A 56795-nucleotide genomic window follows, 5' to 3' on the forward strand; every position below is an offset into this window, starting at 1 on the left:
GGGCTTCAGACTTCGGACCTGCCCCTGATCCAGATTGACGAGTTGATACCAATCGACCGATCCCAATCCTCCCCAGCCTGCGTTACGGACGACGGCTAACAACGCCGTCGGTGCAAACCCTTCTACTTCTAGGTGACTGCTGCCCGGCATCATTCGCCTCGCGGTAAATGCAAGTTTGCAGATATGCGGCACCAGGGACACAAAAGGATCACCATGCTCAAAGTCATCAATGTTGGCCAGGGAGACTCACTTATCCTTCAGCCAAGCAGCGGTTGCATATGGACCGATATTCCACTAGTCATCGATACAGGGCCAACGGCGGCGAAGGTCTTTGAAAAAATTGCGGCGCCCCGCATCAATATACTGATAACCCATTCGCACTCAGATCACATTGGCGGCCTGCCTGCACTTATTAAGAACAAAGAAATAGAAAAGATCTACATTCCATATTTTCTTCCTGAAATTTCTAGCATATTTAAATTTCTAAAAGGGAAAACCAAAATAAAAACAAAACCCATCAACTGGAAATCAATAGAGAAGCTGAACTTCGAATTGATCGGGGATGGCGACTACCTTTGCAAACATGCAAAGGCCTTGAATCCGCCCAAGCATCCAGCCGATTTCTCCTCGTTGTCGGCGGCGTCAGACACCAACACATCGATTGCCGAAGCACTCGCCATTCTTTCCAACCTGGGAATAGAACTTCCCCGAGAGGAAATTGAAAACTACACTTCTCCGATCACCCCTAAAGACAATCGAATCGATGCCGAATACCAGAATGTCGCTCGACAATTCGTGCACAAATTTTTCATTGCCCTGAGCCAATCCCTAGATGGCGCAACAGTTGAAAATATATCTTACTATTTAACCAGAAATCTGGAATTAACCTCCAATGAAGCCAGTATTGTTTTCAGGCATAAGCATGAAAACGACCACTGGCTCTTTACAGGCGATGCCGACCTCAATGCATTCGAGCGGATCATCGGCAGCCATGGCGACATTTCAAGCAAATTCCTAAAGATACCTCACCACGGCAGCCGAGAAAATCTGTCAAAGAAAATTATCGATGCAATAAAACCCAGCCACGCCATCATCAGCCACAACAACGGCATCTTTGGCCGCTCCAAAGATCCCCATCCACACCAAGAAACAATCGATCTACTAGATAGAGAGGAAGTAACTTCATACTACACAAATCATGTTCTAAAGAACAATGTCCAAATAAAGAAAGCAACCACCGGGAGCGTTCTTTCTGGACTCATTGAATTTATATAGGCACTACCAGACAATTGGCAGGGCATCCATATTTACGCGAGGGCTACTGGGGGTCAGGGCTTAAACCTCAAGCCCCGAGCACGCCTACGGCACAGGCCCGCCACCCAACCTCCCCGGGAACCGCCCTCGCGCATACGTGATGTCCACACGCCCGCCACGCGCCACCGACACACGCCCCATGCTTGAATGTCACACCCGCGCGCAGGCCGCCTAGAGCGTCACGACAAGAGCCCGCCGCATCCAGGGGCCTCTTGGAGACAACCAGCATGAAGAGCAAGACCTCCCTCCGCCAGCTCGCCAGCAGCCTGCTGTTCGCCGCCCTCTCGGCCGGCTTCGCGACGACCGCCCACGCCGACTTCACCATCGGCCAGACGGCCGGCCACACCGGCCAGGTGGCGGCCAGCGTGGGTGAGGCGACGCGCGGCGCCAAGCTCTACTTCGACATCGTCAATGCCAGCGGCGGCATCAACGGCCAGAAGATCAACCTGGTGTCGCTGGACGACAAGTTCGATCCCAAGATCGCCGCGACCAATGCCAAGCAGCTGATCGACCAGGGGGTCATCTCGCTGTTCCTGAATCGCGGCACGCCGCATACCCAGGAAATCATGCCGCTGCTCAGCGAGCACAAGGTGCCGCTGGTGGGGCCGTCGACCGGCGCCATGGTGCTGCACAAGCCGGTCCACCCGTGGCTCTTCAATGTGCGCGCCACCTACCAGCGCGAGGCCGAGCGGGCCATCGAGCACCTGAGCCTGATCGGCATGGAGCGCATCGCCATCGTGCAGGTGAACGACTCCTTCGGCGACGACGCTGTGCAGGGCGCCATGGCGGGCCTGGCCAAGACCAACAAGAAGCCCGTGGTCCACGAGAAATACGACCGCACCAAGCCCGACTTCAGCGCCATCGTGCCCAAGCTGGTCGAGAAGCAGGCCCAGGCGGTGATGTTCATCGGCTCGGGCACGGCCGTCGTGCAGGGCATGAAGGCGGTGCGCGACGCGGGCTCGACGGCCCAGCTGGTGACCCTGTCCAACAACGCCTCGATGGGCTTCATCAAGGACCTCGGCCCCATCGGCTACGGCGTCATCGTCAGCCAGGTGTTCCCTTACGAACGCTCCATCGCCAAACCCATCATCAAGGAGATCTCCGAGGCCGCCCAGAAGGCCGGCGTGGACCTGACGCCGACCGTCGTCGAGGGCTATGTGTCGGCCAAGGTGCTGGTGGAAGGCCTGAAGCGCGCCGGCAAGAACCCCACGCGCCAGAGCCTGCGCGACGCGCTGGAAAACATGAGCCGCTACGACCTGGGCGGCATCGAGCTGGGCTACGGCCCCAAGGACCACACCGGCCTGGACTATGTGGACCTGGCCATCGTGGACCAGAACGGGAAGTTCAGGCGCTAGCCCTTCCGCAGCCTTCGTTTCTAGGGGGTGACCGTGGGGTCGCCCCTTTTGCTTAGCGCGTTGGCGCACACGGCTTGGCCATTTTGGCATTCAATTGGTATCGCACCAATTCACGGCGTAGCCAGCGCGCCTGTTCCGCTGGTATTGCAACTATGTAAATCCAGCCAATCCAGAAGACCGAAGTTGCCTGCCGGCGAGTCCCAAAAGGTGCTCTGCACACCCGCCGCTTTCCCTCTTCCATTTACTGGTATCTCAGTGGTACCTTGCGCCGCGTTGACGGATGGCCGCCTGCGGGCGTCCCCGTCCGCAGGCGCCCTGCGAGCCGCAGTTGAGTAGTTCTCGCAGCCCCGAAGGCCACGCCCCGGCGCGGCCATCCACCCCCCGCTGAGACCCATCATGCGAAGAGCCCTCCCGCCCCTCAAACCTCCGCCCCCGCCGCTCAAGCGCGTGCGCGGCGCCGTCGGCCTGCTGGCCGGTGGCCTGCTCGCCCTCAGCGTGCATGCCGCGAGCTATCCGGCCTGGAAAGCCGACACCTATTACGCTGCCGGCTCGCAGGTCACCTACCAGGGTCGCAACTACAAGGCCCTGGTCAACCAGACCGACTACGCCAGCACGGGCTGGAACCCGACCAATGCCAGCCTGTGGCAGGACATCGGCGCCGCCGACGGCAGCACGCCGCCACCGCCCCCTCCACCGCCGCCGCCTCCTCCCCCACCCCCGCCGCCACCGCCGCCCAGCAGCACCTGGGATGCCAACACGGCCTACACCCAGGGCCAGACCGTGGTCATCGCCGGCGTGACCTACCGCGCCAACTGGTGGACCCGCGGCGAGGACCCGCGCACCAACAACGGCCCGACCGGCAGCGGCAAGCCCTGGACCATCGTCAGTGGCAACCCGCCGCCGCCGCCTCCTCCGCCCCCTCCCCCGCCTCCGCCTCCGCCTCCGCCTCCGCCTCCGCCTCCGCCTCCGCCTCCGCCTCCGCCACCACCTCCACCTCCGCCTCCGCCTCCGCCCCCGCCGCCTCCTTCGGGCACGCACTCGCTGGTGGGCTATCTGCACGCCAGCTTCGCGAACGGCTCGGGCTATGTGCGCATGGCGGACGTCAGCGACCTGTGGGACCACATCAACCTGTCCTTCGCGGAGCCGACCTCGGCCACTTCGGGCGAGGTGGCGTTCAAGCGCTGCTCGGTCGGCGAGTGCCCCAACGTCGAGTCCGATGCCGACTTCCTGGCCGCCATCAAGGCCAAGCAGGCCGCGGGCAAGAAGGTGCTGATCTCCATCGGCGGGGCCAACGGCCAGGTGAGGCTGGAGAGCACCGCCGCAGTCACGGCCTTCGTCAACTCGGTGGCCGGCATCATCGACCGCTGGGGCCTGGATGGCCTGGACGTGGACTTCGAGGGCCATTCGCTGCAGCTCAATGCGGGTGACAGCAACGTCGCCAGCCCGACCACGCCCGTGGTGGTCAACCTCATCAGCGCGCTGAAGCAGCTCAAGGCGCGCTATGGCAGCAAATTCGTGCTGACCATGGCGCCCGAGACCTTCTTCGTGCAACTGGGCTACAGCTTCTACGGCGGCACCTGCTCGGGTTGCGACACGCGGGCCGGCGCCTACCTGCCGGTCCTCTACGCGCTGCGCAACGACCTGACCCTGTTGCATGTGCAGGACTACAACTCGGGACCCATCACCGGGCTGGACAACCAGTACCACAACATGGGCACGGCCGACTTCCATGTCGCCATGACCGACATGCTGCTGACCGGCTTCACCGTCGCGGGCACGAGCTTCAAGTTCCCGGCGCTGCGGCCCGACCAGGTCGCCATCGGCCTGCCGGCCAACGCGTATGCAGGCGGTGGCTTCACCTCCGTGGCCGACGTGCAGGCGGCGCTGAACTGCCTGACCCAGTTGCGCAACTGCGGCAGCTATGCACCACGCACGCCGACGCTGGGCCTGCGCGGCGTGATGACCTGGTCGATCAACTGGGATCGCTACAACGGCAACGAGTTCTCGGTCAACCACAAGGCCTATCTGAACGCCCTGCCCAAGCCCTGACCGCCTGAGCTCGGCAAGGCCCGCCCGGCTTCGGCCCGGCGGGCTTTTTCTTGCCGAGCGCGGCCCACGCGGCGTCATCAACTCTTAGCCGCCAGCCCCCTCGCCTGCCGGCCCGCGCAGGGGTGCGCCGGCCCGCCCGCAAGGCCCTGCAATCCCCGTCGCGCCCCATGACGCAACCGCCCGGGCGCGCGGCGCGGGCAGCCACGGACCCGCCCTGCGGATGCGTTTTGAGGGATGGCGTGCGATCGCTCGTGGTTCAACAGTCCGCCGCCTGGGCCAGCGCACGCATTGGCCACTGCAAGGTGAGGCATGGGCATATGCAGAGCATCAACAAGCGTCTGTCCGACGAGGGGCTGCTGGGTCAGCTGACCACGAGCGTTGCCATCGACGCGCTGCTGCGAACGCTGCAGATCGACCCCACGGCGCAGCTGTCGGACCACAGCGAGGAAGGCACGGCCCTGCTGGCCGTCGCCGAGCAGGCCCTGGGCGTCTTCAACCTGAACCTGATCCCGCCGCCGCTGGTCAACCCCGAGCGCAGCTATTTCCTGTCCTTCGACGGCCCCGTGAATGCGCGCAGCGGTTTTCGGCTGGCGGTGTCGCTGCAGGACGGCGCGCCGCGGCCGCTGTTCAATCTGCTGCGCTCGCTGCCGTCGCATGGCCTGGTGGCGGCCACGCTGGCGGCGGACGGTCAGTCGCTGACGGCCGACCCGGCCAACCCGCCGGTGCAGATCGTCGGCAGCGGCCTCTTCCTGGTGCTGCAAGGCAAGGCCGGCGGCAGCGTGAGCTTGAGCCTGTCGCCCAACCGCGAGGCGCCCGACGACGTCGTCGTGCTGGCGGTGCAACCGCCCACGGTGCTGTTGGGCGGCACCGGCTTCGGCTTCGAGTTCACCCACGGCATCGTCATGGACTTCGCCGACGATGCCGGCCCGGCCGATGGCGTGGTGGTCGACGGCGTCGCCCTCGCCACGCCGGCCGACACGCCCGCCTGGCACGGCATCGCCGTCAACCGGGCACGCTTCTTCCTGCCCCCCGGCGTGCCCTTCCTGGGCGGTCATGCGGTGGACGCCTGGCTGCAGCTCGGCCTGCCGCCCACGCCGGGCATCGACCTGATCGTGCAGGCCCAGGTGCCGGCCGACGGCGACCGGCCGGCCATCAACGTGCGCATCGAATGCCGCGACCCGACGGCCACGGGGCTGGACGGCTTCGTGCCCACCCTCGTCGAGGCGGTGATGGAGCTGCCGCTGCAGGGGCGCAACGAGAACTTCGGCAAGCCCTTGAGCTTCGCGGCCGGCGTGCCGGTGCTGGCGCGGCTGCGCTATGCCCGCAAGCCGGCGCTGGCCGGCGAGGCCCCCACGTCGGAGATGAGCCTGGCGCTGGAAAGCCAGGGGCCCGACGGCCTGCTGAAGATCGACAGCACGCCCGGCGGCCTGGGCGCCAAGATCGCCGTCACCGCGGCCACGCTGGCCACCGCGCTGATCGCCCATGGCGCGCAGCAGACGAAGGCGCCCGATGGCGACGGCACCGGCGTGGTGCTGCAGACGCTGCTGGTGGCGGCAACGGGGCTGTCGAGCTTCCTGGAGCACGGCGAGCTGGTGCTGCACGGCGCCGAACTGATGAGCACCGGCGGCATGCTGCCGGCCGGCAAGACCGTGAGGCTCAAGCTCGACTATTCGGTGGCGGCCACCGTCACCGGCATCGACGTGGGCGTGCTGTCGGTGCAGATGCAGCCCGACCAGCCGCTGCGCGTGCGGGTGCGTGAGGTGGTGCTGAGCATCGACCCGAGCAAGCCGGGGCTGGAGAAATTCCATCTCGACTACGCCCGCAGCTCGCTGGAGGTGGAAGACCCCGGCGGCTGGCTGGTGCAGGGGCCGGGCTCGCTGTTCGACGTGCTGGGCACGCGCTCGGGCCGGGGCTCGATGTGGATCGAGGTCGACCTGCGCTTCAAGCTCGACCTCGGGCCGGTGAAGGTCAGCGGCGCCACCATCCGCGGCACGCTGGATGACAGTGGCAAGCTGAGCGGCGAGCTGCGTGGGCTGGCGGCCTCTATCGCGCTGGACCCCATGATCAGCGGCAGCGGCTCGGTGGCGCTGACGCCCGACGGCTTTCGCGCCGCGATGGAAGCCAGCATCATGCCGCTGGGCAACCTGGGCGCCAGCGCCGAGGTCGAGACCGAGGGCGAACTGCTCAAGCTGGCCCTCGGCGTGGACTTGCCCGGACCGCTGCCGCTGGGCAATTCCGGCCTGGCGATCTATGGCGTGGGCGGCATGTTCGCGATCAATGCCAGACCCAATCGCGTGCCGCCCGGCGATGACCCGGTACAGGCGGCGCTGGACTGGGACTACCGCAAGCCCAACCAGTTCGAGGACGACCCGGGCGCCTTCAGCTTCGGCCTGGAAGCCGTCATCGGCACCGCGCCCGACATGGGCTTCACCTTCAGCGCCCGCGCCGGCCTGTTCGTGACCACGCCCGACATCATCGTGCGCGGCTCGGTCGAGGGCCGCTACATGGGCCCGCGCATGAAGATCGCGCGCGGCGACAACGACCCCTTGTCGCTGCTGCAGGCCAAGGGCGTGATCCTGGTGGACCCGGCCGATGGCGTCACCATCGCCGTCGAAGGCAAGTACGAGATCCCCCACATCCTGACCACCATCGTGCCGGTGGGCGCGCATTTCCCGACGCACTCGGCGGCCTGGTTCATCCATCTCGGTGCCGACGGCTACACCGGCAATGCGCCCAGCGAGAGCCGCGAGCGCGGCCCGGTGCGGTCCATCTTCCTGCCCGACCTCGTCGGCCAGAGCTCCGACGCCTACCTGATGATGCGCGGCAACGGCATCACCAAGTGGCCGCGCGGCGGGCCCTACAGCTTCGGCCCGGGCAGCTTCGTCATCGCCTTCGGCGTCGGATTCGACATCGTCTACGGCCTCAAGCCGGTGCTCTGGGCCGACGTGTTCGCGCGCGCCGACATCCTGGTGGCCACCCACCCGATGAGCTTCGTCGGCGTGGGCACCATCGGCGGCGGCCTGCACATCGGCATCTTCTCGGTGGGCATAGACGCCACCATCAACGTGGTGCTGGTGGACGGCTCACCGCCCCACGTCAAGGCGCAGCTGTGCGGCAGCATCGACCTGTTCTTCGACGAGATCCACAAGTGCGTGACGCTGGAGTACGGCAACCCGACGCCGCCCAGCATGCCGGCACCGGAGCACCCGCTGGACGGCCAGGTGCATTCCCTGGTGGACGACCACTACCACCGCCTGACGCCGCTGGCCGCCCAACCCGGGGATGCGACGGCCGAGACGGCGGTGTGGCCCGACAGCATCCCGCTGCTGGCCTTCAGCACCGCGCCGCGGCTGAGCCTGGCGTCGGCGCAATTCCCCGACGCCGGCAGCTACCCCGAAGGCGGCAGCCGCGCCAAGCCCATCGGCAGCGAGCTGCTCAACTACGACTGGGAGCTGCTGGACGTCGCGCTGGTCGACGCCACCGCGGGCGATGCGCCGGTGGCCGGTCCCTTCAGCAGCGCCTGGCTGGACGGCAAGCTCGGCAACGCCGGCGGCCAGCCGCAGCCTGCCGAGCTGGCCCTGCTCACCCCCTACGGCGACCTGTGGATGCACGCGCTGGGCGACGCCGGCGCGGGGCCGGCGGACTCGCCGCTGCAGGCGCGCGCCGACATCTGCCATCTGCAGGCCAGCGCGCGCTTCGGCTGGGCGCTGGGCGCCTCGGCCACGCGCGAGGGCAGCGGCTACCGACTGCCACCTGACCCGCGCAGCACCGACCCGCTGCAAAGCCAGGTGCGGGCGCGCGTGGAGCTGCTGCTGACCCAGCCGGGGCTGGTGCCCGCGCTGCTCGACAAGTCCGCGGCGGCGGCGCTGCCCCTGCACATGGGCTACACCGGGCCGCGCGTGTGGCCGTTCGCGGCCCAGGCGCTGGACGGGCGGACCTTCGATGCCTGGCTGGACCCGGGCGCCGTGCAGCTCACGCCGCGCGTGGACTTCGCCTTCCAGCGCACGGCGCCGCGGCACGACCTGCGCATCCGGCCCGACGAGGCCCTGACCCAGCCGCGCCTGTGGCTGGTGGTGCGCGCCCAGGATTGGCTGGCCAACGCCGCCGGGGCGCAGCCCTTCATCGTCATCGACGACCTGGGGCGCCGCTGGGCACCCGACCTGCAGGCCGACCTGGGCGACGGCTGGCTGGCGGTGCGCTGGCAGCCCCCGGCCGGCGGCGCCGTGAAACTCATCGAGGCGAGCTGTGCCGCCGGAACGCGGCTGGGCCTGCTGGCCCTGGGCGGCATCACGCTGTCGGCCGCCGCGGCCGCAGCAGCCAGCAATGCCGCCGCCGCGGCCGAAGCTGCCAAGCAGAAGAAGGCCGCCACCGACGGGCCACCCGGGCCCGACGCTCTGCCATCGACTACGCGCCGCGCCGTGCTCGACCCCGGCCGGCTGTACCGCATCGACGTGCGCATGCGCTGGTCGGGCACGCTGTACGAGGTGGACGACAAGGGCAACAAGCAGGTGCTCGTGACCCAGGCCGCCGATGGCAGCACCGACGTCCTGCGCCAGTACTGGTTCCGCACCGCACCGCTGCTCGGCGCGGGCGGCAAGCCGGCGGTCAGCACGTCCGCCTATGTCGAGCTGATCCACCGCAAGCGCGACTTCTTCGACCCCACCATGTTGGAGCGCCATCTGCTGGGCTACGAGCCGGCGCAGAGCGAGCTGCACCGCTTTGCCAGCGACCCCGTGCGCATGCGCTTCGCACCCGGGCACGTGGCCCTGCTGGCCGCCGCCTACCAGTACGAGCTGCTGTGCGGCCTGCGCCGGCTCGACCAGCCCGAAGAGGTCGAGCCCGACCAGCTGCTCGTGCCCAAGCTCGCCTGGGCCAGCAGCAGCGCGCAGCTGGCCGGCAGCGCCGCCGTCGTCGCCGACGCCTATCTCGCCTCGACCTGCGGCCTGGCACCCAATGTGGTGGACATGCGCATGGACGTGAAGCTCACGCGTGACACCTGGTACGAGGTGTTCGCGCTGGCCAAGTCCAAGCGACCCGGCGTGGCGGACGGGCGCCTGCCCGGCGTGAGCTTCAGGACCTCGCGCTGGGCCGACGGCACCGAGATGCTGGCGGGCCTGCATTTCCCCATCGGCGGCCCGGCGGGCCACCCGCAGGGCGGCGTGGCGCTGCCACCCGGTACGGTGCTGGCAGCCCAGGTCAGCAGCGGTGACGACGCCGCCTTCGATGCCTTCCTGGACAGCCTGGGCCTGGACGGCTGGCCCGTCGCCAGCGCGCCGCGCATCAGCCTGCTATGGCTGCCGCCGGCCGCCGCGGCGACGCCCTGGCGTTGCGCCGGCGTGCTGATCGAGTCGCCCGAACCCGTGGTGAGGGACGGCCGCTTCGACGTGAACGACCTGCAGCTGTTGAGCGGCGCGAGCAGCGCCAACTTCAATGTGAGGCTGCGTGACCGCAGCGGCTCGCGGCTGCTGTTCGCCACGTCGGCGCCCTTCGTGCCGCGGCGCACGCGGCGCGGCATCGGTTTCCCCTGGGTCAGTCCCAAGCTGCGCCTGGTCTGCACCGACCGACCCATCGCCAAACCGGTCAAGCCGCTGCAGGGCTTGCTCGAGATCCCGCTGCAACCGAGTTTTGCCGAGGAGGCCGCATGACCAGCTGGCTTGTCGATCCGCGCTATTTCTCGGCCCATGCGGCCGCCGCCGGCATCAACGCCAGCGACCCCGAGCTGCAAAAGGGCACGCACCTGCGACTGTTCCCGTCGGCCGCACTCGGCTTTCCGCTGGCACCCTTCCTGGTGTGGCCCGTGGAGGCGTTCACGACCGAGGCGGTCGCCATGGACTGGATGACGCGTGGCGGCAAGCCGCTGCCCGCGCCGGACCTCGACGCCGCCGGCGGCGAGCTCTTCGGCCGACGCCAGCCCGAGGCGCCGAGCGACAGCCGGCTGGTCGGCATCGAGGCGCGCTTTCGCGGTGGCGGCGAGCTGGCCTTGATGGACCGCAGCGGCAGCCGTGTCATCGCGGCGCGCTCGGCCCTGCGCTGGCTCGTGGCGGCACCGCAGATCACCGGCGTGCGGCTGCGCGGGCACGGCCCGGTCACGCTGCAGGGCTGGGTGATCTCGGCCGGGCGCGCGGTGGAGGCCATCCTCAACCAGCGGCCGTTTGCCAGCCTGTCCCTGCCTGTCGATGGCGACCAGCCCTGGTATGCGGGCGGCGAAGGGCCCGACGCGGCGCTGCAGCGCGCCGAACGCGGGGCGCCGAAGCGCTGGACGCGGCCCGACCGGCCCGACGGCCCCTTCGACCCGCTGCCGCCCGCCGCCGAGCGGGCGCGCGTGGCCGCCTTCCAGGCCGACCTGGACGACGACGCGCAGCGCCTGGTGGGCGACGCCGCCGTGCCCCCCTCGCTGGTGCAGCGCGTCCACCTCTGGAACGCCGCCGTGGCCGTCGACGGCAAACGCCGTCCCTGGCAACGCGCCACCGAATGGGTGCAAGCCAGCCTGATGATGAAGGCGCTGGACGTCGGCGCGGGCCGCTACCTGGGCACCGCCGCGCTGCTGGACGACCTGCCGGTGCCGGCCAACCCCTTCGAGTTGCCGGGCGCCCGCGGCTGGCTGGCGGCCGGCCTGTTCGCCGTCGGCCCGGCGATGCGCTTCGAGTTGCCCGACCCCGACGCGATGGAGTTGCGCCTGATCGAGCGGCTGATGCAGCTGCAGCCCGGCCTGCGTCGCCCGGCCGAACTGGCCGTGCAGCGCCACGGCCTGACCCTGCGCGCCCTGGTGGCCCCCGCCTTGGCCGCGCCGCCGCCCGACCTGCTGGCGGCGCCGCAGGTGCAGCTGGGCGATGCGGGCTGGCAGCGCGAGGACGAGGGCCCGAGCTTCAGATTCCGCCAGCAGCTGCGCATCGCCACGCCGCCGCTGGCCACCCTGGTGGCGCTGGGCCGGCTGCAGGCCGACGGCTGGCAGACGCGCCATGACATCGTCGACCTGACCGTCGCCACGCCGGAGGCCGATCCGGCGCAGCGGGCAGCGCCGCGCATGCTGGGCAACGCCGACAAGCTGAACGACGGCGTCTTCGGCATCGTGTCGGATGCCGACATCGATGCCGACAACGCGCCGTGGACCTACCGCGTGGCCCTGGCCGACGTGTTCGGCCGCTTCGGCGCCGCCACCGACATCAGCGTGCCGACACCGCCGCGGCCGCCCGTGCCGCAGCCGGTGCTGCGATCCCATCTGGTGCTGGCCACGAGGGCCGCCGGCGATGCGGCCGCCGTGGCGGGCAGCGTGCGATGGACGGTGGTGGTGCCGGCCCTGCACGAGATGACGGCGGGTTCGCGCCCGCTGGCTCGCGTCGTCATCGATTTCGACGGCGCGCTGCAGGATGCGCCGGCGCCGCAGGACGGCGGTGTGCTGCACTTCGATTTCGAGCTGCCGGCCCTGTTGCCGATGGAAAGCCGCGCGCTGACGGCGACGGCGAATTTCGAAGACGACCAGGCCACGTCCGGCCCTGCCGTGGCGCAGACCCTCGTCATCCACGACCCGCGCACGCCGCCGGTGCCGCAGACCGGCATCGCCATCGTCTGGAGCAGCCGGCCGGCGCCGGCCAGCGATGTCGAGTTCAGGCTGCGCTTCACCGGCGTGGCCGGTGCCCGCTACCGCGCCTATCTGGCGGATGCGCGTGGCCTGGAGATCGCGCTGATGGAAGGCGACCGGCCGCGCACGCGCGCCGAGGTGGCCGTCGACGGCGCCCAACAGGGCCTGGCGGGCCTGGGCCGGCGCGAGCGCTTTCGCCTGCTGACCGACACACCGCTGCAGCCCGGGGGAGACGGCCGCGTGCTGTTCGACACCCGCCTGCCGCGGGCGCTGGAGACCGTGCAGTTCCTGCGCTTCGTGCCGCTGAGCAGCCAGGGCAACGAGGCGGCTTTCGAGAGCTGCCCGCTGCTGCCGGTGGCCGTGCCCAGCGACCGGCGCCCGCCCGCGCCGCGCGTCGAGACCCGCGTCGACCCGCTCAGCGGCGTGGCCACCGTCACGGTGCGTGCGCTGGGGCTGGACCTGGTGGCCCTGCGCGCCGCCGAGCCGGGGCTGTTCGACGAACCGCCGGCCGCCGATGCGCAGGCGCCCGAGTACCGCCTGCGGCGTGCCAGCGGCGGCGTGCCCGACGCCCTTTACGCCCGCGAGATCGGCCGGGGCCTGTTGCAGCGCGACGGCGACGAATTCAGTGCCGAGGTGGACGATTCGCCGACGCCCGACGGCCTGAGCGCCTATGTGCGTTACCACTACTGGGCCGAGGTGCGCATGCCGCCTGAACGCCGCCTGCCTCCCGGCGTGGCCGAGGTGGCGCTGCCCGTCGGCGCCATCGAACCGCTGCAGCCGGCGCAGCGCCAGAACGCGCCGGGCGCCTTCAGCATGGCGTCGGCGCCCGCGATGGCCCTGTTCATGCCGGCGGATGCGCCCGCGCTGCCGGCCGGCAGCGTGACGGCGACGGTCGGGGCCGGAGCCGCGGCCGGCAGCTGGCGACTGACGCTGCAGATCCGCGGCGGTCCGCTGGCCCACCCGCGCGCGGTCGGCGGCTTCGCGGTCAACCTGCATCTGAAGCTGGACGACGGCGACTGGGTGCCCGAGCCCGACCCGGTGCCGCTCGACAGCGGTGCCCTGGACCTCGTCATCGAGTGCGCCGCGCCGGCCGTGCCCGCCCTGCAGGTGGCCCTGGTGCTGGTGGACCCGGTCGGCCGTGAGGCGCCGCAGCTGAGGATGATGGCAACGCCGGTGTGATGGCAAGGCCGCCGTCGGCGGCGCCTGGGTTGACAGGGAGTTGGATTTAACCGACACCACGCCATCCCCCGCGACGCTATGGTGCCGCCGCCATGAGCTCCAACGCATCACTTCGAATCTGGGACATCTCCCCCACCGTCGCCCCCGACGCGCCCATCTTCCCGGGCGACGAGCCCTACAGCCTGCGCTGGACGGCCCAGCTGTCGCCCGGCTGCCCGGTCAACCTGAGCGCCATCACCATGAGCCCCCACGTCGGCGCGCATGCGGATGCGCCGCTGCACTACGCCAACGACGCGCCCGCCATCGCCGAGGTGGCGCTGGACACCTATCTCGGCCGCTGCCGCGTCATCCATGCCATAGGCGCCACGCCGCTGATCACCGTCGAACACCTGCAGCACGCTGAAGAGCAGCTGCCGCCGCGCGTGCTGGTGCGCGTCTGCGAGCAGGCCGACACGGTGTGGAACCCCGGCTTCACCGCCTACGCACCCGAGGCCGTCGAGTGGCTGGCCGCGCGCGGCGTGCGCCTGATCGGCATCGACACGCCCAGCGTGGACCCGGCCGACTCCAAGGTGCTGGACAGTCACCAGCAACTGCGCCGCCACGACCTGCGCGTGCTGGAGAACCTGGTGCTGGACGCCGTGCCCGCGGGCGACTACGAACTGATCGCCCTGCCCCTGAAATTACAAGGCGCCTGCGCCTCCCCGGTGCGCGCCATCCTGAGGGAACTGAAGCCATGAATCTCGAAGACGCCAAGCGGCTCGATGCCGCCGACCCGCTGCGCAGCCTGCGCGACCTGTTCACGCTGCCGGACGGCATCACCTACCTGGACGGCAACTCGCTGGGCGCCTGCCCCAAGGCCACGCCGGGGCGCATCCAGCGCGCGGTGGAACAGGAATGGGCCCAGGGCCTGATCAAGAGCTGGAACAGCGCCGGCTGGATCGACCTGCCGCGCCGCCTGGGCGACCGCCTCGCGCCGTGGCTGGGCGCGCGGCCCGGCGAGGTGCTGGTGGCGGACTCGACCTCCGTCAACCTCTACAAGGTGCTGCACGCGGCCCTGCAACTGCAGCAGGGCAAGCGCCGCGTGGTGATCAGCGAGCGCAGCAACTTCCCGACCGACAACTACATCGCCCAGAGCGTGGTGCGGGCCCACGGCGGCGAGCTGATCCTGACCGAATCGCCCGAGGACATCCCGCCGCTGCTGGACGAGCGCTGCGCCGTGCTGATGCTGACGCACGTGAACTACCGCAGCGGCCGCATGCACGACATGGCCCTGCTGACGCGCTGGGCCCACCAGGCCGGCGCGCTGGCCGTGTGGGACCTGGCGCACAGCGCCGGTGCCGTGCCCATCGACCTGCTGGGCAGCGCCGCCGACTTCGCCATCGGCTGCGGCTACAAATACCTCAACGGCGGCCCCGGCGCACCGGCCTTCGTGTGGATGCACCCGCGCCACGAAGGCCAGGTCTGGCAGCCGCTGACCGGCTGGCTGGGACACGCCAACCCCTTCGATTTCGACAGCGAATACCAGCCCGCACCAGGCATCCAGCAGTACCAGTGCGGCACGCCCGCGGTGCTGGCCATGACCGGCCTGGACACGGCCCTGGACGTCTTCGACGCGGCCCAGAAGCTCGGCGGCATGAAGGCGCTGCGCAACAAGTCGCTGGCGCTGACGGAGGCCTTCATTGACAAGGTGGAAGCCCGCGTGCCCGGTGCCGTGATCGCCACGCCGCGCGACGCCGCCCTGCGCGGCTCGCAGGTGTCTTTCGCGCTGCCCAGGGGCATCGACGGCTATGCCGTGATGCAGGCGCTCATCCATCAGGGCGTCATCGGCGACTTCCGCGCCGGCCAACCGGAGCTGCTGCGCTTCGGCTTCGCGCCGCTGTACAACGGCTTTGCCGACGTGGCACGCGCCGTGGACGTGCTCGTCGACATCCTCGACAAGAAGACCTGGGACGCGCCCCAGTTCACCAGTCGCTCGAAGGTGACTTGACCCACCCCCTACTCGCTTCGCGAGCCCCCTCAAGGGGGCACTGCCAGTGGCCCGGCAAAGCCGGCTCCACGGCAGTCACTCGGTAAGGCACTACGCAATCCCATGGCAACCATCGATCACCACGGCGCCCAGCTCGATTTCTCCAAGGACATGAGCTACGGGGACTATCTCCAGCTCGACGCCATCCTGAACGCGCAGAAGCCGCTCTCGCCCGACCACAACGAGATGCTCTTCATCGTGCAGCACCAGACCTCGGAGCTGTGGATGAAGCTGATGCTGCACGAGCTGCACGCGGCCGTCGCCAACGTGGCGGCCGACCGCCTGCCCGAGGCCTTCAAGATGCTGGCGCGGGTGTCGCGCATCATGGAGCAGCTCGTCCATGCCTGGGATGTGCTGGCGACCATGACGCCGCCCGAGTACAGCGCCGTGCGGCCTTATCTCGCCAAGAGCAGCGGCTTCCAGAGCGCCCAGTACCGGCGCATCGAGTTCATGCTGGGCAACAAGAACGCCGCCATGCTCAAGCCCCACGAACACCGGCCCGACCTGCTGGCCCAGGTGAAGGCCGCCTTCGAGGCACCGTCGCTCTACGACGAGGCGCTGAAGCTGATGGCCCGCCGCGGCATCGCCGTGCCGGCCGCCAACCTCGACCGCGACTGGACCCAGCCGCATGTGGCCGACGAGGGCGTCAAGCAGGCCTGGCTGACCGTCTACCGCGCGCCCGAGAAGCACTGGGACCTCTACCAGATGGGCGAGGAACTGGTCGACCTGGAGGACGCCTTCCGCCTCTGGCGCTTCCGCCACGTGACGACCGTGGAGCGCGTCATCGGTTTCAAGCGCGGCACCGGCGGCACGGGGGGCGTCAGCTATCTGCGCAAGATGCTGGACGTGGTGCTCTTCCCGGAGCTGTGGACGCTGCGCACCGAGCTCTGATGTCGATCCGAGGCCAGGTCGTTCGTCGTCCACGACGAACCCGTTGAAAGGCCACGATGAAACTCCTGCTCACCTCCGCCGGCATCCGCAACCCCAGCATCCACACCGCCCTGCTGGACCTGCTGGGCAAGCCCATCGAGGCGTGCCATGCCCTGTGCATCCCGACGGCGCTGTACGGCCACCCCTACGGCACGCCGGAGAACACCTGGCGCTTCATCAGCGGCACCCAGGCCTCCACGCCCATGGCCGAGCTGGGCTGGAAGTCGGTCGGCGTTCTGGAACTGACCGCGCTGCCCAGCATCGACCGGTCGCGCTGGGAGGGCTGGGTGCGCCAGGCCGACGTGCTGCTGGTCAACGGCGGCGACGCCCTCTACCTGGCCCACTGGATGCGCCAGTCCGGTCTGGCCGGCCTGCTAAACACCCTGCCCGACATGGTCTGGGTGGGCCTGAGCGCCGGCAGCATGGTCATGGCCCCCAGGGTCGGCGAGGCCTTCATCGAGAACAAGCCGCCCCTCACCGGCGAGGACAAGGCCCTGGGCGTCGTCGACTTCGCCATCTTTCCCCACCTGGACTATCCCGGCTGGCCCGACAACAGCATGGCTGCCGCCGAGGTCTGGGCGGCCGACATCGGCTGCCCGTCCTATGCCATCGACGACGACACCGCCCTCAAAGTGGCGGACGGCCGGGTGGAGGTCATTTCAGAAGGCCGGTGGAAGGCTTTCGGCCGCTGAGAGTCCCTGGAGACTTGGGGGGCGTGACCTACCGGATGCCCCGGGCCTGCCTCCTACAATCCGGCCCACCCCTTTCCACGACCCGGCGCCCACCCGGCGCGGGTCCCTGACCGAGGTCCTGACGCCATGGACACCCGCACCCATGAAACCCGCCTGCGCATCGAGCGCCTGCGCGACGCCCTGAAAGCCACCGGCGCGCATGCCGTGCTGGTGCCCTCCAGCGACCCGCATCTGTCCGAGTACCTGCCCGGCCGCTGGCAGGGCCGCGAATACCTGTCGGGCTTCACCGGTTCCGTCGGCAGCCTCGTCGTCACACGCGACAGCGCGGCCCTGTTCGCCGACAGTCGCTACTGGGCCCAGGCCGAAGCGCAGATCGCCGGCAGCGGCATCCAGCTCGAGAAGATGGCCACCGGCGCGTCGACGATCTACATCGACTGGATCGCCAAGACGCTGAAGCCCGGCCAGGTGCTGGCCGTGGACGGCCAGGTGCTGGGCCTGTCGCTGGCCAATGCCCTGCGCACGGCCATGCAGCGCGCCGGCATCACGCTGCGCACCGACCACGACCTGGTGCAGGACGCCTGGGACGACCGCCCCGGCCTGCCGACCGAGCCCGTCTACGAACATCAGCCGCCCCAGGCCGTCGTGGCCCGCGCCGACAAGCTGGCCCGCGTGCGCGCCGCGATGGCGAGCGTGGGCGCCACCCACCACCTCGTCTCCACCGTCGACGACGTGGCCTGGCTGCTGAACCTGCGCGGCAGCGACGTCGAGTGCAACCCCGTCTTCATCGCCCACCTGCTGCTGGACGCTGAATCCAAAGGTCCTGGCGGCCGCCTCTTCATCGCCGACGGCAAGGTGCCGGCCGACGTGACCGCACGCCTGGCCGCCGACGGCATCCAGCTCGCGCCCTATGACCAGGCCGCCAAGGCCCTGGCCGCCCTGCCGGCCACGAGCAAGCTGCTGATCGACCCGCGCCGCGTGACCCTGGGCCTGCGCGAGGCCGTGCCCGCCACGGTCAGCGTCGTCGAGCAGATCAACCCCAGCACCCTGCTGAAGAGCCGCAAGACCGCCGCCGAGGCCGAGTTCATCCGCGAGGCCATGGCCGAGGACGGCGCGGCCATGTGCGAGTTCTATGCCGACTTCGAGGCCTCGATGGCCCGCGGCGAGCGCTGGAGCGAACTGGACATCGACACCCGGCTGACCGCCGCGCGCAAGCGCCGCCCGGGCTTTGTCGGGCTGTCTTTCTCCACCATCGCCGGCTGGATGGCCAATGGCGCCCTGCCCCATTACCGCGCCACGCCCGAGTCCTTCGCCCACATCGAGGGCAACGGCCTGCTGCTGATCGACTCCGGCGGCCAGTACCTCGGCGGCACGACCGACATCACCCGCGTCTGGCCCATCGGCACGGTCAGCGCCGCGCAGAAGCGCGACTACACCCTGGTGCTCAAGGGCACGCTGGCCCTGTCGCGCACCCGCTTCCCGCGCGGCACGCTCAGCCCCATGCTGGACGCCATCGCCCGCGCGCCGCTGTGGGAGCACGGCCTGGACTACGGTCACGGCACCGGCCATGGCGTGGGCTACTTCATGAACGTGCATGAAGGACCGCAGAGCATCAGCAAGGCGATTGCCGAGCCGGCCATGGCCATGGAGGTCGGCATGATCACCTCCATCGAGCCGGGCCTGTACCGGCCGGGCCAGTGGGGCGTGCGCATCGAGAACCTCGTCATGAACGTGGCCCTCGAGACGCCGGAGAAGAACGCCTTCGGCGAGATGCTGGAGTTCGAGACGCTGACGCTCTGCCCCATAGCCACGAGCTGCATCGACGCGAGCCTGCTGCGCGCCGACGAGGTCGCCTGGCTGAACGACTACCACGCGACCGTGCGCGAGCGCCTGGCGCCCAAGGTCAGTGGCGCCGCGCTGGCCTGGCTGAACGAACGCACCCAGCCCCTGGCGGCCTGATGCGCAGTGCCGCCGCCCTGCTGGTCTTGCTGGCGGCGGCGGCCGGTGCGCAGACGCGCTACGAAGGGCTGTGCGACGCCTCGGCGGCGGTGGCCCTGGACGCAGGCCATTTCGTCGTCGCCGACGATGAGCACAACAGGCTGACCATCTACCGGCGCGGCCAGCCCAAGGCCGTGGGAGAGGTCGAGCTCGACAAGTTCCTGAAGACCGACAAGGAGGCCGACCTCGAAGGCTCGGCCCAGGTCGGCAACCGCATCTACTGGATTGGCTCGCATGCGCGCAACAGCGCGGGCAAGGTGAGAGAAGACCGGCAGCGCTTCTTCGCCACCGAGATCCGCGGTGCGACGGTCCAAGCCATCGGCAAGCCCTATACGTCGCTGCTGATCGACCTGCTCGCCGCGCCGGCGGTCGCGCCGCTGAAGCTGGCCGACGCGGCCGGCCGCGCAGCCGAGGCGGAAGGCGGCTTCAACATCGAAGGCCTGGCGGCGGCGCCCGATGGCAGCCTGCTGATCGGCCTGCGCAATCCCATCCCGCAGGGGCGCGCCCTCGTCATCCCGCTGCTGAACCCGGCCGATCTCGTGGCCGGCAAAGGCCCGGCGCACTTCGGCAGCGCCATCCGCCTGGACCTGGGCGGGCGCGGCGTGCGCTCCATCGACCGCATCGGCAGCAGCTATCTCATCGTCGCCGGCCCGCCGGCCGACGAAGGCACGTTCGCCCTGTTCCGCTGGAGCGGCAAACCCAACGACATGCCCGTGCCCGTCAAGGCCGAACTGGGCACATTGAGGCCCGAGGCGCTGTTCGCCTGGCCCGACGGGCAGCTCACCCTGCTCAGCGACGACGGCGGCGTGATGGTGGGCAAAAAGGCCTGCAAGGACGCCGACAAGTCCAAGCGCGCCTTCCGCGCCATCGACATCAAGCCTTAGTCCTGCGGCACAGCATCAACGCAGCCAGCGCCGGCAGCAGCAGGGCCAGGGTCGCCGGCTCCGGCACGCTGTTGGTGTCGACGTAGGCCGCACTGGTGGTCGTCGGGCTCCACCAGATCGCATTGGTCTTGCCCTGGATGGAATAGGCAAAGGCGTTGACGAAGGGGTTGACGCGATCGAAGACGATGAGGAAGTCGTTGAAGGCCCCATCGCCGACGACGGCGTTGGCGCCGCGCACAAGGGCGCCGATGGCGGTCTGGGTCGCGCCCTGGTTGGCGATGCCGACTTCGGCCATCGTGTACTGGTGGCCGGCAATCTCGATGTCGATGCTGAGGAAGCTGGCGATGGGATCGGCCTTGTTGGCCGTGTCCCAGGTCAGGCGGGCATCGATCTCGCCATCGAAGCCAGGCCATTGCGTGCCGGCGTTCTGAAAGCCTGAGGCCTTGAGTTCCAGCGTCACGGGGCTGGCAAGGGCGGCGCCCGCGCCCAGGCTCAGGGCAAGGACGGCGGCGGCGCGGGTGAGGAGGGATGAAGCGAAGGACATGGGGGGCTCCCGGGTTGAAGACATGTCCAAGTTAGAGGCACTTCCCCATCGCCTCTACCCCCGAGGCACTGGCCCCCCGCCGGGGAACCGCCGGGCCGTATCGGGCACTACATGCGCGAGTGCTGACGCTTTGCAGCGCTCAAAGCGACGGCTTGAGTGCCGTGTCCGCCCCCCCGAAGCTGGTGGCCAGTTGCGCCTTCACTGGGGCCACTTCTGTTGCCGGCTTGCCCTGGGCCTGCAGCGATTGCAGCAGGCCGCGCAGGGCCCAGCCGCTGGTGGGGTGCTCGGCCAGGTCGGCGCGAAAGCTCGCCTCGGCCTGGGTCCAGCGCGCGGCCTTGAGCTGCATGTCGCCCAGGGCCAGGCGCGAGCCGGCGGCCAGCATGGGCGGCTCGCTGCGGTCGACGAACTTGCCGTTCTCGACGGCCTGGGCCTGCAGCTCGAAGGCGGCGTCGCTGCGTCCTTCGGCAAGCGCGATCTCGGCGCCCAGCCTTGCCTTGGCCACCTGGGCCAGGCCCCGCACCACCTTGTCCATGTACTCGTCGCCAGCGTTCTCCTTGACCAGCCGGTCGGCCACAGGCACGACCTGCGCGTAGGCCTGCCTGGCATCCTCCAGGCGACCTGTGCGCACCAGAGCCACGCCGCGCGCCTGCTGCCCGAGCACGAGAGCGATGCCGTGCTTGTCGCTGGGCAAGGGTTCGGCCAGCACGGCGTCCCAGCGCTCCAGCCGCATCAGCGTCAGCAGGGGCAGGCTGCGCAGGTATTCCCCATACGCAAAGGTCCACTGTTCGGCCCGCACAGCACCCTTGCGCGCATTGGCCAGCGCCACGTCACCGCGCCCCTGCATCAGCGGCGCGAACCACAGATAGGAGCCGTTGTGGCCGCGCCAGTCCTTGCCGGCGCTGAAGCCCTGGCGCTGCAGTTCGGCTTCGCGCGCATCATCTAGAGCGAGGGCACGCTCGTTGACGGCAGCGGCATCGGCATAGCGCCCCAGCAGACCGAAGGTGTGCGCGGGCATATGCACCAGATGGGGCGATTGCGGCGCGAGAGCACCGAGGCGCTCGGCCGCGGGAAGGGCGCGATGCGCCTGGCGAGGCGTGTCCACCGCGTGGATGAGGTAGTGGTTGACGCCGGTGTGCTGCGGGTGGCGGGCCACAGCTGCTTCCAGCCGCGTCGCCAGCGTGCCGATGCGGCCGCTCGGCGTACCGGCATCGTCATCCCACCAGTCGCCACGGGTGGCGATCATCTCTGCCTCGGCCCACATCGACAGCAGGTCAGGGTCGTCCGGCGCGCCATCGGCCAGCGCATGCAGGCGGTCGGCATAGGCCACGTCCAGCGGGTCGGCGCGCTTGGCCGAACCGCCCGACTTCTGGCCGCAGACCGGCGCCGTCAGCACCGCGACCGTGGCCTTCTGGCTGGCATGGCCATAGCGCAGTGCCATCGCGTCGACCAAGTCGCGCTCGCGCGGGCTGGCATTCGCACGCAGGCGCACCGCCAGGTCCACATAGCGCTTGGCCTCGGCCAGGTCGCCGCGGTCGGGCGCATTGATATTGGGCCCGAGCTGCCAGGCCACGCCCCAGGCGCACAGCGCGCAGTCGGGGTCGGCCGCCAGTGCGGCCTTGAACATGCGCACCGCCTCGACTTCGTTGAAGGCATAGGCCTGGGCCATGCCCTGGTCGAAGAGGCGGCGGGCTTCGTCCGAGCGCGTCGTCACGGCGAGGTCGACGCTGCCATAGCCCTCCAGCCGCGGCGCGCGCGCGCTGCGGTCCACCTGCAGGGGCAGGCCCGAACAGGAGGCCAGCACGCACAGCGACAAGAGACACAGGCGCCACGACGGCAGGCGGACGCGACTGGAAGAAGACTGAGGCATTTGTTGGAGACTCCCTGGCGATGCGAGGAGCCTAGGCGGGAGCGCCCTGCCCCGCCATTGGGCCGAGTCCTTAGGCTGCGATCGCCTCAGCGCGCCGCAGGACGGGGTAGCGCCAAACCAGGGCCGCACTGGCCAGCAGTTGCAGCAGCACGCCGGCAAACACCGGCACGGCGCTGTCCGCGTGCCCGAGGAAAGGCGCCACCAGCTGCGTGCCCAGCGCACCGGCGGCCAGCAAGGCCAGCACCAGCAGGGCGGTCCCGCGGCCCATCTGCGCCGGCGGCAAGGCCAGGGCATCGACAAAGGTGGCCGGCCCGCGGATGGCCAGCGCGCCGCAGAAGCACATCCAGTAGGCCGCCACGACGGCGTAAGGCAGTTGCTGCCCCGCTCCGGCCAGCAGCAGGGCCAGCGTGCAGGCCACCAGCTGCGCCACACTGCCCAGCCTCACGACACGCGCATGACCCAAGCGCTTCGCCAGCTTGCCCGATTGCGAGGCCCCCAGCATGAAGGAGCCGACGCCGAGCACCTGCAGCAGCGCGAAGGCCGCCGTGCCCAAGCCGAGGGTGTGCTGCAGCAACTGCGGCGCACTGGCGAGGAAGGTCAGCAGCGCGCCTATGCACAGCGCATGCGAACCCGCCAGGCGCAGATAGCTGCGGTTGCGCAGGATGCCGAGGTAGCCCGCGTCGTGCTTCATGTCGAGACCCGGCAGCTTGCGCGGCGCGATCTTCACCACCCAGGGCAGCACCAGCAGGGCCAGCGCGGCCAGCACCCAGAAGGTGCCGCGCCAGTCGGTCATGCGCAGCAGCAGCGCGCCGATCACCGGCCCGGCCGCGGGCACAATGGCCTCGACCATGGAGATGGCCGCGATGCCGCGCACCACATCGGCATCCGCCAGCGTCGCGCGCACGACGGTCGGCGCCACCACGGTGGCCGCTGCGGCCGACACGCCCTGCAGCAGCCGCAGCACGAGCAGCATCTCGATGTTGGGCGCGAGCGCGCAGCCCAGGCTGGTCAGCACCAGCAGGATGAGACCGACCTGGATGCACAGCCGCGGGCCGAGGCGGTTCAGCAGTTCACCCCACAACAGCTGGGCACCGGCCAGGCCGGCGAGATAGACGGCCACCGTGGCCTGGGCCAGCGGCACGCTGATGCCCATGCCGGTCTGCAAGGCAGGCACCGCCGGCAGATAGAGGTCCATCGCGGCCATGCTGACGCCGGTGACGAAGGCCAGCGGCAGGATGGTTCGTATGGAAGCGGACGGGGATGCGGGAGGGGAATGCATGAGGGAGCCTCTTCTTCACAGAGGGCGCCCTTGATCTGACGTCCCGGTCGAGCGTGGCGGAAGCGTCATGGCCTCCGTCGCAGCACCCCTCGGCGAGACGATGCCGCGGCAACCACCGCAGCACGGCGGCCATTCTAGGCAAGGCACACTGCGGTGATGGACCAGGTGGATATTGCCGTCATCGGCGCCGGCGTCGTCGGCCTCGCCATCGCGCGCGAGCTGGCGCTGCGCGGGCGCGAGGTCGTCGTCATCGAGGCCGCGGGCGCCATCGGCACGGGCATCTCCTCGCGCAACAGCGAGGTCATCCACGCCGGCCTCTACTACCCGGCAGGCAGCTTGAAAGCCAGGCTTTGCGTGCGTGGCAAGGCCCTGCTCTACGACTACTGCGAAGCGCGCGGCATTGCGCACAGTCGCTGCGGCAAGCTGGTCGTCGCGACGCGTGAAGCCGATTTGCCGCGGCTGCAGAAGATCGCCGCCGGCGGAGCAGCCAATGGCGTCGATGACTTGCGCTTGCTCGGCCGCGCGCAGACGCTGGCCCTGGAGCCGGCGCTGAACGCCGCCGGCGCGTTGCTGTCGCCATCGAGCGGCATCGTCGACAGCCATGGGCTGATGACCGCGCTGCTGGCCGACGCCGAGAACGCCGGCGCGACGCTGGCCCAGGCCAGCCCGGTCACGGGCGGTGGGCGCGACCGCGACGCCTGGACGCTGCGCTGCGGCGAAGACTTCGAGCTGGGCGCGCGCTGCGTCATCAACGCGGCCGGGCTGTTCGCTGCGCAGGTGGCCGAATCCCTCGGTACGCCGGCACCCAAGCTGCGCTTTGCACGCGGCCACTACTTCTCGCTGGCCGGCCGGGCGCCCTTCTCACGGCTGATCTACCCGCTGCCGGTGGACGGCGGCCTGGGCGTGCACCTGACGCTGGACCTGGGCGGCCAGGCGCGCTTCGGGCCGGACGTGCAATGGCTGCCCGACACCGACCCGGCCACGCTGGACTACGCCGTCGACCCGACCCTGGCGCCGGCCTTCGAGGCCGAGGTGCGAGGCTACTGGCCGGGCCTGCCCGAAGGCGCGCTGCAGCCGGCCTACAGCGGCATCCGACCCAAGCTGACCGGCCCCGGCGAAGCGGCGGCGGACTTCTGCATCGAGAGCGCCGCGCCCGGCCTGGTGCAGCTCTTCGGCATCGAATCACCCGGGCTGACGGCCTCCCTGGCCTTGGCAGAAGAGGTCGCTGCCCGGTTGCTCAGGCCGTGACGCTGAGCTGAGAGTCGGTGCTGGAAGCCTGCAACCAGTTCTTGCTGAGCTGGTCGTAGAGCTTCTGCGCCAACGCGGCGATATCGCTGTTGGCACTGCTCTGGCTGCCATCGGAACCCGCCGTTTGCGCGAGCTCCTTCAGCTGGCCGGCCAGCCTCTCGATCTGCGACACCGTGCCGTCCTGGTTGACGTCAAGCGGGTCGTAAGTCGTGGACGTCGAACTGGTGGAGCTGCTGCCGCCGGATGCAGCCGCCGGCGGCGGGCCGCCTGCACCATGCGCCCCCCCTTCATGCCGCTGCGCCTTGCCGGCCTCGAACTCGGCCTTGGACAACTGGCCGTCGCCGTCGGTGTCGAGCTTGGCGAACAGGTCGCTGTCGCCGCCTTCGTCGTTGGCCGCACCACGCGACTGCGCGAAATCCATCGTCGACGACGGCGGCGGCATCAGGTCGCGCATGCCCTGGCTCAGCTCGTCGCTGGAGAGGCTGCCGTTGCCGTCGCTGTCCATCTTCTTCAACAGCTCGGCGCTGTTGCCGGCCTCGGCGCTGAGAGGCCCCTTTTCCAGCATGGCCGCCAGCTCGGTGGCGTCGACGCTGCCGCTGCCATCGCTGTCCACCTTGGCGAACATCTTGGCCTCGTGCTCGGCTCGGCGGTTCGAGTTGGTTTCCCAGGACCGGTTGGCACCGCCCAGGCCGCTGATCGTGCTCATTGGCTACTCCTTTCAAGGGTTGTGGATCGCCCCGCGGCCCTGTTGCGGCGGGACGATTCATTCTTGAAAGCGTGAGTAAGGCCTTCGTATGCGCCATGTGTCCGGACAGACACAAAGCGGGGTTCCAAAGCGCGAACTGGGCGGTGATGGCTGCCCAGTTCTTGCAATTCCCATGAGGGCGCTCTTCAGCCCTTGGCCGACTGCTTCGCGATGATGGCGTCGGCGGCGTGCTCGGCCTGCTGCAGCGGCTGTTGCAGGGCCTGGGTCGAATAGGCCGGCGTGGCGGGGGCCGGCGCGCCGAGCACGGCGCCGCCGGTGTCGTGCGTGTCGACGCTCACGTCCATGGACAGGCCGATGCGCAGCGGGTGCTCGCGCAGCTCGGCCGGGTCCAGCGCAATGCGCACCGGCACGCGCTGCACGACCTTGATCCAGTTGCCGGTCGCGTTCTGTGCCGGCAGCAGCGAGAAGGCGCTGCCCGTGCCCGGCGACAGGCCCAGCACCTTGCCGTGGTACTCGACCTTGCCGCCATAGGTATCGGCTTCCAGCGTGGCCGCCTGGCCGACGCGGATGTTGCGCAGCTCGGACTCCTTGAAGTTGGCATCCACCCAGAGCTGCTCCAGCGGCACGATGGACATCAGCGCCGTGCCCGGGATGACGCGGCTGCCCACCTGCACGCTGCGCTTGCCGACATAGCCCGACACCGGCGACACGACGGCATTGCGGCGCAGGGCCAGCCAGGCCTGCACATAGTCGGCCCGCGCGGCCAGCACGCTGGGGTGCTGGGCCAGGGCCACGCCCTGCACGCCGGCGCGTGACGCATCGACCTGGCGCTGCGCCACTTCCAGCGCGGCCTGCGCGCTCTTGACGGCCTGCTGGGCATGGGCGACCTCTTCAGCCGGTAGCGTGTTGTCGGCCGCCAGCGGCTGGCGGCGGGCCAGGTCGTCCTGGGCGCGCTTCAGGTCCTGACGGCGCAATTCGACGGTGGCTTCGTACTGAGGGACGCCGGCATAGCGTTCGCGCAGCTGACGCACGGCACCGCCCAGGCGCGCCTCGGCCTGGGCCAGGGCCACTTCGGCATCAACCGGATCGAGCTTCACCAGCTCAGCGCCGGCCTGCACCAGCTGGGTCTCGTCGGCGCGGATCTCGGCGACGTTGCCGGTGACCTGGGACGACAGCGTGACCATATTGCCGCCGACATAGGCGTTGTCGGTCTCCTCGCGCTTGGACAGCACCAGGGCCGAGTAGATGGCGTAGAGCACGCCGGCGATGACGAAGAGGGCCGTGATGCCGACGAGGGCCCAGTGGCGCTTGCGCTCCAGCGGGGGTGGAGCAAGGGGTTCGGTGGTGGACATGGTTCAGTTCCAGGAAATGGCGGCGGGCGCTTCGGCATGGAAGCCACCGCCCAAGGCATGCGTCAGCGCGACTTCGGTCTGCAGGCGCTGGCTGGTCAGTTGAAGTTCGGCCTGGCGCTCGCGCAACAGGGCCAGGCCGGCCTGCACGGTGCTGGCGCGGTCAGCCAGGCCCTGGCGCTGGCGGGCCTGGGCGCTGCGATGCTGGGCTTCGAGCAGCGTGGCGGCTTCGTGCTGCTGCGTGGCTTGCGCGGACAGGCCCTGCAGCGCGGCTGCGGCCTGGGCCACGTCGCGCACCGCGTCGAGCACGCGCTGGTCGTAGTCGGCGATGAGCTCGTCACGCGAGCTGCGCGTCTGGCCGAGCTGGCCCTTCAGCGTGCCGGTGCTGAACAGGGGGAGCGCCAGCGAAGGGCCGGCGAAGAAGGTGCGGCTGGCAGTCTTCAACAAATTGGGCAAGCTCAACGCGTCGAGACCGATGGAGGCGGCGAGATTGATGTCGGGGTAGAAGGCGGCCTTGGCCGCGTCGACGCGGTTCATGGACGCCTCGACGCGCCAGCGCGCGGCCTGCAGGTCGGGGCGGCGGGCCAGCAGCTCGTAGCCGAGGTGAGGCGGCAGCGATGCGTTGTCGGCGGGCAAGGCGCGCGGCTGCAATGCGGCCAGCGCGTCCTCGCCATGGCCCAGCAGGGCGCGCAGGGCCTCGCGTTGGCCGATCGCAGACGCTTCGGCCTCGGCGATGCGGGCACGCAGTTCCGCAAGCTTGGCAGCCTCGGCGCGGTGCTCGTCGGACGAGGCCAGGCCATGGGCCACGCGGCGGGCCTTGTCGTCGATCAGCGCCTGCTGGGCGGCGGCCTGCTCGCGCAGGTTGGCGGCCAGGGCCCACTGGCCTTGCAGCTCGAAGTAGCTGCGCGCCACCGAGCCGGCCAGAGCCTGGCGCACCTGGGCGGCTTCGGCCTTGCGGGCGAACTCCTCGCCCGCAGCGGCTGCGACCTGGGCGCGGTTGCGGCCCCAGAGATCGAAGTCGTAGCGGGCCTGCAGCTTGAGGTTGAAGTCGTTGAAGGTGCCGCCGCCGATGGGCGACGGGAACAGGCCGTTGGCTGAGTAGCGCTGGCGGTTGGCATCGGCCGTCACGCCGGCCTCGGCACCCGCGGCAGCGCGCGTGACGGCAAGGGTCGACTGCGCCGCATTGACGCGGGCCGCGGCGGCTTCCAGCGAGGGACTGGCCTGCAGCACGCGGTCGACGAGGGCATCGAGCTGCGTGTCGCCATAGCGTGTCCACCAGCGATCGCCGGGCCAGGCGTTGGCACCGGCGAGTTTGATGTCGGCCGGCAGTTCGACGGTGCTGGCATCGGGCAGCGCGACCGCGTGGGACTCGGGCGGGATGCTGATGCAGGAGCAAAGCAGCACGGCCGACAGCGTGGCCATCAGCACCGTCAGGGCGAAGGTGTGGTTCAGAGGGTTGAGGCGGGACAGCATGCGCATCACTCCAGCGCCGCGTGGTTGGCGGTGGGGTCGGGTTGGGCCTTGGGAGGGCGGATCAGCAGCAGCAGCGGGATGATGGCCAGCGTGACGAGGAACATCATCCAGAAGTCGTCGATATAGGCCAGCATCGAGGCCTGCCGCGTGATCTCGGCGTTGAGAAGGGTGGCGCCGGCCACGCCGCCAGAGCCGTAGACCGCGGTCACGGTCGGGTCCTGCAGCATGGGGTTGGCGATATTGATGTGCTCGGTCAGCGAAGCATGGGCGACCTGCACATTGCGCGTCAGGAAGGCCTGCACGAGGGCGATGCCGACACTGCTGCCGATGTTGCGCACCAGGCTGTAGATGGCGGTGCCGTCGGCGCGCATCTGCGGCGACAAGGTGGCGAAGGTGGCCGTGCTCAGCGGCACGAAGACCAGGCCGAGGCCGATACCCTGGATGATGCCGGGCCAGACGATGTCGCTGCGCGACAGCACCAGGGTGTACTGGCTCATCTGCCACAGCGAGAAGGCCGTCAGCGCAAAGCCCACGGCGAGCAGATAGCGCACGTCCACCCTGCCGACCAGCTTGCCGACCACCAGCATGGCCACCATGGTGCCCAGGCCGCTGGGTGCGGTGACGAGGCCGGCAATGGCTGCCGGATAGCCCATCAAGCCCTGCAGCATTGACGGCGTCAGCGCCCGGGTGGCGAACAGCACCATGCCGACGATGGCGATGAAGAGCAGGCCCGTCACGTAGTTGCCATTCTTCAGCAACCGGTAGTCGAAGAAGGACTGGCCGGCCGGCCGCAGCGCCGTGTGGGCGACGAAGTAGGCGAAGCTGATGGCCAGCAGCAGGGCCTCGATCCAGGTCTCGCGCGAAGCGAACCAGTCGTTCTGCTCACCACGGTCCAGCAGCATCTGCAGTGCGCCGATGGCCAGGGACAGGGTCGCGAAACCGAACAGGTCGAAGCGCATCTTGCGCGGCGCCTGGGCGCCATGGATGTACTTCCAGACGCCGTAGAAGGCCATGGCGCCGACCGGCACATTGATGAAGAACACCCAGCGCCAGTTGTAGGCGTCGGTCAGCCAGCCACCCAGCGTGGGGCCGAGGATGGGGCCGATCATGACGCCCATGCCCCAGACGGCCATGGCCTGGCCATGCTTCTCGCGCGGGTTGATGTCCAGCAGCACCGCCTGCGACAGCGGCACCAGGGCCGCGCCGAACACGCCCTGGATGAAGCGGGCGAGCACGATCTCGGTCAGATTGCCGGCCATGCCGCACAGCACCGAGGCGATGGTGAAGCCGCCGATGGAGGCGAGGAAGATGGTCTTCTGGCCGAAGCGATCGCAGAGCCAACCGGTCAGCGGCATGGTGATGGCCGACGCGACGATGAAGGACGTCAGCACCCAGGTGATCTGGTCCTGCGAGGCCGACAGATTGCCCTGCATATGCGGCAACGCGACGTTGGCGATGGTGCCGTCCAGCGCCTGGATGATGGTCGCCAGCATGATCGACACGGTGATCATGACGCGGTTGATTTCCGGCGCCGCTGAACCCGGTCGACTTGCGGCGGCCTGGAGGGTGGCTGTCGTCACAGGCTGGCCTCGACGCGGGCTTGCAACGCCTCCAGCAGGTCGGCCGCGGCTTCCAGCACCGCCTTGTCGATGCCGGCCAGCATCTCCTTGCGATAGGCGTCGGCGACGGCCTTGACCTCGACGTAGAGAGCCTGGCCGGCCTCGGTCAGCACCACGTATTTGATGCGCCGGTCGGTCTCCGACGGCACGCGCTCGACCAGTTCGGCCTTCACCAGGCGGTCCACCAGGGCGACGACCGACGGGCCTTCAACGCCGAGGCGGTTGGCCAGCTCGATCTGCGACAGCGACTCCTTGGACTTGGCGATGTTGGCGATGGCCATCCAGCCGGCCTGGCCCACGCCCACGTCTTTCAACCGGCGGTCGATGCCCTGGCGCCAGATGCGCGCCGTGTTGTGCAGCGCCATCGAGAAGCGTTCTTCCGTCGAGGTCATGGTTCGCGTCCTATTCGTTTACCAACCAATCGTTAGTTGGCTAATGAATTTTAGCGAGATCGGCTGTCGACTTGCAAATCAAGAAATGAAAAGCCCCGCCGAGGCGGGGCCGATGCGATCAGGCCGGAGTGGGCGTCAGATCGCGAACGCCGCGTCGGCCGCAGCGGTGATGCGCGGCCACAGGGCCAGGCCGCCACTCAGGCTCCAGGCTTGCTGATGACCCAACCGGCGCAGGGCCTGGGCGGCCTGGGCGCTGCGGTTGCCGCTGCGGCAGAAGAAGACGACGGGCGTGCCGACCGGCAGGGCCATCCAGCGCGCCAGCGCGTTCGGCAGGCCGGACAGCGCCACCGCCTCGCGGCTGACGGCGGCGCCCAGCTCGGGCGGCTGGCCCAGGCGCTGCTCATAGGGCTCGCGCACGTCCACCAGCACCAGGCCGGGATGCTCGCGCGTCAGCTGGGTCAGCGCGGCCAGGCTCAGCTCGCTGGACGCCAGCGGGCAGGCGCTGTCCACGCGGGCGCCGCAGGCCACGGTCTGGTATTCGGTCAGCGCCAGGCCCTGCTCCAGCTGGGCCTTGGCGGCCGCGAAGCCGGCGTCGTCGACGCGGCCGTTGAGCACGTCGCCCAGCAGTGGTTGGGCGATGGCTTCGACGGCCAGGGTGCTGGCGAAGCGGTCGTCATAGTCATGGCCGGGCAGCAGCAGCGTGTTCGCGCCAACGGTCTGCTGCAGGCGGCGCAGCGAGCTGCCGTAGTCCTGCGGCGCGCTCTGCTCGAAGTCGCTGCGGCCGAGAGCGCCGGGCATGACGGTGTCGCCGACGAAAGCGAGGCGCAGGCCGGCGGCGTCGTTGAGCAAATAGGCCGTCGAGTCCTGGGTGTGGCCGGGAATGGCCACGCGGCTCAGCTTCAGCGCACCAAGTTCGAGTTTGTCGACACCGCGCGGCCAGCCCAGGCCGTCGACCTCGCCGCGCGCCTGGCCCGCGGCGGCGACCAGTTCGGGCGCCGATGACGCATGGTCGCCGTGGCTGTGCGTGTCGAGCACGGCGGCCAGCTCGTAGTTCTGGCAACGCAGCCACTGGGCCAGTCTCTCCGTCAGTTCGGGCAGCGGGTCGACGACAACGGCGCGGCGGCTGGCGGCATCGGCCAGCAGATAGCAGCAGGCGCCGTCGACGATGAAGCGCGTCAGGCCATCGGCCGGCAGGGCCTGGCCGGTGGCGTTCGGGTCGAGGCAGGATTCACGCAGCGACTCGCCGCAGATGCGGATGCGGGCACAGGCCTCCTCGATGAAGGCCGCATCGGCCACCGGGCCGAAGGACATGCGCACCGCCGAGGCGGTCTGCCAGGCCGGCAGGCCCATGGCTTCGAGCACATAGCTGGGCGCGGCCTTGGCGGCGCTGCAGGCCGAGCCACCGCTGACGCGCAGTTCGGCAGCGTCGAAGAGGTCCAGCAGCAGCTTGGAACTGATGCCGGGCACGGCGAAGTTCAGCGTCGTCGGCAGGCTCAGCTCGGGCGGCGCGTTGAAGACCAGGCCGGGAAAGGTCTGCTGCAGAGCGGCGGCGAGGCGGTCGCGGAAGGCAACCAGCGTGGCGTGGTCGCGGAAGGTCTTGCCGTCTTCCAGCGCCGCCAGCACCGCGCCCAGGGCCGCGATGCCGGACATGTTCTCGGTGCCCGAGCGCAGCGCGCCTTCCTGGCCGCCACCGGCCAGCAGCGGCGTGAAGGGCGCGCCTTCGCGCACATAGAGCAGGCCGATACCCTTGGGGGCGTAGAGCTTGTGACCCGAGAAAGGCGCGTAGTCGATGCGGCGTTCTGCCAGGCGCAGCGGCAGCTTGCCCAGGGCCTGCACGCCGTCCACCATCCACAGGGCCGAGCTGCCAGAAAGCACCTGTTCGATGCCGTCGAGGTCGCTGATGACGCCGGTCTCGTTGTTGGCCGCCATGGTGCACACCAGGCCGGCGCGCGGTGCATGCTCGCGCAGCCAGGCGAGGTCGTGGCGGCCATCGCGGCTGACGGGAATGGCCAGCACCTGCAGGTTCAGGCCGAGCAAGGCGTTCCAGTGCTTGATGGCTTCGGGAACGGCCTTGTGCTCGGTGGCGCCGTAGAGCAGCAGCTCAGGACGCTGCGGGCGGTCGCGCAGGGCGCTCAGCGCCGACAGCACGGCCGTCTGGATGCCTTCGGTCGCGCCGCTGAGGAAGAGCAGCTTGCCGGTGCTGGCGCCCAGCACGCGCCGGGCGCGGCCGCGCACCCCGTCCATCAGCGCCCTCGCCTTCAGGCCGGTGCCGTGGATGCTGCTGGGGTTGCCGAAGTCCTCGGCCATCGCGGCCAGCGCGGCCTCGCGAGCCTGGGGCAGGACGGGCGTGGTGGCGTTGGCGTCGAGATAGATTTCCATGGGGCGGAGCCGCTGCGGCGTTGAAATGCGCTGGCGGGTATTGTTGCCAGCCCGGGCCGGAAATGGGTTGCGCCAGCCCGCCTGGCAGCGTCCAAATCGAGCACCCAATGCTGCGTATCATCAAATCCATGAAATTGGATTCCATCGACCTTCGCATCCTCGACATCCTTCAACAGAATGCCGAACTGCAGACGGCCGAGATCGCGCAACAGGTCGGCTTGTCGACGACGCCCTGCTGGCGACGCATCCAGCGCCTGAAGGAGGCTGGCGTCATCACCCGCCAGGTGGCCTTGCTGGACGCGCAGAAGGTGAATGTCGGCGTGACCGTCTTCGTCTCGGTGCGCACCAACACGCACAGCCAGGACTGGTTCGAAACTTTCAAGGCCACCGTGCAGGCCATTCCCGAGGTGGTCGAGTTCTATCGCATGAGCGGCGACGTGGACTACCTGCTGCGCGTGGTGGTGCCCGACATCGCCGCCTATGACAGGGTCTACAAGCGCCTGATCGCCGGCACCGAGCTGCGCGACGTCAGCTCCAGCTTCGCCATGGAAGAACTCAAGCTGACGACGGCGCTGCCGCTGGGGTATGTCGGTTGACACCCCTTTTGCTACGGGGTGTTGCAAATTGCGGGTGGCCGCAGTACACCATGCAGGCACCGCGGCGTTAAGTTCACCGCATTCGACCTGAGCGAGTTCGCCATGAAGACCCTTGTTCGCGCCTCCGTTGTCCTCGCCCTGCTGGCTGCCCAAGGCCTGGCCAGCGCCGGCCCCCGCTATTACGACGGACCGCGCCACTATCACCACCATCACGGCGTCGGTCTGGGCGGCCTGGTCTTGGGCCTGGCCGTGGCCGTGCCTCTGATCGCTCTGGCCAGCCAAGCCGACCGCGAGGTGGTCTATGTGCCGCCCCCACCGCCCCCACCGCCGCAACCGGTCTATGTGCAGCCCGTGCAACCGGTTTACACGCAGCCGGCTCCGTCGCGCGCCGTGCCCGTCATCTATCCGCGCAACGGCCAGAGCGCTGCGCAACTGGAAGGTGACAGCCGTGAATGCAACCGCTGGGCGACCACCCAGCAGGCCGCCATGTCCGACGCCAGCGTCTTCCAGCGCGCCGTCGAGGCCTGCATGGATGGGCGTGGCTACACGATGCGCTGAGGCTTGAGCCGCTGTCTGGCGGCGCCCAGAAACGCAAAGGGCCTGGAAGCTTTCGCTTCCAGGCCCTTGTTTTATTTGGGGCTGATGGAGATTGAACAGTTCAATGCAGGCCACGCCAATGCTCGCTTCCAAATGCGTTGGCGCTGATCGTTCCCCGATCTGTTCCCCTACTGGCAGCGCAGCGGCACCGGCCCGCCGCCACGCACCTGAATATCCGGCCAATGGCGCTCCTTTGCGCCCAACAGCCTCTCCTCAAGGGCATCGCGTTCATTGGCAGCGATGCGCTGCGCTTGAACCGCGGCCAGCCAGCCTGAAGCATTGCAGCTCAGTGTCATCACCACAGCTGCGGCCTTGATAGCGCGAGTAGCCGCACCGTCGTAGTTCTCAACGTCGATAGCGAAGTGAGCCGCCCGGCCAGCGTCATCGCAAGCCAGTTGCTCACTGGGCCAGGGCTTTGGCAGTACCACCCAGGCCATTCCGCCCAGGTCCTCGCCCGTGAAGCGGTAGTGCCCGAAGTAAGGACCGGCGCCAGAGACCCGGCAAACGAAGGCGCGCCCTTCATACGTGGCGGTTACTACGTCCATGCGGCTCTCCTTCAGTGGAGCCTGAGTATGCGCTTTGCGCCATCAAGCCACTTTGGCTTCGGTCAACGCGGGCAATCTCACCCGGATCAACGTCCCTTGATCCAGCGCAGATTCGACTGACAAGGTACCGCGCTCCGCTTCGACCCGGAACCGCATCCCCAACAGACCGTAGGTCGAGTTCTTGATTGCATCGGTGTCGAAGCCGATGCCGTCGTCCCGCACGATGAGTTCGGCCTGCCCGCGTGCGAGGGTGAGACTCATCCACAGATTGCGTGCGCCCGCGTACTTGCTGACGTTGGTGATGGCTTCCTGAACCACTCGGTAGACGACAAGTTCGGCGTTCGCCCCAAGCCGCACCGGCGACAGCGAGCAGTGCACCTGGACACCAGCGCGCCTAGCGAACTCACCGGCCAGTATGGCCAGCGTGGACGCCAGGCCTAGGTTGCCGAGGGTGGAGGGGCGCAAGTTCTCGATGATGTCTTGCTTTAGCGCAATGCCGCTGTTGAGCTTCTCAATCAGCTGAGTGAGCGGCTCAAGCGCCTCGGGCGCGAGACGAGTGACGCGCGTGCGGATGCGCGCGGCATCAAGCTTGGCGGAGATGAGCAGCGAACCCATCTCGTCGTGCAGGTCGCGAGCCAGCCGGGCCCTTTCCTCCTCGCGCGCCGTTTCGATGTGCTGCGCCAGTTTGACGAGCTGTTCCGTTCGGCGCGCGACCTCGACTTCCAGCCGCTCGCGCTCGATCTGCACTAGGCGCTGGCGCTCGTGCTTCTCGCGCTCACGCTGTTCCTCCGCCGCGAGACCGCGGCGGAGATAAAGGAACAGCGCCGCCAGGCTGGCCACGCTCAGCGCCGCCACGCCGATGCGGTTGAGCAGCAGTGTGCGGTGGATGTCGGTCTGCTGCGCAGATGGGGCAGCGCGCAGGTCTTCCAGCTTGGCCGCACCAGAGCGCAGTTCGCTGAGTTTGGCGAGCACACCTTCTGATTGCCAGTAGGAGTTCTCGCCCACCAGCACCACGGTCACTGCCGCCGCGCAGGCAATGGGTACCAAGACGGGATGGCGGGCGAGGACAGCGCGGATTGTCACGGCTGCGTCACCCGTCCGTGGATATGGCGTCGGTGCTGTGGTACGGCATCCGCAACTGGCCATCGGCGCCCGCCACCGCCTTGATGCTGATGACCGGTGCGCCGGAGTTGACCGTGCCGAAGATGGTGGCAAAGGCCACATCGGCGGCGTCGCGCCCGGTGCCGAAACGCACGAAGCCCATCGGGATGGCAGTCCCGGAAGGATCAAAGATGTACCAGCAGTCACCGAGATAAACCTCCACATAGGCGTGGAAGTCGGTCGGGCCGAGGGCTGGGTCGGCGCCGTAGTCGATGCCGGTGGCGAAGCGCGCCGGGATGTTGATGGCGCGACATAGCGCAATCATCAGATGAGCAAAGTCGCGACACACGCCCACCTGGTCCAGCAACGTATCGATTGCCGAGGTGTTGGAGTCCGACGTATTGGACGTGAAAGTCGTCCGCTCCAGCACCCAGTCCCGGATTGCCTGCACACGACCGTAGCCCTGCCAGCGTTGGCCGAACTCCCGCATGGCCAGGCGATGCAGCCGGTCGGACTGGCAATAGCGGCTGGGGTAGATGTAGCCCAGCACGTCGGCCGGCAGCCGCGCGACGGGCACCTCGGCCACGTCGCCCGGCGTGGCAACGTGATGCATGAGGTCGACCGCAGCACGGTAGGCCACCTTCAATGGTCCGGCCTGTGCCTGCAGGCGCAGGTAGCGGTTGCGGGTGACGGGCTCCATCTCAACGCGAGCAGGCTGGTCCTGGCTCAGCGTCAGCAATTCCTCCAGCACCAGCTGGCGCGGAGTGCTGGCAGCATGGATGTTGAAGATGAAGTCGCAGCCGGGTTCGGAGATGACGTAATTGAGTTCGAGCGCGATCTCGAGGCGGATCATTTTCGACTCGCAGGTGTGCGACCTGCTGCCAATGGCTCTGGCCAAGCGCGAGGCTTCATAAGGTGCTCCAAATGAGCCCTACCTTACGCTCTTTCTGGATGTGGGGCCGCCGCCGCCGAAATGTGCCCCTTGCTCCCCTGCGCTGCCATGGGCGGACGTGAGTCGCCCGGACATGAAAAAAGCCCCAAGTGCTTGATGCGCCTGGGGCTTTTGCGTCTTCATGCGTTCACATGAAATGTTCTTATGGGGTGGCTGATGGGACTCGAACCCACGACGACAGGAATCACAATCCTGGACTCTACCAACTGAGCTACAGCCACCGCAGAGCCAAAGAGTATAGCCTAAAAATCAGGGTGCGCTGGCTGCCGAGGCCGGCGCTTCGACCTTGATGGCGGCCTTGTACTGCGACTTCAGCGCGGCGAGATAGGCCTGGCCTTCGGCGCGGGACCAGGCGCCGGCGTATTGCTGGGCTGCGCGCTTGTCGTCGATGACGGTGGCGTCACGCGGCTGCAACTGGTTGATGCGGGCCACGACATAGCCGCCATCGTCCGCGGCCACACCGACCGCCGTCGGCAGCTTGGTGGCATCGGCACCGAGCACGGCTTCGAGCTGGGCGCGCGTCAGGTTCTGCGGCTTGGCGCGCGACACGGCGACGGCAGCTTCCAGGCCGGCGGTGTCGGCAGGATTGGCCTTCAACGCGGCCAGGCGGGCTTCGCCGGCCTTCTTGGCCTGCTCGGAGGCGAGTTTCTGGACCAGTTGGCTGCGGACCTTGTCCTTGACGTCGGCCAGCGGCGGCACGCGGGCCGGGTTGTGCTGGACGACATGGGCCGACACGAGTTGGCTGGGGCCGGTCTCGACGGCCTCGGTGTTGCGCTTGTTGCGCAGCGCGTCGTTGCCGAAGACGGCCTCCAGCAGCTTGGCCGAGGCGAGCGGACCCGCGGCGCCCGGCAGGGGCTGGCGCTGCACGGTGGCGGTCTGGACCTGCAGCTTGAGCTTGTCAGCGGCGGGCTGCAGGCTGTCGGACTGTTCGTAGACGAGGTTGCCGAACTGCTCGGCGGCCTCGGAGTAGCGGCGCTGGGCGAGCTGCTTGCGAACCTCGTTCTCGACCTCGGCGCGCACCGCCTCGAAGGGCTTCTTGTCGCCGCCGCGGGTGCCGGTCAGCTGGATGATGTGATAGCCGAAGTCGGTCTCGACCAGGTTGCTGATCTCGCCCTGCTTCATCGCATAGACAGCGGCGTCGAACTCCTTGACCATGGCGCCACGGCTGAAGAAGTCGAGGTCGCCACCGTTGACGGCCGAACCTTCGTCCTGGGAATTCTTCTTGGCGAGGGCGGCGAATTCGCCCGGGTTCTTGCGGACCTGGGCCAGGATTTCTTCCGCCTTGGCCTTGGCCTTGGCGCGCTCCGCGGCGGGGGCGCTGCGTTCCGCCTTGATGAGGATGTGGCTGGCGCGGCGCTCTTCCGGCACGCCGTAGCGCGCGGCGTTTTCCTTGTAGTAGTTCTGCAGGTCGTCTTCGCTGAACTTGACGTCCTTCTTCAGCGCTTCCAGGTCGAGCACGACGTACTGGATCTGGGCCGATTCGGGCAGCTGGAACTTGGCAGCGTTGGCCGGCTCCTTGTAGAAGGCCTCGATGTCGGCGTCGCCCGGATTGATCTTGGCGGCGAAGTCCTTGATGTCGAAGCGCTGCAACTGCACTTCACGCTGCTGCAGCAGCGAGTCGAAGGCGAGCTTGGCGTTGGCGTTGGCGGCAACGGCGGAGGACTCGATGCCCGACGTGACCTGGCGCAACGACATGTCCTGGCGCAGCTTCTCCAGGAAGATCGCCGAGTTCATGCCCTGGGCGGCCAGGATGGCCTTGTTGACCGAGCCATCGGGGTTGCGCATGAAGGCGAACTGCGGGTCGCGCTTGAACAGCGTGTCCAGGCGCTCGTCGCTGACAGTGAAATGCTGGTGGTTGGCAGCGGCCTGCAGGGTGCGCTCGGTCACCAGGTTCTCGAGCGCCTGGCGCTTCGCTTCCGGCGTGTCGAGCAGCTTGGGGTCGACATTGGGGTTCTGGCTGCGGATGCGCTGGGCCAGCTCGCGCTGGGCCACCTCCCACTCGGCCTGGGTGATCTTGCGCCCATCGACGGACGCCACGCCCGTGTTGGCGCCGCCCATCATGCTGGTGTAGCCCTGCATGCCGACCATGGCGAAGGACGGCAGGATCAGCAGCATCAACAGGAACTGGAACAGGCGGTTGTGCTGGCGAACGAATTCAAACATCTCGAGGAGCCTTGAGGATCAAACGCGACGAAGGCGAACCGAGGTTCGCCTTCGAGGGAGCCGCATTCTAAATGCGAGACGGCTGACGCCGCCTGTGGGTCGGGTGGTGGGCGCTGACGGGCTCGAACCGCCGACAATCTCCGTGTAAGGGAGGTGCTCTACCAACTGAGCTAAGCGCCCGGAAAAACCGGTACCGGCCGAAGGTTCAGTTCACGGCGTCCTTGAGGGCCTTGCCGGGTTTGAACTTGGGCACCTTGGCCGATTTGATCTTGATGGTGTCACCGGTGCGAGGGTTGCGACCGGCGCGCGCGGCGCGCTTGGTGATGCTGAAGGTGCCGAAGCCCACCAGCGAAACGGTGCCGTTCTTCTTCAGCGTCGTCTTGACGCCGCCAATCACGGCTTCGAGCGCGCGGCCTGCAGCAGCCTTGGAGATGTCGGCCTGCTTGGCGATGTGCTCGATCAATTCGGACTTGTTCACTCGTGCCCCCTCATGACGATTCAGCGGACTGTTGAGCCCTGCGCCTTGGCTGGCGCCGGACTGCGATGCAGATGTCGGTCCCGCGCACTGCGCAGCCTGTGGAAGGCCGACTGCTGGCGGCCAAGGCGCGCGCGGGGAAGCGGATTCTAGACGCGCGTCAGGCGGTGGGCGGGGCGGGAAAAGTCCCGATACAACTCGGTGTCCGGCGTGCGCCGGAACATCGTCCTAGCGGGCCTTGGCGCGGATTTCCGGCAGGGCTTTCTGCAGGTAATAGACCATGGACCAGATGGTCAGCACGACGGCGGCATAGATCAGCCAGGTGCCCCACAGCCGCGTCGGAATCAGGCCGAACAGCCGGCCGTCATAGAGCAGGAAGGGAATGGCGACCATCTGCACCGTCGTCTTCAGCTTGCCGACCATGTGGACGGCCACGCTGCGCGAGGCGCCGATCTGGGCCATCCATTCACGCAGGGCCGAGATGGCGATCTCGCGACCGATGATGACAAGCGCCACGAAGGCGTCGACGCGCCCGAGTTCCAGCAGCACCAGCAGGGCCGAGCAGACCAGGAACTTGTCGGCCACCGGATCGAGGAAGGCGCCGAAGGAGGAGGTCTGGTTGAGCTTGCGCGCCAGATAGCCGTCCAGCCAGTCGGTCAATGCGACGACGACGAAGAGAACGGTGGCGAACAGGTTCTGGTGCGCCGGCGCCAGCTCCAAGTGGAAGACGCCGACGATCAGCGGGATGGCCACGATGCGGGCCCAGGTCAGCAGAGTCGGCAGCGTCAGGAACATGCCGGCATTGTGCCCATGTCGACGCCCTCTTCCTGTGCGCCGGGGCGCGATTGTGGTGGGCAACCCTCAGTTCAGGCTGAGCGGCTTGAAGCGGCGGTCTTCTTCAAAGAGGAAGGTTTCGGTGAACTTCCAGGGCTCGGGCATGCGGCGCACGTCGCCGAAGGGCGCGGCACGGTAGACGGCGTCGATGGCCAGCTGCTGGGTTTCCGGCGCGAATCTGGGTTTGCGGATGACGTTGACCCGGCGCACGCTGCCGTCGGCCTTGACCTCGACTTCCAGCACCACCACGCTCAGCACATGCGTGGGCGCCTGCGTCATGAAGCTGCCCTCGGGGTTGGCCATGACCATGCGCTCCGCGGCCTGGCGGCGCAACTCGTCATGGGTGCGCACCGCCTTGGGCGGCGGCAGGCCGGCGGGCTTGGGCGCGGCCGTGACGGCGGGCGACGGCAGCGGTGCCGGCGCCGAAACGGAAGGCGAGGTTCGAGCCGGCCCGGGCGTTGGCTCAGGGGCGCGCGGCGTCGCGGCGCAACCGGCCAGCAGCGGGCCGATCAGCCAGCGGGCAGTCCGCTTCAGACGGTGCATGGTGCGCAAGATGAGTCCCTCCAGTGGCATGGATTGTTCGCCTTCGCGTTCCGCTCGATGTGCGACGAATGTCTCGCCGGCGCCAATTGACCTGTAGTTCAGTGCAACGCGCGGTAAATCTCTTCGGCGAGTTCTCGAGAGATGCCTTTCACGCTGCACAACTCGTCCACGCTGGCCCCCGCGACGCCGCGCACGCCACCGAAACGCTGCAACAACTGGGCACGCTTTTTCGGGCCGACGCCGGGCACGTCCTCCAGCCGCGAGCCGCCGGTGCGCGTGGCCGCGCGCTTGGCGCGCATGCCCGTGATGGCGAAGCGGTGAGCCTCGTCGCGGATCTGGGCGATCAGCATCAGCGCCGCCGAGTCGCGGCCCAGGTAGACCTTCTCGCGGCCATCGGCAAAGACCAGTTCTTCCAGGCCGACCTTGCGCCCTTCGCCCTTCTCGACGCCGGCGATCAGGCTCAGGTCCAGGCCGAGCTCCTCGAAGACCTCGCGCGCCATGCTGACCTGGCCGCGGCCACCGTCCACCAGCACCAGGTCCGGCAGGCGGCCGGTGCCGAGCTGGGCGGCCTCCGCCATCTTGCTGTAGCGCCGCGTCAGCACCTGGCGCATGGCGGCGTAGTCGTCGCCGCCGGTCACGCCCTCGATGTTGTAGCGCCGGTACTGGCTGCTCTGCATCTGGTGGTTCTCGAAGACGACGCAGCTGGCCATGGTCGCCTCGCCCGCGGTGTGGCTGATGTCGAAGCATTCAACGCGGAACTTGTCGATCTCGGGTGGCGCCAGGTCCAGCGCATCGACCATGGCCCGGGTGCGCGCCTGCTGCGAGCCCTCTTCGGCCAGCAGACGCGCCAGCGCCAGCTCGGCGCCCTTGATGCACATCTCCTGCCAGATGCGGCGCTGGCCGCGCGGCTGGGCCTGCACGGTCACGCGGCTGCCGGCCTGACTGCCTAGCGCGTCGGCCAAGCCGACGTCCACCCCATCGCTGACGATGATGAGGCCGGGCACCGGCGAGGCCAGGTAGTGCTGGGCCATGAAGGCCTCGAGCACCTGTCGCTCAGGTGACAACTTCTCTTCGTCGTCGAGCTGGATGGCCGTGGCGTCGTCGACATGCTTGGGAAAGAAGGCACGATCACCCAGATGCCGGCCGCCGCGCACCATGGCCAGGTTCACGCAGGCCTTGCCGCCCTGCACCTTGACGGCCAGGATGTCCACGTCGCGGTCGCGGCCGGTGGCGCTGCTCTCCTCGATGACCTGCTGCTGCAGCACCTTGGACAGGGCCTGGATCTGGTTGCGCACCTCGGCCGCCAGCTCGTAGCGCTGCGCTTCGGCGTAGCCCATCATCTGCTCCTGCAGCGAAGCCATGACCTCGTCGGTCTCGCCGCGCAGAAAGCGCTCGGCGCTGTGCACATCGCGCGCGTACTCGCCGGTCTGGCCGGCCGGCACGCAGGGCCCGGAGCAGCGCTTGATCTGGTGCAGCAGGCAGGGCCGGCTGCGGTTGTTGAAGACGCTGTCCTCGCAGGTGCGCAGCTTGAATACCTTCTGCATCAGCTGGATGGATTCCTTGACCGCCCAGGCACTCGGGAAGGGCCCGAAATACTGATGTCGCTTGTCCACCGAGCCGCGGTAATAGGCCATGCGCGGCCAGGCGTGCGAGGTGATCTTCAGATAGGGGTAGCTCTTGTCGTCGCGGAACAGGATGTTGAAGCGCGGGTTCAACGTCTTGATCAGGTTGTTTTCCAGCAGCAAGGCCTCGGCCTCGGTGCGCACGACGGTCGTCTCCATGCGCGCGATGCGCGCCACCATCATGCCGATGCGCGTGCCGCCGTGGTTCTTCTGGAAGTAGCTGCTGACGCGGCGCTTCAGGTCCTTGGCCTTGCCGACATAGAGCACCTCGTCGCGGGCGTCGAAATAGCGATACACGCCGGGCAGGGCGGGCAGCGCATTGACTTCGGCCTGCAGGCGCTCGCGGGCCTCGCGGGCGGCGGCCTCCATTTCAATGGCGCGCTTTTTCTCGGCCGCTTCGATGGCGGCGCGTTCGGCCGCCCATTCGGCCTGCTGCTGATCACCTGCTTCGGTGTTGGGAGGGGTCGTACTCGACATGCGGGGAATTGTGGCCTGGGAGAATTCGCCCATGCTTTGGGACATCTTCTGCCGCGTCATCGACAACCACGGCGACCTCGGCGTCTGCTGGCGCCTGGCGCGCGACCTGGTCGCACGCGGGGAGCAGGCCAGGCTCTGGGTGGACGACGCCTCCGCACTGGCCTGGATGGCGCCTGAACGGCCCGACAGGCGCCACGGTGTCGAGATCCGCCCCTGGCCAGAGGACGATGCGCAGGCGACACCGGGCGATGTCGTCATCGAGGCCTTCGGCTGCGAACTGCCGGCCTTCTTCATCGCCCGCATGGCCGCCCGCCAGCCCGCCCCGCGCTGGATCAACCTCGAATACCTCAGCGCCGAGGACTACGTGGAACGCAGCCACGGCCTCGCCTCGCCACAGTTCCACGGCCCCGGCGCGGGGCTGACCAAGCACTTCTTCTACCCCGGCTTCACGCCCCGCACCGGCGGCCTGCTGCGCGAGCCCGGCCTGCTGGATCGCATCTCGGCCTTCGACGGCCCCGCCTGGCTGGCCGCGCGCGGCTGGGCGCCCGAGGAGGGTGAGCGTGTCGTCAGCCTGTTCGCCTATGCCAACACCGGCCTGCCAGACCTGCTCGCCGCGCTGGCTGAGCAGCCGACGCTGGTGCTGGCCTGCCCGGGACCGCTGCAGCAGCTGATCACGCCACGCCCCGGCCTGCGCGGCATCGCCCTGCCCTATCTGCCCCAGGACGACTACGACCGGCTGCTGTGGGCCTGTGACCTGAACTTCGTGCGCGGCGAGGATTCGTTCGTGCGCGCCCAATGGGCCGGCAAGCCCTTTGTCTGGCATATCTACCCACAGGATGACGACGCTCATCACGCCAAGCTGGAGGCCTTCATGGCGCGTGCCGGTCTGCCCGAGGCCTGGCGCGCCGTCTGGCGCGGCTGGAATGGTCTGAACGCCCTGCCGGCGCGACTTGCCGGCCTGGACGAAGCCACTGCCCACGCGCCGCGGTGGCGTGCGCAATTGGCGATGCAGCCCGATCTGCTGACGCAGCTGCAGGGATTCTTAGGGGTTTCCAGCTAGAATAACGGGCTTTGCCGCGCCAAACCGGGATGAAATCCGCTGGAGTCTGGTGCGCAGCTCCTGATTCAAGCCTGAGAGACCCCCATGAAACTCGCTCAAGAAATCCGCGCCGGCAACGTGATCATGCAGGGCAAGGACCCGATGGTCGTCCTGAAGACCGAATACAGCCGTGGCGGCCGTGGCGCAGCCACCGTGCGCATCAAGATGAAGAACCTGCTGAACGGCGCCGGCGCCGAGCTGGTCTTCAAGGCCGACGACAAGATGGAGCAGATCATCCTCGACAAGAAGGACTGCACCTACACCTACTTCGCCGACCCGATGTATGTCTTCATGGACACCGAGTACAACCAGTACGAAGTCGAGTCCGAGAACATGGGCGACGCCCTGTCCTACCTGGAAGACAGCATGGCCGTCGAAGTGACCTTCTATGACGGCAAGGCCATCTCGATCGAACTGCCCACCAGCGTCGTTCGCGAAATCGAGACCGAGCCGGCCGTCAAGGGCGACACCTCGGGCAAGGTCATGAAGCCCGCACGCCTGAAGGGCACCGGCTTCGAAATCGCCGTGCCGCTGTTCGTCGAAAACGGCGACAAGATCGAAATCGACACCCGCACCCACGAGTACCGCAAGCGCGTCTGAGGGACGGCTCCGGCCTCATGCAAAACGCCCGCATCAGCGGGCGTTTTTGTTTATTCGGCGTCGTCCGACAGATCGGGCACTTCGGGTTCGGCGTCGATCTCGCTGTCGAAATCGGCGGCGCTGCCCTTGACCGGGATCCAGGGGCGGTCCAGCGGGCGGTAGACGCGGCGGGCCAGGCGGGCCAGGCGGTCCGAGCGCTCGATGGCGTTCATCACCTGCTCGGGGGCGATCAGCATGGCGAAGGGATCAGCCAGATTCGGGATGGTGGACAGCATGGTGGGCCTCGTTGTTTGACGATGACTCCACTGTAGGCAGCCGGTGCGTTTCGAAAAAGTCGGCTCAGCGCGCTAGGCGCTGTAAGACTTTTCCCTACACGGCCCTCCGGGCGAGAACTATTTGGCGCTTGCCGCCCCGCGCTGGCGTTCCGCCATGATGCGGCGCAGCTCCGTGGCCATCAGGTCGCGGCCGCCCCGCTGGGCAAAGTCGGCCGCCGTCAGCTCCTGCTCGTTGGCCGCGCGAGGCTCGGCGCCGGCCTTGATGAGCAGGGGCACCAGGTCGCTGTTGCCATAGCGCGCCGCCATCATCAGCGGCGTGGTGCCGTTCTCGGAGCGCGCGTTCAGCTCGGCGCCCTGCTCGATCAGGAAGGCGGCCACGCCGTTGTCGGGGCCGCTGCAGGCGTAGTGCAGCGGCGTCCAGCCCGGGCGGTTGACGGAAGCGCCGCGCTTCACCAGGGCCTGGGCCGCCGGCAGCGAGCCGCGGATGGCGGCAATCATCAGCGGCGTCTCACCCTGGGCATTGGGCTCGTCGACATGCGTGAGCGGCGAAGCCAGCAGGCTGTCCAGCGCGCGCAGCGAGTCCTCGCGCAGCGCGATGAAGAGGGCCTTGCGGCCGCGCGAATCGGCCTGGTTGGGGTCGATGCCCTTGAGCAGCAGGCCCAGCACGGCACGGCCATCGTTCATCTCGGCGGCGATGACGAAATCGTCGATGGGCGCGGCACCCGCGGCGCTTGCCGCCAGCAGGGCCAGCGCGGCGATCCAGCTCTTTTTCATGCCGCTGCAGGCAGGCCGAACAGCCGCCGCGTGTTCGCCGTCGTGCGTGCCGCCAGTTCCTCCACCGGCAGGCCGACCGCATCGGCCACGGCCTTGGCCACATGGGGCACATAGGCCGGCGAATTGGTCTTGCCGCGATAGGGCACGGGGGCCAGATAGGGGCTGTCGGTCTCGATCAGCACGCGGTCCAGCGGCAGCAGCTTCAGCAGGTCGCGCAGGTCCTGGGCGTTCTTGAAGCTGACGATGCCGGAGAAGGAGATGTAGTAGCCGCGCTCCACCGCCGCCAGGGCCACCTCGGCCGTCTCGGTGAAGCAGTGGAAGACGCCACCCGCCTGCTCGCCGCCCTCCTCGTCCAGCACGCGCAGGGTGTCGGCCGCGCTGGAGCGGGTGTGGATGACCAGGGGCTTGGCCGCCTGCCTGGCGGCGCGGATGTGGGTGCGGAAGCGCTCGCGCTGCCACTCCATGTCCTCGACGCTGCGGCCGTTCAGGCGGTAGTAGTCCAGCCCTGTCTCGCCGATGGCGACGATGCGCGGCAGCGCCGCCAGCTTCACCAGCTCGTCGACGCCGGGCTCACGCATGTCCTCGGTGTCGGGGTGCACGCCCACCGTCGCCCACAACTGGGCGTTCTCGAGGGCCAGCGCATGCACGGCCTCGAATTCCTCCATCTGCGTGCAGATGCAGATGGCCTGCTCGACCTGGGCAGCCCGCATGTCGGCCAGGATGGCGGGCAGGTTCTGCTTCAGCTCGGGGAAGCTGAGATGGCAATGCGAATCAACGAACATCGAACCGGGATCGGGAAGGAATCAGAGCGTCTGCGTCGGCTTGCTCGAGGAAATCGCCGTGCCGAGGATCTCCTCGATGCGGACACGGATCAGCCGCGTCTTCTCGTCGCCGGGGAAGCGCACGCCCACGCCCTGGGTGCGGCCACCCGACGCATTGGCCGGTGTCAGCCAGGCCACCTTGCCGGCGACGGGATAGCGCTGGTTGTCCTCGGGCAGGGCCAGCAGCAGATAGACGTCTTCGCCGAGCTTGTAGTCGCGCGTCGTCGGCACGAACAGGCCTCCATCCGCAAAGGCGGGGATATAGGCGGCGTACAGAGCCGACTTCTCGCGGAAGACCAGCTGGATGACGCTGGGTCGCGCCCCGGACGCAGTCCCGGCACCCGTCACCGTGGGCAGAGGCAGATTGCCGCTCATCTGGCTGGGATGGAAATTCGGAGACTTGGAGGTGGGTTCGCTCATGAGGCTCGAGTGTAGTCAGCGCGCCGCCGCCGCGATGGCAGCCTGGGCCTGGGCGATCAGGGCCTCGATCCACAGGCTGGCATTCAAGGGGTGATCGGCATGCCGGGAGGCGCGGCGCAGCTCGGCGTCCCAGGCCAGCAAAGGCGCCGGGCGCTTGGGCGAAGGCAGAGAGGCGGCGGCGAAGAACTGGCCCGGCCGGCCATGGCTGCGGCGCAACAGGTCATGGCACAGGCGCTGCAGGGCATCGATGGCGCGCGGTGGCGCCCAATCCGACAGGGCCGCCACTTCGCCACGGGCCACACGCTTGGGCAGGGCCTGCCAGGTCGCATCGGTCAGGCCGGCCTCGTGCCAAGCCAAGGCCTGCTGGGGACGGCCGCCAGTGGCATCGAGCAGGCCTTCAGCGCCGTCCAGGCCCTTGGACGCCAGCCAGGCCAGCGCGGCGCTGCGCTCGGGCAGCGGCAGCGGCAAGGGCTGACAGCGGCTGCGGATGGTGGGCAGCAGCGCGGCGCTGTCGTGGCTGGCCAGCGCAAAGCGCAGCAGGCCCGAAGGCTCCTCCAGCGTCTTCAACAGCGCATTGGCCGCGATGCCGTTCAGGGCCTCGGCCGGGAAGATGACGACGACCTTGGCCTTGCCGCGCGCCGAAGTGGCCTGGGCGAAGGCGAGCAGGTTGCGCACCGCCTCGACCTTGATCTCCTTGCTGGGCTTGGCCTTGCCGGCCTTGGGGGCATCCGGCTCTTCGAAAGGCAGGCCGAGAGATTCGCGCGCCGCGGCATCCAGCGCCTCGGGCATCAGCAGCTGGAAGTCGGGATGCGTGCCGCTGGCGAACAGCTTGCAGCTGGCGCAATGGCCGCAGGCGGGCTGGGCCTCGCCGCGGTTCTCGCACAGCCAGCTCTGGGCCAGCTTGACGGCCAGTTCCAGCTGGCCGACGCCGGCCGGCCCCTGCACCAGCAGGGCATGCGAGCGCGCCCGCGCCAGCGCATCGGCCAACGGCGCCTGCAGCCAGGGGAGATCGGCGTTCAGCATGTCGGCGTCGCCCGGCCGCCCGTAGGCGCCGACGCGCCCCCTCGGGGGGCAGTGAACAAAGTGAACGCGGGGGCAGTCATGTCGGATAGCGTTGTTCGAGGACGGCCAGCACCTGGGCCGCGACCTGTTCGACGGTACCGCTGGCGTCGACGCGCACGATGCGGCCCGGCGCCTTGGCCGCACGGGCCGCGTAGCCGGCGCGCACGCGCTCGAAGAAGTCCAGGTCCTGCTGCTCGATGCGGTCGGCCTCACGGGCGCTGGCGCGGCGCGCGGCGGCCTGGCTCGCGGGCAGGTCGAACCACAGCGTCAGTTCGGGTTCGGTGCCTTCCTGAACCCAATCGGCGAGCGACTCCAGCACGCTCAGCGGCAGGCCGCGGCCACCGCCCTGGTAGGCGAAGCTGGCGTCGGTGAAGCGGTCGCAGAGCAGGGTCTTGCCGGCGGCCAGCGCCGGCTTGATGACCGTCTCGACATGGTCGCGGCGGCCGGCAAACATCAGCAGCAACTCGGTCAGCGAGCCCATGGCCTGCTTCAGCACGATGTCGCGCAGGGTCTCGGCCAGCGGCGTGCCGCCGGGCTCGCGGCTGAGCTGGACATCGGCGCCGCGGGCGCGGAACCAGTCGGCCACGGCCTGGATGTGGGTGGACTTGCCGGCACCGTCGATGCCCTCGAAAGAAATGAACCGACCAGTCACTTGCCGCCGCGTTGGTATTTGTTGACCGCGCGATTGTGCGCGGTGAGGTCTTCGCTGAATTCGCTGCTGCCGTCGCCGCGGGCGACGAAATACACCGCCTTGATGGGCGCCGGGTCCAGGGCCGCCTGCAGCGAGGCGGCGCCGGGCATGGCGATGGGCGTGGGCGGCAGGCCGCCGCGGGTGTAGGTGTTGTAGGGCGTGTCGGCCAGCAGATCGCGCTTGCGCAGATTGCCGTCGAAGGCCTCGCCCAGGCCGTAGATGACGGTCGGGTCGGTCTGCAGCGGCATGCCGACGCGCAGGCGGTTGACGAAGACGGCGGCCACCTTGGCGCGGTCGGCGGACACGCCGGTCTCCTTCTCGACGATGGAAGCCAGGATCAGCGCCTCGTCGGCCGACTTCAGCGGCAGATTGGGCGCCCGCTTGCTCCACGCGGCCGCGAGTCGGTGCTGCAGGGCCGCATGGGCGCGCTTGAGCACGGTCAGGTCGCTGACGCCGCGGCTGTAGGCATAGGTGTCGGGGAAGAAGCGGCCTTCGGGCGACACGCCGGGCTCGCCCAGCGCCGCCATGATCTCGGCATCACTCATCTGCGCCGTCTTGGCTTTCAGCTGCGGCGCGGCAGCCAGGGCCGCCCTCACCTGGCGCCAGTTCCAGCCCTCGATGAGGCGCAGCTGCTCCAGGATCTGGTCGCCCTTGACCATCTTGTCCAGCAGCTCGCGCGGCGTGATGCCACCATGCACCTCATAGCTGCCGGCGCGGATCTGCTTGGCCTGGCCCGACCATTTGAACCACTGGTAGAGGAAGCGGGCATCGGTCTGCACGCCGGCGCCCACCCAGGCCCGGGCGACCTCGGCGGGGTTGGTGCCGGGTTCGATGGACAGCTCCACCGACGGCGCGGCCAGGCTCAGCGGGCTGCGCAGCCATTGCCAGGCGGCGCCGGCGGCCAGTGCCGCGATCAACAACAGGGCGAGTACCGCCCGCAACAACCACTTCATGCCCTTGGTCAGGCTCCGTCTAAAGGGGGCCGATGATAATTCGCGCCATGTCTCAGACCCTCCAAGCTTCCCAGCTCCGACTCGCTGACTGGGGCGTGATTCGCGCCCAGGGCGCCGACGCCGCCAGCTTCCTGCATGGCCAGCTGACCCAGGACTTCGCCCTGCTCGACCGCGAGCATGCCCGCCTCGCCGGCTTCTGCACGGCCAAGGGCCGCCTGCTGGCGACGATGGTGGGCTGGAAGCAAGGGGACGAAGAGATCCTGCTGGCCCTGCCGGCCGAGACGCTGGCCGCGACCTTGAAGCGCCTGTCCATGTTCGTGCTGCGCGCCAAATGCAAGCTCAGCGATGCCAGCGGCGAGTTCGCCGTCTACGGCTTGCTGGGCACGGCCGCGGCTGAAGCCTGGACGCTCGCCCGAGACGGCGATGCGGTGCAGATCGCCCTGCCCGCCGCGCCTGGCATTGGCCGCGCCCTGCGTGTGCAGCCCGCCGGCGCGCCTGCTCCCGAAGGTGCAGCGCTGTCGACTGATGACTGGGCCTGGGCCGAGGCCGAGGCCGGCGTGGCCTGGGTGCGTGGCGCCACCGTCGAGGCCTTTGTGCCGCAGATGATCAATTTCGAGGTGCTGGGGGGCGTGAGCTTCAAGAAGGGCTGCTATCCCGGCCAGGAGATCGTCGCCCGCAGCCAGTACCGCGGCACGCTGAAGCGCCGCCTGCAGGTCTTCGAGACCGATGCGGCGGCGACGATCGGCCAGGAGATCTTCCACAGCGCCGATCCCGAGCAACCCGCCGGCATCGTCGCCGGCAGCGGCGCGCGCAATGGCCGCACCGCCATCGCCGCGGAGATCAAGCTCGCCGCTCTGGAAAGCGGCAGCCTGCATCTGGGCAGCACCGGCGGCGCCACGCTGCAGCCGCGCGCCCTGCCCTACGAGATTCCGCCCCAGGAATGAGCGTGCAGCTCTACGTCTACTACCGCGTCGCGGCCGACCAGGTCGACGAAGCGCTCATCGCCTTCCGCAAGGCGCGCGTCGAGGCGCCCATCGAGCTGCTGCAGCGGCCCGAGCCCAACGACCAGGGCCAGTGGACGTGGATGGAGATCTACCCCGAAGGCTGGGGCCACCGCGAGCCGCAGGTGGCAGCGGCCATGGTTCAGTGGCTGGCGAGTGAACGCAAGGTCGAGAGATTCGAGATGCTCGGCTAAATAGCCCTGACCATCTCCACATGCCCGATGCCCGCCTCTTCGAAAGGCTGGCCGCGCCGCTGGAAGCCGGCGCGCAGATAGAAGTTCTCGGCCGACAGCTGCGCATGCAGCAACACCTCGCGATAGCCCTGCTTGCGGGCCTCGGCCATCAATGCATCTAGCACCTGGCGGCCGATCTGCGTGCCGCGCATGGAGCGCAGCACGGCCATGCGGCCGATCTTCGCGACGCCCGGCACATGCTCCAGCATGCGGCCCGTGGCCAGCGGCACGCCGAAGCGGTTGCGAGCCAAGGCGTGCAGGCAGCTGGCGTCGGCGGCGTCCCATTCCATGTCGGCCGGGATGCCCTGCTCCTCGATGAAGACCTGGCGGCGGATGGCCCCGGCGGCCTCGCCGTGTTCGCGCCAGTTGCCGACGGCGACGTCGACGACGCTCTGGCCGCCCTCGAAGCCATGGATGACGTCGCGCAGCGAGTCCGGCAGGCGCTGCGGCGTCTGCGCTACCGGGTCGGCGAAGACATAGACCATGTCGGCCTGCACCAGCAGCTGGTCACCGCGGAAGAAGGCGCCGTCGACCTTCATGGAGCTGTTGCCGAACTCGCGGCAGCGCACGCCGATGTCCAGGCGGTCGTCGTAGCGGGCCGAGGCGAAGTAGTCCAGCGCAGCGCGGCGCACGAACAGGTCCCCACCGAGCAGCTTCATCGTGTCGGCGTAAGGCAGCGCCAGCGCGCGCCAGTAGCCGCTGATGGCCGTGTCCATATAGGTCAGGTAGTGGCCGTTGAAGACGATGCCCTGGGCATCGATCTCGGCCCAGCGCACGCGCAGCGGCTCGAGGAAGCGGAAGTCTTGGCGTTTCATGGCTGGAGATATTCCTTGATGGCCGCGGCGCAGAAGTCCAGCGCCGCGATGGCCTCGGGCAGGCTGCGACCCATCTTGATGAAGTCGTGGGTGACGCCGCGCGCCAGCTCGAGCTGCACCGGCACGCCGGCTGCGCGCAGCAGGTCGGCATAGGCCAGGCCTTCGTCCACCAGCGGATCGGCCTCGGCCAGCAGCACGGCGGCGGGTGCCAGACCGGCATGGTCTTCGGCTTCCAGCGGCGCGAAGCGCCAGTCGGCGCGCTGGTCGACGTCGATGTAGTGGCTGAAAAACCATTCGATGGTCGTTGCGTCCAGCAGATAGCCTTCGGCGAAACGGCGGTGCGAGTCGTGGCTCATGTGGGCCGCGGTGCCGGGCGTGATCAGCAGTTGCAAGGCCAGCGGCAGGCCGCGCTCGCGGGCGAAGAAGGCGGCGCTGGCGGCCAGCGTGCCGCCGGCGCTGTCGCCACCGACGGCCAGGCGCAAGCCATCCAGGCCGAGCGTGGCCGCATGGTCATGCAGCCAGGTCAGGCCGGCCCAGGCGTCATCCACGGCGGCCGGAAAGCGGTGCTCGGGCGCGAGGCGGTAGTCCAGGGCCAGCACGGCGGCGCCGCTGCGCTGGCTCAGCTGACGGCACAGGCTGTCATGGGTTTCGAGGTCGCCGATGGTGAAGCCGCCCCCGTGCAGATAGAGCATCACGGGCAGCTTGTCGGCGCTGGGCGCGTACAGGCGCGCCGGGCGGCCGGCGGCTTCGATGTCTTCGACACGGGCCAGCGGTGCCCGCGGCAGGTCGAGGATCTCGGCGCCCATGCGGTAGGCCAGGCGCGCCTCGCGCGCCGTCAGCGAATGAAAAGGCGGCCGCTTGGCGCGCTGGATGCGCGTCAGCAATTCGGCCATGCGGGGGGTCAGCGAGGTCTTCTTGTCGGTCATCGAGCCCGCATTGTCTGCGGTGGCACCCAGGGGTCGCGCAGCGGTGCCTGGAAGGCCTTCTCGTGCGTCGGCGCCACGCTGCCCGGCAGCTGCAGCGTGCCGGCACGATCGACGGCGACGACCGCACGCGCCTGCTGGGCCCGGCGCTCGGGCCCGAGGTCGGCCGCGGCGCGCAGGGCCAGGGTATTGGCATAGAAGGCCTTGAGGTCGGCCAGCTGGGCGATGCGCGTCTCGTCGGTGAGATAGCTCATGTGGCCGCCGGCATAGTTGCGGATCTTCACGCGCGTCGCATCGACGCGGGCCAGATCGGTCTCGGTCAGGTGAAAGGGCGTGGCCAGGTCGTGATAGCCGTTGACGGCCAGCACGCGCAGGCGCGGGTTCTGGGCCAGTGCGGCCGAGAGGTCGGGCAAGGTGTCGGGCAGCGACTTGCCGGCATGGCTGAAATCCCAGAAGTTGATGGCATTGCTGAGCACCACATAGGTCGACGCGTTGCGATAGCCGAGCTGGTCGCGCAGATGGGTGGCGATGCCGGTGGCGAAGCTGTCGTTGATCCAGGTGCTGGACACATCACCGTCGGCCGCCAGCGCGCTGCCGACGGCCGCCTTCATGCGGCCGTCGTAACGGCCCAGCTGCTGGCCGGAGATCAGCCAGATGCGGAAGTTGTCGGCCGACACGTTGAGGCTGTTCTGCCAGCGCGCCGCAGGCAGGCCGGTCAGGTCGGCCAGCGGCTGCCAGATCGTCGGCGTCGGCATCTGGGCGAACCAGGCCTGCAATGCCGGGGCGTAGACCTGGTCGGCGTAGACGCGGGCCTGCGCCGCCCAGGCATTGAGGTCGGTGGGCACGGGCTGGGTCAGGCGGTGGAAGGCGCCCACCGCGGCGAAGCTGGGCAGGTAACCACCGCAACCCTGGCCATTCGTGATGCCGCAATTGCTGTTGTAGTCCATGGCCGGCGACTGCAGCACCAGCCCGTCGAGCATCACGCCGGCCTCCTGCAGCCGGCGCGCCAGCACGGCCGTGCGCGGCCCGCCATAGCTCTCGCCATAGAGGTATTTGGGCGAGGCGGCGCGGTTGTTGACGGCGAGGTAGCGCTGGATGAAGTCGCGGAACAGGGCCGCGTCGCTGTCCACGCCCCAGAAGCTGCGGTTGGTGAAGGGCGCGATGGCCTGGGAATAACCGCTGCCCACCGCATTGACGAAGACGAGGTCGGTCTGGCCCAGCAGGTGCTCGGCGTTGTCGATCATCGGGAAGGGCCGCGCGGCCGTCGTGTCGGGCGCGTTGCTGACGAGGCGCTTGGGGCCGAAGCTGCCGAGCTGCAGCCAGACCGAGGCCGAGCCCGGACCGCCGTTGTAGAAGAAGGTGACGGGACGGGTCGACGCATCGGCACCGGGCTGGGTGTAGGCGACGTAGAACACCGAGGCCTCGGCCGCGCCATTGGCATCGCGGGCGATCAGGTGGCCGGCCGTGGCCGTGTAGCTGATCGTCTGCCCGTTGGCCGTCAGCGTCTGCGTGCTGATGGCGGCGGCCTCGACGACGCCTGACAGCGAGGCGTCGGAGGCCGAGGAGTAGACCGTCGTGTCGGTCAGCCCGGGCTGGTTGTCGACCGGCGGTGTCGGCGGCGCTGCCGAGCCCCCTCCTCCACCGCCGCCGCAGGCGGCCAGGACAAGCGAGAGCAGCAGGGCCGAGGTGGTAGTCGCACGCATGACGGCAAGTCTAGACATGCGGCACTACCATGAGGAAAGACATTGTGGAGAGCGCGCCATGGCCCAGATCCTCTACCTGACCCGCATCGAGCTCGAGTTCGGCGCCAGCCGCCTGCTGCCGGCCGAGTGCGAGCGCATCGGCATCCGCCGCCCCCTGGTCGTGACCGACGCCGGCGTGCGTGCCGCCGGTGTGCTGGACGAAGCCCTGGCGGCCTTCGAGGTCAAGCCGCCCGTCTTCGACCGCACCCCTCCCAACCCGACCGAGGCCGCCGTGCGCCTGGCGGTGGAAGTGGCCCGGGAGTTCGACTGCGACGGCCTCATCGCCATCGGCGGCGGCTCCAGCATGGACCTGGCCAAGGGCGTGGCCATCGCCGCCACCCACGAGGGCCCGCTGAAGCGCTACGCCACCATCGAAGGCGGTGCCGTCAACATCAGTTCCAAGGTACTGCCGCTGATCGCCGTGCCGACGACGGCCGGCACCGGCAGCGAGGTGGCGCGCGGCGCCATCCTGATCGTCGACGACGGCCGCAAGCTGGGCTTCCACAACTGGGAGCTGCTGCCCAAGGCCGCCATCTGCGACCCGGCGCTGACGCTGAAGCTGCCGCCGGCCCTGACGGCCGCGACCGGCATGGACGCCATCGCCCACTGCATCGAGACCTTCCTCGCGCCGGCCTTCAACCCGCCGGCCGACGGCATCGCCTGGGAGGGCCTGCGCCGCGGCTGGCAGAGCATCGAGCGCGCCACCCGCGACGGCAGCGACCGCGACGCGCGCCTGGACATGATGTGCGCCAGCGTGCATGGCGCCATGGCCTTCCAGAAGGGCCTGGGCGCCGTGCATTCCCTCAGCCATTCCCTGGGCGGCATCAACCCGCGCCTGCACCACGGCACGCTGAACGCCGTCTTCCTGCCGGCCGTCATCCGCTTCAATGCCGAAGCCGACAGCGTCAGGCGTGACGACCGCATCGCGCGCCTGGCCCAGGCCATGAACCTGCCCGGCCACGACGCCGACGCGGTGGCCGACGCCATCACGGCGCTGAACGCCCGCCTGGGTCTGCCATCGGGCCTGGCCGCCATGGGCGTGGGGCCGGAACTGGACGAGCGCATCATCGAGCATGCCCTGGTGGACCACTGCCACAAGACCAACCCGCGCATCGCCAGCCCCGACGACTACCGGAACCTGCTGGCCGAGTCCCGGTGAGCCGCGACATTGCGCATCGTTTGCAATGCCGACAGCGTGATCGAAGTCCCAGAACGAAGCCGACTTGACAGCAAGGCCGGCTCTAGCATCTCCTGTTGCCTCGCGCGCCTGCGCGGGATCGAGAAAAGAAGACTGGAGAGATCATGAACAAGCTATCCATCGGCAAACGGTTGGCGGCCGGTTTCGCGCTGGTGCTGGCACTGGCCGCCTGCGTCATTGCGCTGGCTTCGTGGCGCCTGAGCGCGACGGCCTCGGCGACGCGGCAGATGATGGACGAGCCGCTGGCCAAGGAGCGACTGATCTCCGACTGGAACCGCAACATCAACTCCGGCGTGCGCCGCACCATGGCCATCGCCAAGAGCTCCGACGCCTCGCTGGTGGAACTGTTCAAGGAAGACCAGGCCCAGTCCACGCAGTCGTCCAGCGTGATGCAGGACAAGCTCAAGGCCTTGATCCGCTCACCCGAGGAGCAGCGGCTGTTCGACGAGGTCGGCAAGGCGCGTCAGGTCTACATCGCATCGCGCGACGAAATCGTCAAGCTGAAGAAGGACGGGCAGGCCGAGGCGGCCGACAAGCTGCTGATGGACGTCTTCGTGCCGGGCTCCAAGGTCTATCTCGCCCGCATGCAGGAGTTCCTGGACTTCCAGCGCAAGGCCATCGACCAGACCGCCGCCGACATCGACGCGGCCAACGGCAACGGCCGTGCGCTGTTGCTGGTGTTCGGCCTGGTCATGCTGGCTCTGGGCATGGGCGCGGCCTGGGCCATCACGCGCAGCATCACCGTGCCGCTGGCGGCCGCCAACGAACTGGCCGAACGCGTGGCGGACGGCAATCTGATGCGCTCCGGCCAGGGCATGGTGGCGCGCTCCGACGAGATCGGCCAGCTGCAGACGACGCTGCGCCGCATGCGCGAGACACTGTCCCAGACCATCGGCAGCATCCGCGACTCCGCCGAATCCATCGGCACGGCGTCGGCCGAGATCGCCAGCGGCAACCAGGACCTGAGTGCCCGCACCGAGAAGGCGGCGTCCAGCCTCGAGGAGACGGCCAGCGCCATGGAGCAGCTGACCGGCACGGTGCAGAACTCGGCCGCCTCGGCCGGGCAGGCCAATTCGCTGGCCGTGTCGGCCGCCAGCGTGGCCCAGCGCGGCGGCGAGGTGGTGGCCCAGGTCGTCAACACCATGGACGAGATCAACACCAGCTCGCGCAAGATCGCCGACATCATCGGCGTCATCGACGGCATCGCCTTCCAGACCAACATCCTGGCGCTGAACGCGGCCGTCGAGGCGGCACGCGCGGGTGAACAGGGGCGCGGCTTTGCCGTGGTTGCGGGCGAAGTGCGCTCGCTGGCCGGCCGCTCGGCCGACGCGGCCAAGGAGATCAAGAGCCTGATCGGCAGCAGCGTCGAACGCGTGGAGGCCGGTTCCCGCCTCGTGTCCGAGGCGGGCAAGACCATGGACGAA

General features: G+C 68.8%; 47 protein-coding genes and 2 tRNA genes (1 of these 49 only partly in view). 20 read left to right on the forward strand and 29 right to left on the reverse strand.

Features of this window, described 5'->3' with window-relative positions; translation table 11 throughout:
* Window positions 1–213 precede the first annotated feature (213 nt).
* The 11 genes from AC3WOE_RS27390 (at window position 214) to AC3WOE_RS27440 (ending at window position 20003) form a co-directional block, all read left to right on the forward strand.
* A complete protein-coding gene (locus AC3WOE_RS27390; RefSeq protein WP_492695102.1) occupies window positions 214–1275 on the forward strand; it encodes a ComEC/Rec2 family competence protein in 1062 nt (353 codons plus the stop codon).
* 266 nt (window positions 1276–1541) lie between these two features.
* Window positions 1542–2669 carry an ABC transporter substrate-binding protein gene (locus tag AC3WOE_RS27395; RefSeq protein ID WP_492695104.1) on the forward strand — a complete coding sequence of 376 codons (1128 nt, stop codon included), beginning with the start codon at window positions 1542–1544 and terminating at the stop codon, window positions 2667–2669.
* 396 nt (window positions 2670–3065) lie between these two features.
* Window positions 3066–4718, forward strand: coding sequence for a chitinase (locus tag AC3WOE_RS27400; RefSeq protein WP_492695106.1), 1653 nt, complete (start codon window positions 3066–3068; stop codon window positions 4716–4718).
* Window positions 4719–5035: 317 nt separating this feature from the next.
* A complete protein-coding gene (locus tag AC3WOE_RS27405; RefSeq protein ID WP_492695108.1) occupies window positions 5036–10363 on the forward strand; it encodes a hypothetical protein in 5328 nt (1775 codons plus the stop codon).
* Entirely contained in the window at window positions 10360–13476 is a 3117-nt protein-coding gene (locus AC3WOE_RS27410; protein WP_492695109.1) for a hypothetical protein, read from the forward strand. Before AC3WOE_RS27405 ends, AC3WOE_RS27410 begins: the two co-directional genes overlap by 4 nt.
* 92 nt (window positions 13477–13568) lie before the next feature.
* A complete protein-coding gene (kynB, locus tag AC3WOE_RS27415; protein WP_492695111.1) occupies window positions 13569–14213 on the forward strand; it encodes an arylformamidase in 645 nt (214 codons plus the stop codon).
* Entirely contained in the window at window positions 14210–15463 is a 1254-nt protein-coding gene (gene kynU, locus AC3WOE_RS27420; RefSeq protein WP_492695113.1) for a kynureninase, read from the forward strand. The genes kynB and kynU overlap by 4 nt, the downstream gene beginning before the upstream one ends.
* Before the next feature lie 102 nt (window positions 15464–15565).
* Window positions 15566–16393, forward strand: coding sequence for a tryptophan 2,3-dioxygenase (gene kynA / locus AC3WOE_RS27425; RefSeq protein ID WP_492695114.1), 828 nt, complete (start codon window positions 15566–15568; stop codon window positions 16391–16393).
* Between the two features lie 56 nt (window positions 16394–16449).
* A complete protein-coding gene (locus AC3WOE_RS27430) occupies window positions 16450–17124 on the forward strand; it encodes a Type 1 glutamine amidotransferase-like domain-containing protein (RefSeq protein WP_492695116.1) in 675 nt (224 codons plus the stop codon).
* A 126-nt stretch (window positions 17125–17250) separates the two neighbouring features.
* Window positions 17251–19080, forward strand: coding sequence for an aminopeptidase P family protein (locus AC3WOE_RS27435; protein ID WP_492695118.1), 1830 nt, complete (start codon window positions 17251–17253; stop codon window positions 19078–19080).
* Window positions 19080–20003 carry a DUF3616 domain-containing protein gene (locus AC3WOE_RS27440; protein WP_492695120.1) on the forward strand — a complete coding sequence of 308 codons (924 nt, stop codon included), beginning with the start codon at window positions 19080–19082 and terminating at the stop codon, window positions 20001–20003. The genes AC3WOE_RS27435 and AC3WOE_RS27440 overlap by 1 nt, the downstream gene beginning before the upstream one ends.
* On the opposite strand, the gene AC3WOE_RS27445 is transcribed toward AC3WOE_RS27440, so the two are convergent.
* From AC3WOE_RS27445 to AC3WOE_RS27455, 3 genes are all read right to left on the reverse strand, one after another.
* Window positions 19993–20547 carry a PEP-CTERM sorting domain-containing protein gene (locus AC3WOE_RS27445; protein ID WP_492695121.1) on the reverse strand — a complete coding sequence of 185 codons (555 nt, stop codon included), beginning with the start codon at window positions 20545–20547 and terminating at the stop codon, window positions 19993–19995. The two genes, AC3WOE_RS27440 and AC3WOE_RS27445, sit on opposite strands and share 11 nt — an antisense overlap.
* Before the next feature lie 139 nt (window positions 20548–20686).
* Window positions 20687–22414, reverse strand: coding sequence for a hypothetical protein (locus tag AC3WOE_RS27450; RefSeq protein WP_492695123.1), 1728 nt, complete (start codon window positions 22412–22414; stop codon window positions 20687–20689).
* Between the two features lie 70 nt (window positions 22415–22484).
* On the reverse strand, window positions 22485–23693 hold the full coding sequence (locus AC3WOE_RS27455) for an MFS transporter (protein ID WP_492695125.1): 1209 nt from the start codon (window positions 23691–23693) through the stop codon (window positions 22485–22487).
* Window positions 23694–23849: 156 nt separating this feature from the next.
* On the opposite strand from AC3WOE_RS27455, the gene AC3WOE_RS27460 reads away from it, so the two are divergent.
* Window positions 23850–24941 (forward strand): NAD(P)/FAD-dependent oxidoreductase, encoded by a 1092-nt coding sequence (locus tag AC3WOE_RS27460; protein WP_492695127.1) that lies wholly within the window; start codon window positions 23850–23852, stop codon window positions 24939–24941.
* On the opposite strand, the gene xopAW is transcribed toward AC3WOE_RS27460, so the two are convergent.
* The 6 genes from xopAW to AC3WOE_RS27490 form a co-directional block, all read right to left on the reverse strand.
* Window positions 24931–25647, reverse strand: coding sequence for a XopAW family type III secretion system calcium-binding effector (gene xopAW / locus AC3WOE_RS27465; protein ID WP_492695128.1), 717 nt, complete (start codon window positions 25645–25647; stop codon window positions 24931–24933). The genes AC3WOE_RS27460 and xopAW overlap by 11 nt on opposite strands.
* A gap of 185 nt (window positions 25648–25832) precedes the next feature.
* Window positions 25833–26999, reverse strand: coding sequence for an HlyD family secretion protein (locus tag AC3WOE_RS27470; protein ID WP_492695130.1), 1167 nt, complete (start codon window positions 26997–26999; stop codon window positions 25833–25835).
* Window positions 27000–27002: 3 nt separating this feature from the next.
* A complete protein-coding gene (locus tag AC3WOE_RS27475; protein ID WP_492695132.1) occupies window positions 27003–28469 on the reverse strand; it encodes an efflux transporter outer membrane subunit in 1467 nt (488 codons plus the stop codon).
* Window positions 28470–28474: 5 nt separating this feature from the next.
* Complete coding sequence (locus AC3WOE_RS27480; RefSeq protein WP_492695134.1) at window positions 28475–29980, reverse strand: DHA2 family efflux MFS transporter permease subunit; 1506 nt, start codon at window positions 29978–29980, stop codon at window positions 28475–28477.
* A gap of 65 nt (window positions 29981–30045) precedes the next feature.
* Window positions 30046–30480 carry a MarR family winged helix-turn-helix transcriptional regulator gene (locus AC3WOE_RS27485; RefSeq protein ID WP_492695136.1) on the reverse strand — a complete coding sequence of 145 codons (435 nt, stop codon included), beginning with the start codon at window positions 30478–30480 and terminating at the stop codon, window positions 30046–30048.
* A gap of 135 nt (window positions 30481–30615) precedes the next feature.
* Window positions 30616–32859 (reverse strand): aminotransferase class V-fold PLP-dependent enzyme, encoded by a 2244-nt coding sequence (locus AC3WOE_RS27490; protein WP_492695138.1) that lies wholly within the window; start codon window positions 32857–32859, stop codon window positions 30616–30618.
* A gap of 128 nt (window positions 32860–32987) precedes the next feature.
* On the opposite strand from AC3WOE_RS27490, the gene AC3WOE_RS27495 reads away from it, so the two are divergent.
* Both AC3WOE_RS27495 and AC3WOE_RS27500 read left to right on the forward strand, forming a co-directional pair.
* A complete protein-coding gene (locus AC3WOE_RS27495; RefSeq protein ID WP_492695140.1) occupies window positions 32988–33455 on the forward strand; it encodes an Lrp/AsnC family transcriptional regulator in 468 nt (155 codons plus the stop codon).
* Between the two features lie 102 nt (window positions 33456–33557).
* Window positions 33558–34013, forward strand: a complete 456-nt coding sequence (locus tag AC3WOE_RS27500) for a hypothetical protein (RefSeq protein ID WP_492695141.1) — start codon at window positions 33558–33560, stop codon at window positions 34011–34013.
* A 167-nt stretch (window positions 34014–34180) separates the two neighbouring features.
* Here the strand turns inward: AC3WOE_RS27500 and AC3WOE_RS27505 are convergent, their stop codons facing one another.
* The 10 genes from AC3WOE_RS27505 to uvrC all read right to left on the reverse strand — a co-directional run bounded on the left by AC3WOE_RS27505 (window position 34181) and on the right by uvrC (window position 42656).
* Complete coding sequence (locus AC3WOE_RS27505; protein ID WP_492695143.1) at window positions 34181–34597, reverse strand: hypothetical protein; 417 nt, start codon at window positions 34595–34597, stop codon at window positions 34181–34183.
* 42 nt (window positions 34598–34639) lie between these two features.
* Entirely contained in the window at window positions 34640–35644 is a 1005-nt protein-coding gene (locus tag AC3WOE_RS27510) for a sensor histidine kinase (protein WP_492695145.1), read from the reverse strand.
* Between the two features lie 43 nt (window positions 35645–35687).
* Window positions 35688–36551: a transglutaminase-like domain-containing protein gene (locus AC3WOE_RS27515; protein ID WP_492695147.1), complete on the reverse strand. Its 864-nt coding sequence runs from the start codon at window positions 36549–36551 to the stop codon at window positions 35688–35690.
* A gap of 244 nt (window positions 36552–36795) precedes the next feature.
* Window positions 36796–36871, reverse strand: a tRNA-His gene (locus AC3WOE_RS27520).
* Window positions 36872–36899: 28 nt separating this feature from the next.
* Complete coding sequence (locus tag AC3WOE_RS27525) at window positions 36900–38813, reverse strand: SurA N-terminal domain-containing protein (RefSeq protein WP_492695149.1); 1914 nt, start codon at window positions 38811–38813, stop codon at window positions 36900–36902.
* A 104-nt stretch (window positions 38814–38917) separates the two neighbouring features.
* Window positions 38918–38993 (reverse strand) — tRNA-Val (locus tag AC3WOE_RS27530).
* A gap of 25 nt (window positions 38994–39018) precedes the next feature.
* Entirely contained in the window at window positions 39019–39291 is a 273-nt protein-coding gene (locus AC3WOE_RS27535; RefSeq protein WP_056201680.1) for an HU family DNA-binding protein, read from the reverse strand.
* Window positions 39292–39516: 225 nt separating this feature from the next.
* Window positions 39517–40083 carry a CDP-diacylglycerol--glycerol-3-phosphate 3-phosphatidyltransferase gene (gene pgsA, locus AC3WOE_RS27540; protein WP_492695151.1) on the reverse strand — a complete coding sequence of 189 codons (567 nt, stop codon included), beginning with the start codon at window positions 40081–40083 and terminating at the stop codon, window positions 39517–39519.
* 66 nt (window positions 40084–40149) lie between these two features.
* A complete protein-coding gene (locus AC3WOE_RS27545) occupies window positions 40150–40665 on the reverse strand; it encodes a hypothetical protein (RefSeq protein WP_492695153.1) in 516 nt (171 codons plus the stop codon).
* A 98-nt stretch (window positions 40666–40763) separates the two neighbouring features.
* Window positions 40764–42656, reverse strand: a complete 1893-nt coding sequence (gene uvrC, locus AC3WOE_RS27550; protein WP_492695202.1) for an excinuclease ABC subunit UvrC — start codon at window positions 42654–42656, stop codon at window positions 40764–40766.
* Between the two features lie 139 nt (window positions 42657–42795).
* Between uvrC and earP the strand changes: the two genes are divergently transcribed.
* The gene (gene earP / locus AC3WOE_RS27555) at window positions 42796–43824 is read left to right on the forward strand and encodes an elongation factor P maturation arginine rhamnosyltransferase EarP (RefSeq protein ID WP_492695155.1); all 1029 of its coding nucleotides are present in this window, start codon (window positions 42796–42798) and stop codon (window positions 43822–43824) included.
* Window positions 43825–43908: 84 nt separating this feature from the next.
* The gene (gene efp, locus AC3WOE_RS27560; protein WP_492695157.1) at window positions 43909–44463 is read left to right on the forward strand and encodes an elongation factor P; all 555 of its coding nucleotides are present in this window, start codon (window positions 43909–43911) and stop codon (window positions 44461–44463) included.
* Between the two features lie 50 nt (window positions 44464–44513).
* Here the strand turns inward: efp and AC3WOE_RS27565 are convergent, their stop codons facing one another.
* The 7 genes from AC3WOE_RS27565 to mltG form a co-directional block, all read right to left on the reverse strand.
* Window positions 44514–44738 (reverse strand): hypothetical protein, encoded by a 225-nt coding sequence (locus AC3WOE_RS27565; RefSeq protein ID WP_492695159.1) that lies wholly within the window; start codon window positions 44736–44738, stop codon window positions 44514–44516.
* Window positions 44739–44855: 117 nt separating this feature from the next.
* Window positions 44856–45512 carry an ankyrin repeat domain-containing protein gene (locus AC3WOE_RS27570; protein ID WP_492695161.1) on the reverse strand — a complete coding sequence of 219 codons (657 nt, stop codon included), beginning with the start codon at window positions 45510–45512 and terminating at the stop codon, window positions 44856–44858.
* On the reverse strand, window positions 45509–46294 hold the full coding sequence (locus AC3WOE_RS27575; protein ID WP_492695164.1) for a TatD family hydrolase: 786 nt from the start codon (window positions 46292–46294) through the stop codon (window positions 45509–45511). Before AC3WOE_RS27575 ends, AC3WOE_RS27570 begins: the two co-directional genes overlap by 4 nt.
* Before the next feature lie 21 nt (window positions 46295–46315).
* Window positions 46316–46708: a PilZ domain-containing protein gene (locus tag AC3WOE_RS27580; protein WP_492695204.1), complete on the reverse strand. Its 393-nt coding sequence runs from the start codon at window positions 46706–46708 to the stop codon at window positions 46316–46318.
* Between the two features lie 60 nt (window positions 46709–46768).
* On the reverse strand, window positions 46769–47776 hold the full coding sequence (locus AC3WOE_RS27585) for a DNA polymerase III delta subunit-related protein (protein WP_492695166.1): 1008 nt from the start codon (window positions 47774–47776) through the stop codon (window positions 46769–46771).
* A gap of 76 nt (window positions 47777–47852) precedes the next feature.
* On the reverse strand, window positions 47853–48467 hold the full coding sequence (tmk, locus tag AC3WOE_RS27590; RefSeq protein ID WP_492695168.1) for a dTMP kinase: 615 nt from the start codon (window positions 48465–48467) through the stop codon (window positions 47853–47855).
* Window positions 48464–49459: an endolytic transglycosylase MltG gene (gene mltG, locus AC3WOE_RS27595; protein ID WP_492695170.1), complete on the reverse strand. Its 996-nt coding sequence runs from the start codon at window positions 49457–49459 to the stop codon at window positions 48464–48466. The genes tmk and mltG overlap by 4 nt, the downstream gene beginning before the upstream one ends.
* A gap of 47 nt (window positions 49460–49506) precedes the next feature.
* Here mltG and ygfZ point away from each other — a divergent pair, with 47 nt between their 5' ends.
* Together ygfZ and AC3WOE_RS27605 are read left to right on the forward strand one after the other, a co-directional pair.
* Window positions 49507–50403: a CAF17-like 4Fe-4S cluster assembly/insertion protein YgfZ gene (gene ygfZ / locus AC3WOE_RS27600; RefSeq protein ID WP_492695172.1), complete on the forward strand. Its 897-nt coding sequence runs from the start codon at window positions 49507–49509 to the stop codon at window positions 50401–50403.
* A complete protein-coding gene (locus AC3WOE_RS27605) occupies window positions 50400–50654 on the forward strand; it encodes a DUF4936 family protein (RefSeq protein WP_492695174.1) in 255 nt (84 codons plus the stop codon). Before ygfZ ends, AC3WOE_RS27605 begins: the two co-directional genes overlap by 4 nt.
* On the opposite strand, the gene AC3WOE_RS27610 is transcribed toward AC3WOE_RS27605, so the two are convergent.
* The 3 genes from AC3WOE_RS27610 to AC3WOE_RS27620 are packed head-to-tail and all read right to left on the reverse strand — an operon-like array spanning window position 50651 to window position 54134.
* Complete coding sequence (locus AC3WOE_RS27610) at window positions 50651–51508, reverse strand: YbgC/FadM family acyl-CoA thioesterase (protein ID WP_492695176.1); 858 nt, start codon at window positions 51506–51508, stop codon at window positions 50651–50653. The genes AC3WOE_RS27605 and AC3WOE_RS27610 overlap by 4 nt on opposite strands.
* Window positions 51505–52434 carry an alpha/beta hydrolase gene (locus AC3WOE_RS27615; protein ID WP_492695177.1) on the reverse strand — a complete coding sequence of 310 codons (930 nt, stop codon included), beginning with the start codon at window positions 52432–52434 and terminating at the stop codon, window positions 51505–51507. Before AC3WOE_RS27615 ends, AC3WOE_RS27610 begins: the two co-directional genes overlap by 4 nt.
* Complete coding sequence (locus AC3WOE_RS27620; protein WP_492695179.1) at window positions 52431–54134, reverse strand: S10 family peptidase; 1704 nt, start codon at window positions 54132–54134, stop codon at window positions 52431–52433. Before AC3WOE_RS27620 ends, AC3WOE_RS27615 begins: the two co-directional genes overlap by 4 nt.
* A gap of 58 nt (window positions 54135–54192) precedes the next feature.
* On the opposite strand from AC3WOE_RS27620, the gene gbd reads away from it, so the two are divergent.
* The gene (gene gbd / locus AC3WOE_RS27625; RefSeq protein ID WP_492695180.1) at window positions 54193–55332 is read left to right on the forward strand and encodes a 4-hydroxybutyrate dehydrogenase; all 1140 of its coding nucleotides are present in this window, start codon (window positions 54193–54195) and stop codon (window positions 55330–55332) included.
* 143 nt (window positions 55333–55475) lie between these two features.
* On the forward strand, window positions 55476–56795 hold the 5' portion of the coding sequence (locus AC3WOE_RS27630) for a methyl-accepting chemotaxis protein (RefSeq protein WP_492695182.1). Its footprint extends 231 nt past the window's final position; the window shows 1320 of its 1551 coding nt (coding positions 1–1320); it begins with the start codon at window positions 55476–55478; its stop codon lies beyond the right edge, outside the window.

This window comes from Roseateles sp. FW305-36 (genome assembly GCF_058787015.1).

Coding starts and splice junctions, on each gene's coding strand:
- AC3WOE_RS27475 (WP_492695132.1), bottom strand. CDS start 28,469: ATGCTGTCCCGCCTCAACCCTCTGAACCACACCTTCGCCCTGACGGTG.
- AC3WOE_RS27470 (WP_492695130.1), bottom strand. CDS start 26,999: ATGTCCACCACCGAACCCCTTGCTCCACCCCCGCTGGAGCGCAAGCGC.
- AC3WOE_RS27430 (WP_492695116.1), top strand. CDS start 16,450: ATGAAACTCCTGCTCACCTCCGCCGGCATCCGCAACCCCAGCATCCAC.
- AC3WOE_RS27495 (WP_492695140.1), top strand. CDS start 32,988: ATGAAATTGGATTCCATCGACCTTCGCATCCTCGACATCCTTCAACAG.
- AC3WOE_RS27580 (WP_492695204.1), bottom strand. CDS start 46,708: ATGAGCGGCAATCTGCCTCTGCCCACGGTGACGGGTGCCGGGACTGCG.
- AC3WOE_RS27460 (WP_492695127.1), top strand. CDS start 23,850: ATGGACCAGGTGGATATTGCCGTCATCGGCGCCGGCGTCGTCGGCCTC.
- efp (WP_492695157.1), top strand. CDS start 43,909: ATGAAACTCGCTCAAGAAATCCGCGCCGGCAACGTGATCATGCAGGGC.
- AC3WOE_RS27410 (WP_492695109.1), top strand. CDS start 10,360: ATGACCAGCTGGCTTGTCGATCCGCGCTATTTCTCGGCCCATGCGGCC.
- AC3WOE_RS27610 (WP_492695176.1), bottom strand. CDS start 51,508: ATGAAACGCCAAGACTTCCGCTTCCTCGAGCCGCTGCGCGTGCGCTGG.
- AC3WOE_RS27445 (WP_492695121.1), bottom strand. CDS start 20,547: ATGTCCTTCGCTTCATCCCTCCTCACCCGCGCCGCCGCCGTCCTTGCC.
- AC3WOE_RS27435 (WP_492695118.1), top strand. CDS start 17,251: ATGGACACCCGCACCCATGAAACCCGCCTGCGCATCGAGCGCCTGCGC.
- AC3WOE_RS27615 (WP_492695177.1), bottom strand. CDS start 52,434: ATGACCGACAAGAAGACCTCGCTGACCCCCCGCATGGCCGAATTGCTG.
- AC3WOE_RS27455 (WP_492695125.1), bottom strand. CDS start 23,693: ATGCATTCCCCTCCCGCATCCCCGTCCGCTTCCATACGAACCATCCTG.
- AC3WOE_RS27480 (WP_492695134.1), bottom strand. CDS start 29,980: ATGATCACCGTGTCGATCATGCTGGCGACCATCATCCAGGCGCTGGAC.
- AC3WOE_RS27565 (WP_492695159.1), bottom strand. CDS start 44,738: ATGCTGTCCACCATCCCGAATCTGGCTGATCCCTTCGCCATGCTGATC.
- kynB (WP_492695111.1), top strand. CDS start 13,569: ATGAGCTCCAACGCATCACTTCGAATCTGGGACATCTCCCCCACCGTC.
- pgsA (WP_492695151.1), bottom strand. CDS start 40,083: ATGTTCCTGACGCTGCCGACTCTGCTGACCTGGGCCCGCATCGTGGCC.
- AC3WOE_RS27605 (WP_492695174.1), top strand. CDS start 50,400: ATGAGCGTGCAGCTCTACGTCTACTACCGCGTCGCGGCCGACCAGGTC.
- kynA (WP_492695114.1), top strand. CDS start 15,566: ATGGCAACCATCGATCACCACGGCGCCCAGCTCGATTTCTCCAAGGAC.
- xopAW (WP_492695128.1), bottom strand. CDS start 25,647: ATGAGCACGATCAGCGGCCTGGGCGGTGCCAACCGGTCCTGGGAAACC.
- kynU (WP_492695113.1), top strand. CDS start 14,210: ATGAATCTCGAAGACGCCAAGCGGCTCGATGCCGCCGACCCGCTGCGC.
- AC3WOE_RS27515 (WP_492695147.1), bottom strand. CDS start 36,551: ATGATCCGCCTCGAGATCGCGCTCGAACTCAATTACGTCATCTCCGAA.
- AC3WOE_RS27440 (WP_492695120.1), top strand. CDS start 19,080: ATGCGCAGTGCCGCCGCCCTGCTGGTCTTGCTGGCGGCGGCGGCCGGT.
- AC3WOE_RS27395 (WP_492695104.1), top strand. CDS start 1,542: ATGAAGAGCAAGACCTCCCTCCGCCAGCTCGCCAGCAGCCTGCTGTTC.
- AC3WOE_RS27545 (WP_492695153.1), bottom strand. CDS start 40,665: ATGCACCGTCTGAAGCGGACTGCCCGCTGGCTGATCGGCCCGCTGCTG.
- AC3WOE_RS27485 (WP_492695136.1), bottom strand. CDS start 30,480: ATGACCTCGACGGAAGAACGCTTCTCGATGGCGCTGCACAACACGGCG.
- AC3WOE_RS27575 (WP_492695164.1), bottom strand. CDS start 46,294: ATGTTCGTTGATTCGCATTGCCATCTCAGCTTCCCCGAGCTGAAGCAG.
- AC3WOE_RS27525 (WP_492695149.1), bottom strand. CDS start 38,813: ATGTTTGAATTCGTTCGCCAGCACAACCGCCTGTTCCAGTTCCTGTTG.
- AC3WOE_RS27585 (WP_492695166.1), bottom strand. CDS start 47,776: ATGCTGAACGCCGATCTCCCCTGGCTGCAGGCGCCGTTGGCCGATGCG.
- ygfZ (WP_492695172.1), top strand. CDS start 49,507: ATGTCTCAGACCCTCCAAGCTTCCCAGCTCCGACTCGCTGACTGGGGC.
- gbd (WP_492695180.1), top strand. CDS start 54,193: ATGGCCCAGATCCTCTACCTGACCCGCATCGAGCTCGAGTTCGGCGCC.
- AC3WOE_RS27490 (WP_492695138.1), bottom strand. CDS start 32,859: ATGGAAATCTATCTCGACGCCAACGCCACCACGCCCGTCCTGCCCCAG.
- AC3WOE_RS27505 (WP_492695143.1), bottom strand. CDS start 34,597: ATGGACGTAGTAACCGCCACGTATGAAGGGCGCGCCTTCGTTTGCCGG.
- earP (WP_492695155.1), top strand. CDS start 42,796: ATGCTTTGGGACATCTTCTGCCGCGTCATCGACAACCACGGCGACCTC.
- mltG (WP_492695170.1), bottom strand. CDS start 49,459: ATGAAGTGGTTGTTGCGGGCGGTACTCGCCCTGTTGTTGATCGCGGCA.
- AC3WOE_RS27570 (WP_492695161.1), bottom strand. CDS start 45,512: ATGAAAAAGAGCTGGATCGCCGCGCTGGCCCTGCTGGCGGCAAGCGCC.
- AC3WOE_RS27450 (WP_492695123.1), bottom strand. CDS start 22,414: ATGCCTCAGTCTTCTTCCAGTCGCGTCCGCCTGCCGTCGTGGCGCCTG.
- AC3WOE_RS27400 (WP_492695106.1), top strand. CDS start 3,066: ATGCGAAGAGCCCTCCCGCCCCTCAAACCTCCGCCCCCGCCGCTCAAG.
- AC3WOE_RS27405 (WP_492695108.1), top strand. CDS start 5,036: ATGCAGAGCATCAACAAGCGTCTGTCCGACGAGGGGCTGCTGGGTCAG.
- uvrC (WP_492695202.1), bottom strand. CDS start 42,656: ATGGAGGCCGCCGCCCGCGAGGCCCGCGAGCGCCTGCAGGCCGAAGTC.
- AC3WOE_RS27620 (WP_492695179.1), bottom strand. CDS start 54,134: ATGCGTGCGACTACCACCTCGGCCCTGCTGCTCTCGCTTGTCCTGGCC.
- AC3WOE_RS27390 (WP_492695102.1), top strand. CDS start 214: ATGCTCAAAGTCATCAATGTTGGCCAGGGAGACTCACTTATCCTTCAG.
- AC3WOE_RS27500 (WP_492695141.1), top strand. CDS start 33,558: ATGAAGACCCTTGTTCGCGCCTCCGTTGTCCTCGCCCTGCTGGCTGCC.